The 54275-nt window shown below is 55.6% G+C and carries 69 protein-coding genes and 1 tRNA gene (1 of these 70 cut by a window edge); 53 read left to right on the top strand and 17 right to left on the bottom strand.

The genetic code is table 11. The features are described from left to right. Window positions 1–157: 157 nt before the first annotated feature. Window positions 158–247: transfer RNA gene (locus ACF8MC_RS06480), tRNA-Ser, on the bottom strand. Window positions 248–694: 447 nt separating this feature from the next. Between ACF8MC_RS06480 and ACF8MC_RS06475 the strand changes: the two genes are divergently transcribed. From ACF8MC_RS06475 to ACF8MC_RS06450, 6 genes are all read left to right on the top strand, one after another. Continuing rightward, window positions 695–2161 (top strand): peptide MFS transporter, encoded by a 1467-nt coding sequence (locus ACF8MC_RS06475; RefSeq protein ID WP_039567114.1) that lies wholly within the window; start codon window positions 695–697, stop codon window positions 2159–2161. Between the two features lie 126 nt (window positions 2162–2287). Beyond that, on the top strand, window positions 2288–3229 hold the full coding sequence (ghrA, locus tag ACF8MC_RS06470) for a glyoxylate/hydroxypyruvate reductase GhrA (RefSeq protein ID WP_033646429.1): 942 nt from the start codon (window positions 2288–2290) through the stop codon (window positions 3227–3229). Between the two features lie 90 nt (window positions 3230–3319). Continuing rightward, on the top strand, window positions 3320–4057 hold the full coding sequence (locus ACF8MC_RS06465) for a phosphatase (protein ID WP_033638063.1): 738 nt from the start codon (window positions 3320–3322) through the stop codon (window positions 4055–4057). Window positions 4058–4099: 42 nt separating this feature from the next. Further along, window positions 4100–4678, top strand: a complete 579-nt coding sequence (locus ACF8MC_RS06460) for a molecular chaperone (RefSeq protein WP_033646428.1) — start codon at window positions 4100–4102, stop codon at window positions 4676–4678. 150 nt (window positions 4679–4828) lie between these two features. After that, window positions 4829–5482 carry a tellurite resistance TerB family protein gene (locus tag ACF8MC_RS06455; protein ID WP_033638740.1) on the top strand — a complete coding sequence of 218 codons (654 nt, stop codon included), beginning with the start codon at window positions 4829–4831 and terminating at the stop codon, window positions 5480–5482. 68 nt (window positions 5483–5550) lie between these two features. Further along, complete coding sequence (locus ACF8MC_RS06450; RefSeq protein WP_033646427.1) at window positions 5551–7584, top strand: S9 family peptidase; 2034 nt, start codon at window positions 5551–5553, stop codon at window positions 7582–7584. Between the two features lie 35 nt (window positions 7585–7619). Here ACF8MC_RS06450 and exoX read toward each other — a convergent pair whose 3' ends face one another. Together exoX and ACF8MC_RS06440 are read right to left on the bottom strand one after the other, a co-directional pair. Continuing rightward, window positions 7620–8288, bottom strand: a complete 669-nt coding sequence (exoX, locus tag ACF8MC_RS06445; RefSeq protein ID WP_004928833.1) for an exodeoxyribonuclease X — start codon at window positions 8286–8288, stop codon at window positions 7620–7622. Between the two features lie 26 nt (window positions 8289–8314). Continuing rightward, window positions 8315–9061: a carbon-nitrogen hydrolase family protein gene (locus ACF8MC_RS06440; RefSeq protein WP_164105808.1), complete on the bottom strand. Its 747-nt coding sequence runs from the start codon at window positions 9059–9061 to the stop codon at window positions 8315–8317. A 369-nt stretch (window positions 9062–9430) separates the two neighbouring features. Here ACF8MC_RS06440 and dksA point away from each other — a divergent pair, with 369 nt between their 5' ends. Continuing rightward, window positions 9431–9856: an RNA polymerase-binding protein DksA gene (gene dksA / locus ACF8MC_RS06435; protein ID WP_033653830.1), complete on the top strand. Its 426-nt coding sequence runs from the start codon at window positions 9431–9433 to the stop codon at window positions 9854–9856. Window positions 9857–10048: 192 nt separating this feature from the next. Continuing rightward, window positions 10049–11002 (top strand): prolyl aminopeptidase, encoded by a 954-nt coding sequence (gene pip, locus ACF8MC_RS06430; RefSeq protein ID WP_033646426.1) that lies wholly within the window; start codon window positions 10049–10051, stop codon window positions 11000–11002. A 31-nt stretch (window positions 11003–11033) separates the two neighbouring features. Here pip and ACF8MC_RS06425 read toward each other — a convergent pair whose 3' ends face one another. Beyond that, entirely contained in the window at window positions 11034–11264 is a 231-nt protein-coding gene (locus ACF8MC_RS06425) for a DNA polymerase III subunit theta (protein ID WP_033642715.1), read from the bottom strand. A 345-nt stretch (window positions 11265–11609) separates the two neighbouring features. Here ACF8MC_RS06425 and ftnA point away from each other — a divergent pair, with 345 nt between their 5' ends. From ftnA to ACF8MC_RS06405, 4 genes are all read left to right on the top strand, one after another. Beyond that, complete coding sequence (gene ftnA, locus ACF8MC_RS06420; RefSeq protein ID WP_025302449.1) at window positions 11610–12128, top strand: non-heme ferritin; 519 nt, start codon at window positions 11610–11612, stop codon at window positions 12126–12128. Between the two features lie 324 nt (window positions 12129–12452). Beyond that, window positions 12453–12836, top strand: a complete 384-nt coding sequence (gene yobA / locus ACF8MC_RS06415) for a CopC domain-containing protein YobA (RefSeq protein WP_004940886.1) — start codon at window positions 12453–12455, stop codon at window positions 12834–12836. Window positions 12837–12838: 2 nt separating this feature from the next. Then, window positions 12839–13720: a copper homeostasis membrane protein CopD gene (copD, locus tag ACF8MC_RS06410; RefSeq protein WP_164105807.1), complete on the top strand. Its 882-nt coding sequence runs from the start codon at window positions 12839–12841 to the stop codon at window positions 13718–13720. Between the two features lie 68 nt (window positions 13721–13788). Further along, window positions 13789–14130, top strand: a complete 342-nt coding sequence (locus ACF8MC_RS06405) for a YebY family protein (protein WP_025302452.1) — start codon at window positions 13789–13791, stop codon at window positions 14128–14130. A gap of 316 nt (window positions 14131–14446) precedes the next feature. Here the strand turns inward: ACF8MC_RS06405 and ACF8MC_RS06400 are convergent, their stop codons facing one another. The 8 genes from ACF8MC_RS06400 to ACF8MC_RS06365 form a co-directional block, all read right to left on the bottom strand. After that, window positions 14447–15529, bottom strand: coding sequence for a tyrosine-type recombinase/integrase (locus ACF8MC_RS06400; RefSeq protein WP_103798663.1), 1083 nt, complete (start codon window positions 15527–15529; stop codon window positions 14447–14449). Beyond that, window positions 15504–15779 (bottom strand): excisionase, encoded by a 276-nt coding sequence (locus ACF8MC_RS06395; RefSeq protein WP_015377485.1) that lies wholly within the window; start codon window positions 15777–15779, stop codon window positions 15504–15506. The genes ACF8MC_RS06400 and ACF8MC_RS06395 overlap by 26 nt, the downstream gene beginning before the upstream one ends. A 72-nt stretch (window positions 15780–15851) precedes the next feature. Further along, window positions 15852–16919 (bottom strand): RecT family recombinase, encoded by a 1068-nt coding sequence (locus tag ACF8MC_RS06390; RefSeq protein WP_164105812.1) that lies wholly within the window; start codon window positions 16917–16919, stop codon window positions 15852–15854. 13 nt (window positions 16920–16932) lie between these two features. After that, window positions 16933–19566 carry a RecE family exodeoxyribonuclease gene (locus ACF8MC_RS06385; protein ID WP_353038819.1) on the bottom strand — a complete coding sequence of 878 codons (2634 nt, stop codon included), beginning with the start codon at window positions 19564–19566 and terminating at the stop codon, window positions 16933–16935. A 162-nt stretch (window positions 19567–19728) separates the two neighbouring features. Then, window positions 19729–19959 carry a hypothetical protein gene (locus ACF8MC_RS06380; protein WP_149570733.1) on the bottom strand — a complete coding sequence of 77 codons (231 nt, stop codon included), beginning with the start codon at window positions 19957–19959 and terminating at the stop codon, window positions 19729–19731. Window positions 19960–20088: 129 nt separating this feature from the next. Beyond that, window positions 20089–20397 (bottom strand): hypothetical protein, encoded by a 309-nt coding sequence (locus ACF8MC_RS06375; protein ID WP_154746943.1) that lies wholly within the window; start codon window positions 20395–20397, stop codon window positions 20089–20091. Window positions 20398–20479: 82 nt separating this feature from the next. After that, complete coding sequence (locus ACF8MC_RS06370) at window positions 20480–20674, bottom strand: hypothetical protein (protein WP_057523605.1); 195 nt, start codon at window positions 20672–20674, stop codon at window positions 20480–20482. A 510-nt stretch (window positions 20675–21184) separates the two neighbouring features. Continuing rightward, complete coding sequence (locus ACF8MC_RS06365; protein WP_164105817.1) at window positions 21185–21568, bottom strand: helix-turn-helix domain-containing protein; 384 nt, start codon at window positions 21566–21568, stop codon at window positions 21185–21187. 103 nt (window positions 21569–21671) lie between these two features. Between ACF8MC_RS06365 and ACF8MC_RS06360 the strand changes: the two genes are divergently transcribed. The 6 genes from ACF8MC_RS06360 (at window position 21672) to ACF8MC_RS06335 (ending at window position 24584) form a co-directional block, all read left to right on the top strand. Continuing rightward, window positions 21672–21917 (top strand): YdaS family helix-turn-helix protein, encoded by a 246-nt coding sequence (locus ACF8MC_RS06360; RefSeq protein WP_103773913.1) that lies wholly within the window; start codon window positions 21672–21674, stop codon window positions 21915–21917. A 10-nt stretch (window positions 21918–21927) separates the two neighbouring features. After that, the gene (locus tag ACF8MC_RS06355) at window positions 21928–22389 is read left to right on the top strand and encodes a toxin YdaT family protein (RefSeq protein WP_060437645.1); all 462 of its coding nucleotides are present in this window, start codon (window positions 21928–21930) and stop codon (window positions 22387–22389) included. A gap of 14 nt (window positions 22390–22403) precedes the next feature. Next, window positions 22404–22640 carry a hypothetical protein gene (locus ACF8MC_RS06350; protein ID WP_060443316.1) on the top strand — a complete coding sequence of 79 codons (237 nt, stop codon included), beginning with the start codon at window positions 22404–22406 and terminating at the stop codon, window positions 22638–22640. A gap of 63 nt (window positions 22641–22703) precedes the next feature. Then, window positions 22704–23705 carry a DnaT-like ssDNA-binding domain-containing protein gene (locus tag ACF8MC_RS06345; RefSeq protein ID WP_287146092.1) on the top strand — a complete coding sequence of 334 codons (1002 nt, stop codon included), beginning with the start codon at window positions 22704–22706 and terminating at the stop codon, window positions 23703–23705. Further along, window positions 23656–24192: a replication protein P gene (locus ACF8MC_RS06340; RefSeq protein WP_287146091.1), complete on the top strand. Its 537-nt coding sequence runs from the start codon at window positions 23656–23658 to the stop codon at window positions 24190–24192. The genes ACF8MC_RS06345 and ACF8MC_RS06340 overlap by 50 nt, the downstream gene beginning before the upstream one ends. Before the next feature lie 14 nt (window positions 24193–24206). Then, the gene (locus ACF8MC_RS06335; RefSeq protein ID WP_287146090.1) at window positions 24207–24584 is read left to right on the top strand and encodes a hypothetical protein; all 378 of its coding nucleotides are present in this window, start codon (window positions 24207–24209) and stop codon (window positions 24582–24584) included. A gap of 84 nt (window positions 24585–24668) precedes the next feature. On the opposite strand, the gene ACF8MC_RS06330 is transcribed toward ACF8MC_RS06335, so the two are convergent. Further along, on the bottom strand, window positions 24669–26180 hold the full coding sequence (locus tag ACF8MC_RS06330) for an AAA family ATPase (protein WP_164105795.1): 1512 nt from the start codon (window positions 26178–26180) through the stop codon (window positions 24669–24671). 651 nt (window positions 26181–26831) lie between these two features. Here ACF8MC_RS06330 and ACF8MC_RS06325 point away from each other — a divergent pair. Genes ACF8MC_RS06325 through ACF8MC_RS06310 form a run of 4 tightly spaced genes read left to right on the top strand, consistent with a single transcriptional unit; the run spans window position 26832 to window position 28502 of the window. Further along, window positions 26832–27008 carry a hypothetical protein gene (locus tag ACF8MC_RS06325; protein WP_164105794.1) on the top strand — a complete coding sequence of 59 codons (177 nt, stop codon included), beginning with the start codon at window positions 26832–26834 and terminating at the stop codon, window positions 27006–27008. A gap of 59 nt (window positions 27009–27067) precedes the next feature. Beyond that, a complete protein-coding gene (locus tag ACF8MC_RS06320; RefSeq protein ID WP_060443311.1) occupies window positions 27068–27664 on the top strand; it encodes a DUF1367 family protein in 597 nt (198 codons plus the stop codon). Beyond that, on the top strand, window positions 27661–27945 hold the full coding sequence (locus ACF8MC_RS06315; RefSeq protein WP_060443310.1) for a DUF1364 domain-containing protein: 285 nt from the start codon (window positions 27661–27663) through the stop codon (window positions 27943–27945). The genes ACF8MC_RS06320 and ACF8MC_RS06315 overlap by 4 nt, the downstream gene beginning before the upstream one ends. Next, the gene (locus tag ACF8MC_RS06310; protein ID WP_164105793.1) at window positions 27942–28502 is read left to right on the top strand and encodes a DUF1133 family protein; all 561 of its coding nucleotides are present in this window, start codon (window positions 27942–27944) and stop codon (window positions 28500–28502) included. The genes ACF8MC_RS06315 and ACF8MC_RS06310 overlap by 4 nt, the downstream gene beginning before the upstream one ends. Window positions 28503–28628: 126 nt before the next feature. Here ACF8MC_RS06310 and ACF8MC_RS06305 read toward each other — a convergent pair whose 3' ends face one another. After that, a complete protein-coding gene (locus ACF8MC_RS06305; protein WP_164105792.1) occupies window positions 28629–29387 on the bottom strand; it encodes a hypothetical protein in 759 nt (252 codons plus the stop codon). A gap of 201 nt (window positions 29388–29588) precedes the next feature. Here ACF8MC_RS06305 and ACF8MC_RS06300 point away from each other — a divergent pair, with 201 nt between their 5' ends. From ACF8MC_RS06300 to ACF8MC_RS06290, 3 genes are read left to right on the top strand one after another with little or no spacing between them, the layout of a single operon-like run. Further along, the gene (locus ACF8MC_RS06300; RefSeq protein ID WP_164105791.1) at window positions 29589–29924 is read left to right on the top strand and encodes a phage holin, lambda family; all 336 of its coding nucleotides are present in this window, start codon (window positions 29589–29591) and stop codon (window positions 29922–29924) included. 3 nt (window positions 29925–29927) lie between these two features. Continuing rightward, the gene (locus tag ACF8MC_RS06295; protein ID WP_164105790.1) at window positions 29928–30551 is read left to right on the top strand and encodes a glycoside hydrolase family 19 protein; all 624 of its coding nucleotides are present in this window, start codon (window positions 29928–29930) and stop codon (window positions 30549–30551) included. Beyond that, a complete protein-coding gene (locus tag ACF8MC_RS06290) occupies window positions 30548–30931 on the top strand; it encodes a DUF2570 family protein (RefSeq protein ID WP_164105789.1) in 384 nt (127 codons plus the stop codon). The genes ACF8MC_RS06295 and ACF8MC_RS06290 overlap by 4 nt, the downstream gene beginning before the upstream one ends. A gap of 147 nt (window positions 30932–31078) precedes the next feature. Here ACF8MC_RS06290 and ACF8MC_RS06285 read toward each other — a convergent pair whose 3' ends face one another. Then, the gene (locus tag ACF8MC_RS06285) at window positions 31079–31582 is read right to left on the bottom strand and encodes a hypothetical protein (protein WP_164105788.1); all 504 of its coding nucleotides are present in this window, start codon (window positions 31580–31582) and stop codon (window positions 31079–31081) included. Between the two features lie 344 nt (window positions 31583–31926). On the opposite strand from ACF8MC_RS06285, the gene ACF8MC_RS06280 reads away from it, so the two are divergent. From ACF8MC_RS06280 to ACF8MC_RS06175, 22 genes are all read left to right on the top strand, one after another. Continuing rightward, the gene (locus ACF8MC_RS06280; RefSeq protein ID WP_164105787.1) at window positions 31927–32370 is read left to right on the top strand and encodes a hypothetical protein; all 444 of its coding nucleotides are present in this window, start codon (window positions 31927–31929) and stop codon (window positions 32368–32370) included. A gap of 156 nt (window positions 32371–32526) precedes the next feature. Then, on the top strand, window positions 32527–33258 hold the full coding sequence (locus tag ACF8MC_RS06275) for a terminase small subunit (protein ID WP_164105786.1): 732 nt from the start codon (window positions 32527–32529) through the stop codon (window positions 33256–33258). Between the two features lie 71 nt (window positions 33259–33329). After that, on the top strand, window positions 33330–34505 hold the full coding sequence (locus tag ACF8MC_RS06270) for a PBSX family phage terminase large subunit (RefSeq protein ID WP_015377508.1): 1176 nt from the start codon (window positions 33330–33332) through the stop codon (window positions 34503–34505). After that, entirely contained in the window at window positions 34502–35965 is a 1464-nt protein-coding gene (locus ACF8MC_RS06265) for a DUF1073 domain-containing protein (RefSeq protein WP_164105785.1), read from the top strand. Before ACF8MC_RS06270 ends, ACF8MC_RS06265 begins: the two co-directional genes overlap by 4 nt. Next, on the top strand, window positions 35922–36575 hold the full coding sequence (locus ACF8MC_RS06260; RefSeq protein ID WP_079007612.1) for a phage minor head protein: 654 nt from the start codon (window positions 35922–35924) through the stop codon (window positions 36573–36575). The genes ACF8MC_RS06265 and ACF8MC_RS06260 overlap by 44 nt, the downstream gene beginning before the upstream one ends. A gap of 3 nt (window positions 36576–36578) precedes the next feature. Further along, complete coding sequence (locus ACF8MC_RS06255; protein ID WP_164105784.1) at window positions 36579–37802, top strand: DUF2213 domain-containing protein; 1224 nt, start codon at window positions 36579–36581, stop codon at window positions 37800–37802. Between the two features lie 11 nt (window positions 37803–37813). Continuing rightward, window positions 37814–38305: a hypothetical protein gene (locus ACF8MC_RS06250; protein WP_060437628.1), complete on the top strand. Its 492-nt coding sequence runs from the start codon at window positions 37814–37816 to the stop codon at window positions 38303–38305. 14 nt (window positions 38306–38319) lie between these two features. Continuing rightward, the gene (locus tag ACF8MC_RS06245; RefSeq protein ID WP_060450631.1) at window positions 38320–39264 is read left to right on the top strand and encodes a DUF2184 domain-containing protein; all 945 of its coding nucleotides are present in this window, start codon (window positions 38320–38322) and stop codon (window positions 39262–39264) included. 34 nt (window positions 39265–39298) lie between these two features. Next, the gene (locus ACF8MC_RS06240) at window positions 39299–39691 is read left to right on the top strand and encodes a hypothetical protein (RefSeq protein ID WP_103773933.1); all 393 of its coding nucleotides are present in this window, start codon (window positions 39299–39301) and stop codon (window positions 39689–39691) included. After that, window positions 39678–40079, top strand: a complete 402-nt coding sequence (locus ACF8MC_RS06235; RefSeq protein WP_164105783.1) for a DUF4054 domain-containing protein — start codon at window positions 39678–39680, stop codon at window positions 40077–40079. Before ACF8MC_RS06240 ends, ACF8MC_RS06235 begins: the two co-directional genes overlap by 14 nt. Then, window positions 40076–40639 (top strand): hypothetical protein, encoded by a 564-nt coding sequence (locus tag ACF8MC_RS06230; RefSeq protein ID WP_164105782.1) that lies wholly within the window; start codon window positions 40076–40078, stop codon window positions 40637–40639. The genes ACF8MC_RS06235 and ACF8MC_RS06230 overlap by 4 nt, the downstream gene beginning before the upstream one ends. Further along, complete coding sequence (locus ACF8MC_RS06225; RefSeq protein ID WP_164105781.1) at window positions 40626–41015, top strand: head-tail adaptor; 390 nt, start codon at window positions 40626–40628, stop codon at window positions 41013–41015. The genes ACF8MC_RS06230 and ACF8MC_RS06225 overlap by 14 nt, the downstream gene beginning before the upstream one ends. After that, window positions 41005–41553: a hypothetical protein gene (locus ACF8MC_RS06220; RefSeq protein ID WP_080435746.1), complete on the top strand. Its 549-nt coding sequence runs from the start codon at window positions 41005–41007 to the stop codon at window positions 41551–41553. The genes ACF8MC_RS06225 and ACF8MC_RS06220 overlap by 11 nt, the downstream gene beginning before the upstream one ends. Before the next feature lie 2 nt (window positions 41554–41555). Continuing rightward, window positions 41556–43037 carry a DUF3383 domain-containing protein gene (locus tag ACF8MC_RS06215; RefSeq protein ID WP_164105780.1) on the top strand — a complete coding sequence of 494 codons (1482 nt, stop codon included), beginning with the start codon at window positions 41556–41558 and terminating at the stop codon, window positions 43035–43037. Window positions 43038–43048: 11 nt separating this feature from the next. Further along, window positions 43049–43489: a phage structural protein gene (locus tag ACF8MC_RS06210; protein WP_060424625.1), complete on the top strand. Its 441-nt coding sequence runs from the start codon at window positions 43049–43051 to the stop codon at window positions 43487–43489. Window positions 43490–43499: 10 nt separating this feature from the next. Then, a complete protein-coding gene (locus tag ACF8MC_RS06205; protein ID WP_103101205.1) occupies window positions 43500–43928 on the top strand; it encodes a phage tail assembly chaperone in 429 nt (142 codons plus the stop codon). 56 nt (window positions 43929–43984) lie between these two features. Further along, window positions 43985–44110 (top strand): DUF6889 family protein, encoded by a 126-nt coding sequence (locus tag ACF8MC_RS06200; protein ID WP_015377522.1) that lies wholly within the window; start codon window positions 43985–43987, stop codon window positions 44108–44110. Further along, the gene (locus ACF8MC_RS06195; protein WP_164105779.1) at window positions 44107–46113 is read left to right on the top strand and encodes a lytic transglycosylase domain-containing protein; all 2007 of its coding nucleotides are present in this window, start codon (window positions 44107–44109) and stop codon (window positions 46111–46113) included. Before ACF8MC_RS06200 ends, ACF8MC_RS06195 begins: the two co-directional genes overlap by 4 nt. Then, the gene (locus tag ACF8MC_RS06190; RefSeq protein ID WP_164105778.1) at window positions 46113–46718 is read left to right on the top strand and encodes a phage baseplate protein; all 606 of its coding nucleotides are present in this window, start codon (window positions 46113–46115) and stop codon (window positions 46716–46718) included. Before ACF8MC_RS06195 ends, ACF8MC_RS06190 begins: the two co-directional genes overlap by 1 nt. After that, entirely contained in the window at window positions 46715–47020 is a 306-nt protein-coding gene (locus ACF8MC_RS06185) for a phage baseplate plug protein (protein WP_060445566.1), read from the top strand. The genes ACF8MC_RS06190 and ACF8MC_RS06185 overlap by 4 nt, the downstream gene beginning before the upstream one ends. A 3-nt stretch (window positions 47021–47023) precedes the next feature. Further along, a complete protein-coding gene (locus tag ACF8MC_RS06180) occupies window positions 47024–48085 on the top strand; it encodes a hypothetical protein (RefSeq protein WP_287146075.1) in 1062 nt (353 codons plus the stop codon). Next, complete coding sequence (locus tag ACF8MC_RS06175) at window positions 48086–48424, top strand: hypothetical protein (protein WP_287146074.1); 339 nt, start codon at window positions 48086–48088, stop codon at window positions 48422–48424. Window positions 48425–48525: 101 nt separating this feature from the next. Here the strand turns inward: ACF8MC_RS06175 and ACF8MC_RS06170 are convergent, their stop codons facing one another. Next, entirely contained in the window at window positions 48526–48891 is a 366-nt protein-coding gene (locus tag ACF8MC_RS06170) for a hypothetical protein (protein WP_079451383.1), read from the bottom strand. 89 nt (window positions 48892–48980) lie between these two features. After that, window positions 48981–49208, bottom strand: a complete 228-nt coding sequence (locus tag ACF8MC_RS06165) for a hypothetical protein (protein WP_287146071.1) — start codon at window positions 49206–49208, stop codon at window positions 48981–48983. Between the two features lie 209 nt (window positions 49209–49417). Between ACF8MC_RS06165 and ACF8MC_RS06160 the strand changes: the two genes are divergently transcribed. The 6 genes in view from ACF8MC_RS06160 to ACF8MC_RS06135 are tightly spaced (at most 16 nt apart) and all read left to right on the top strand, a layout consistent with a single transcriptional unit that may run on beyond the window. Further along, complete coding sequence (locus ACF8MC_RS06160; RefSeq protein WP_287146070.1) at window positions 49418–50188, top strand: Gp138 family membrane-puncturing spike protein; 771 nt, start codon at window positions 49418–49420, stop codon at window positions 50186–50188. Next, window positions 50185–50535, top strand: a complete 351-nt coding sequence (locus tag ACF8MC_RS06155; RefSeq protein WP_287146068.1) for a hypothetical protein — start codon at window positions 50185–50187, stop codon at window positions 50533–50535. Before ACF8MC_RS06160 ends, ACF8MC_RS06155 begins: the two co-directional genes overlap by 4 nt. Next, window positions 50528–51718, top strand: a complete 1191-nt coding sequence (locus tag ACF8MC_RS06150; RefSeq protein ID WP_287146067.1) for a baseplate J/gp47 family protein — start codon at window positions 50528–50530, stop codon at window positions 51716–51718. Before ACF8MC_RS06155 ends, ACF8MC_RS06150 begins: the two co-directional genes overlap by 8 nt. After that, the gene (locus tag ACF8MC_RS06145; protein ID WP_392423160.1) at window positions 51715–52293 is read left to right on the top strand and encodes a DUF2612 domain-containing protein; all 579 of its coding nucleotides are present in this window, start codon (window positions 51715–51717) and stop codon (window positions 52291–52293) included. Before ACF8MC_RS06150 ends, ACF8MC_RS06145 begins: the two co-directional genes overlap by 4 nt. Next, window positions 52294–53073 (top strand): hypothetical protein, encoded by a 780-nt coding sequence (locus ACF8MC_RS06140; protein ID WP_287146064.1) that lies wholly within the window; start codon window positions 52294–52296, stop codon window positions 53071–53073. A 16-nt stretch (window positions 53074–53089) separates the two neighbouring features. Continuing rightward, a protein-coding gene (locus ACF8MC_RS06135) for a hypothetical protein (protein WP_353038805.1) crosses the window boundary here: on the top strand, window positions 53090–54275 show its 5' portion. It continues 1133 nt past the right edge of the window; the window shows 1186 of its 2319 coding nt (coding positions 1–1186); the start codon lies at window positions 53090–53092; its stop codon lies off the right edge, out of view.

Genomic DNA, 54275 nt, shown 5'->3' with positions numbered 1-54275 from the left:
GCGGAACTCTCAAAAAGTGCGTGGAACTGAAGCCGGGATGCTTACACGGTCCAAAACGCAGGCGTTTTGTCGAACCCTGTCGAGGCTTCTCGCCCCTCTCGGCGGTGCACCATGCAAAAAAAAGCCTGGACGCGAATCCAGGCTTTCTCTTTGAATTTGGCGGTGAGAGAGGGGTTCGAACCCTCGATACACTTTCGCGTATACACACTTTCCAGGCGTGCTCCTTCAGCCACTCAGACACCTCACCGTTTTGTTGTCGAAAACGCTTTGCGCTGTCGACGGGCGCTAATGTAGGAGAATCTGATCTCAGCGTCAACCCTCTTATTTCATTCTCATGACTGTTTAGCCAAACTTGCAGCAATTTGCTGATTTACCGAACGATATTCCCACTCGCGGCCGCCAGCGGGCAGGGCAGGCAGCGGTAAGAATCCATGAAAGACGATCGCTTGAACTTTTTCTGTACAGGTAGCTCAATATATCGCCATTGAGGTTGGGTTGTTTGCTGTTATATGCATTAATACTGGATTATTAGTCAGATGTGTCGCTAAATGGAATCATGTCGGCGCGGCGTTTTTGGCAAGGAACATCACGTCGCCGCGCAGATTGCCGGGTGACAGGCCGGCGATATCGCAGACAGGGACAGACTCATTACATAATAATGCAGTAGAGGTTCGTTGTGACTCCTTCAGATGCCATACCGGCGCCGCAAGCGCGCCATGCCATTCCCCCCGGTGCGGGGGCGCTGTTCTTCATCCAAATCTTCGCCACGCTGGGCTTCGCCGTGCTCTACTCCACGCTGGTGCTGTACGCCACCAAGCGATTGGGCTTCAACGAAAGCAGCGCCAACGCCATGATGGGCGTGTTCGGTGCCTTCAACTATGGCCTGCACATGTTCGGCGGCTACCTCGGCGGCCGTTTCCTCAGCAACCGCAATCTGTTCGTGCTCGGCATGGTGCTGCAGGTGATCGGCTGCGCGCTGATCGCCGTCGCGGGCGTGTGGGGGCTGTACTGGGGGCTGGCGATGTTCCTGACCGGCAGCGGCCTCAACGTTACCTGCATCAATATGATGCTCACCCAGCGTTTCAAGCCGGACGATGATCGGCGCGAATCGGCGTTCCTGTGGAACTATGCCGGCATGAACCTCGGGTTCTTCGTCGGCTTTACCGTCGCCGGGTATTTCCAACTGACGGAAAACTACCGCGCGCTGTTCCTGTTCGCCACGCTGGGCAACGCCGCGGCGATCGTCGTCGCCGTCTGCCGCTGGCGCATTCTGGCGGATCTCAATACCCCGCTGCGCGACGCCAGCCGCAGCCAATACCGTTGGCGCATGCTGGTCGGGCTGGCGGTGCTGGTGGCGCTGGTGCCGATCATCCGCGTGATGCTGACCCACGCCGAGTTCAGCGGCCACTTCGTGATCGTGCTCGGCGCGCTGATCTTCCTGATGCTGTGCGTGGTGACGCTGCGCCATCATCCGCGCGATGAGCGCCGCAGAATGGCGGCCTATCTGATCCTGGCGCTGGGCTCGCTGGTGTTCTGGGCGCTGTACCAGCTGGCGCCGATGGGGCTGATGCTGTTCTCCGAGCACAACATCAACCTGAACGTTTACGGCATTCAGGTGGCGCCGCAGTGGATCCAGAACATCAACACGCTGGTGATCGTGGTGGGCGGCCCGCTGCTGGCCTGGTGGTTCAACCGCTTGCGCGCTCGCGGTTGCAACATCGACATTCCGCTGCAGTTCTCCGGATCGCTGTTCTGTATCGGGCTCGGCATGCTGGTGCTGCCGCTGGGCATCAGCATGGCGGGCGGCGATGGGCTGGTGGCGTTTAAATGGATCGTCATCAGCTATGTGCTGCAAAGCGTCGGTGAATTGATGATCTCGCCGATCGGCTACGCCATGATCGGCAAGTTGGCGCCGCCGCGCTATCAGGGCGTGATGATGGGCTGCTGGATGATGGTGACCGGCGTCGCCTCGGTGCTGGCGGGCTACGTCTCCGGCCTGATGCCGGAAAACAGCGGCAGCACGCCGCTGCAGACCAACCCCGGCTACAGCGAAATCTTCAGCGCGCTGGGTTGGGGGGCGACGGGCGTCGGCGTGGCGATGCTGATTCTCATTCCGCTGCTGCGGCGCCTTATCCGGCGCGACGGCCCGTCTGCCGCCTGATTGGCTAACATGCACAACAGCCCCACTGGTCGGGGCTGTTTTTATTTTGGGCTTTAACGCTTGCATCCGGCGGCGAATCACGGAAGGCTGGAGGTAAACCAATAAAAACAAACGGGAGCCCGCAGTATGAACATCATTTATTACCACCCCTTGTTTAACGCCCAGGAATGGCTGGCCGGCATCAAGCAACGCCTGCCGCAGGCCGAGATCCGCGAATGGCAGCGCGGCGACGAGCGGCCGGCCGATTACGCGCTGGTGTGGCGCCCGCCGCACGAGATGCTGGCCAACCGCCGCGATCTGAAAGCGGTGTTCGCCCTCGGCGCCGGCGTTGACGCGATCCTCGATCAGGAGCGCAAACACCCCGGCACGCTGCCTGCCGGCGTGCCGCTGCTGCGGCTGGAGGATACCGGCATGGCGCAGCAGATGCAGGAATACGCGCTGAGCTATGTGCTGCGCTATTTCCGCCGTTTCGACGAGTATCAGGCGCTGCAGCAGCGGCAGGAGTGGCAGCCGCTCGATCCGCACTCGCTGGATGATTTCACCATCGGTATTCTCGGCGCCGGCGTGCTGGGGCAGAGCGTGGCGCGCAAGCTGACCGAGTTTGGTTTCAGCGTGCGCTGCTGGAGCCGCAGCGCCAAACAGATCGATGGCGTGCAAAGCTTCGCCGGGGAGGCGCAGCGCGCCGCTTTCCTCGACGGCGTCAAATTGCTGATCAACCTGCTGCCCAATACGCCGGAGACCGTCGGCATCCTCAACCGCGAGCTGTTCGCGCAGCTGAGTTCGGGCGCCTATCTCATCAACATCGCGCGCGGCGCGCACCTGGTGGAAGCCGATCTGCTGGCGGCGCTGGAGCAGGGGCAGCTGGCCGCCGCCACGCTGGACGTGTTCGCCCGCGAGCCGCTGCCGCAGGATCACCCGTTCTGGCGTCATCCGCGTGTCACCATTACCCCGCATATTGCTGCCATCACGTTGCCGCAGCAGGCGATGGATCAGATCGCCGCCAACATCCGCGCGCTGGAGGCGGGGCATGCCCCGGCCGGCGTGGTCGACAGGCAACGGGGGTACTGATCCTTCTGCCGCCGTTCGGTAGCTGATAAGCTGTTATCGTCATCGCGCCTGCCCGTGCCTTTGCGGGCGGGCCCTCTGGAAGGAGAAACAATGTACCCCGTTGATTTGCATATGCACACCGTCGCCAGCACCCACGCTTACAGCACGCTGCACGATTACATCGCCGAAGCCCAGCAGAAGGGCATCAAGCTGTTCGCCATCACCGATCACGGCCCGGACATGGCCGATGCGCCGCACTACTGGCACTTTATGAACATGCACGTGTGGCCGCGCCTGGTGAACGGCGTGGGCATTTTGCGCGGCATCGAAGCCAACATCAAAAACCTGCAGGGCGACATCGACTGCACCGGCCCGATGTTGACCGCCACCGACGTCATCATCGCCGGTTTCCATGAGCCGGTGTTTGCGCCGCAGGATAAAGCGTCCAATACTGAAGCGATGATCGCCGCGATGGCGCAGGGGGACGTGCATATCATCAGCCACCCCGGCAACCCGCGCTACCCGATCGACATTCCCGCCGTTGCGGCGGCGGCGGCCAAATACGAGGTGGCGCTGGAGCTGAATAACTCGTCGTTCACCCACTCCCGCAAGGGCAGCGAGGCCAACTGCCGGGCGATCGCCGCCGCGGTGCGCGATGCCGGCGGCTGGCTGGCGCTGGGCTCGGATTCGCACGTCGCCTTTTCGCTGGGTAACTTTGAGCACTGCGAGCGCATTATCGAAGAGGTGGGCTTCCCGCAGGCGCGTATTCTCAACGTCAGCCCGCGCCGGTTGCTGGACTTTCTCGAGCGGCGCGGCAAGCCGGCGATTGCGGAATTGGCCGATTTGTGACATCGTCCCGGCAAAATTTTCCGTATTGTATAAGGCATTATCATGAATGAGTTTTCCATTGTCTGCCGCGTGCTGGGTACGCTGTTCTACCGCCAGCCGCAGGATCCGCTGCTGGTGCCGTTGTTCGCGCTGATCAAAGAGGGCAAGCTGCAGCAGCACTGGCCGCTGGAGCAGGATGATCTGTTGAAGCGCCTGCAGCAGGGCTGCGACGTCAACCAGCTGGCGACCGACTTCAACGCGATGTTCGTCGGCAGCGAATGCAGCGTGTCGCCGTTCCGCTCCGACTACGTCGAAGGCGCCAGCGAAGCGGATGTGCGCACCTTCCTGCAGCAGCGCGGCATGCCGCTGGCGGAGGCGCCGGCCGATCATTTCGGCCAGCTGCTGCTGGCGGCGTCCTGGCTGGAAGATCAATCGCAGGAAGATGAAGCGCAGGCGCAGATCGCCCTGTTCGACGAGTTCCTGCTGCCGTGGTGCGGCCGCTTCCTCGGCAAAGTGGAAGCCCACGCCACCACCGGTTTTTACCGCACGCTGGCGCTGATGACCCGCGACGCCATCCAGGCGATGCGCGACGAGCTGGCGGAGTACGAGCAGGACGACGAAGCGGGCGACGAAGAAGCGTAACGCCGCAGCTTACCCAGGCGGGCCGCCCGGCCCGCTAAACACAGGTTTGCATCCCCCAGACGTAAATTGACAAAAGATCCCTTAATCTGGCGGTTTACCGTCGGCTCGGCCGCGCCTGCGCGCCGCGCTTTTTCACGCAAGGGGCAGATGATGAAAAGTAACTGGATGCAGCAGATTCAAACGTTGATCGGGCAGAAGGCCGGCGCGATGGGCGGGGCGGAAGGCATCGGCAAGCTGCTGGCGCCGACGGCGCTGGGCGGCTTGGTCGGCGTGCTGTTGGCCAACAAGTCCTCGCGCAAGCTGGTGGGCAAGTTCGGCAAGAATGCGCTGATTATCGGCGGCAGCGCGGCGGTGGGCGCGGTGCTGTGGAACAAGTATAAGCAGCGGGTGAAAGAGACCCATCAGGACGAACCGCAGTTCGGCCTGCAAACCACGCCGGTGGATCTGCGCGCCAAACGCCTGGTGCAGGCGCTGGTGTTCGCCGCCAAGAGCGACGGCCATATCGATGCCGACGAGCAGCGCGCCATCGATCACAGCCTGGCGCAGCTGCAGGTGGGGGAAGAGGCGCAGGGCTGGGTGCAGGAAGCGATCGAGCAGCCGCTCAACCCGGAATTGATCGCCCGCAGCGTGCAAAACGAAGACGAGGCGCTGGAGGTTTACTATCTGAGCTGCCTGGTGATCGACGTCGATCACTTTATGGAGCGCGGCTACCTCGACGCGCTGGCGCAGGCGCTGAAGATCCCGGCGGACGTCAAGCAGGGCATCGAGAGCGACGTCAACGAGAAAAAGCGCGAGCTGGCGTAGCGCCGCTTGGCAAGCCGGGGGGAATCGTGTCACTCTTGCCGCAATCTATGTAAGCGGATGATTTAGCAATGATGACCCCACCGAAAGCGGAAAAACGCCCTTATCCCATCACCATCCACGGCGACACGCGCGTGGATGACTACTACTGGCTGCGCGACGACGAGCGCGCAGACCGCCAGGTGCTGGACTACCTGCAGGCGGAGAACGCCTACACCGATGCGATGCTGAAGCCGCAGCAGGCGCTGCGCGAAACCCTGTACGAAGAGATGGTGGCGCGTATTCCGCAGCAGGAACATTCGGTGCCTTACGTGCGCCACGGCTATCGCTATCAGACGCGCTATGAGCCGGGCAATGAATACGCGATTTCCGTGCGCCAACCGCAGGCCGAGAGCGAGCGCTGGGAGGTGCTTATCGACGGCAACCAGCGCGCCGAGAATCACGAGTTTTACACCCTGGGCGGGCTGGACGTCAGCCCCGACAACCAGCGGCTGGGGGTGGCGGAGGATTTCCTGTCGCGCCGCCAGTATGATATTCGCTTCAAGAACCTGGCCGACGGCAGTTGGGCGGACGAAGTGCTGGAGAACACCTCCGGCAGCTTCGAATGGGCCAACGACTCCTCGACGGTGTACTACGTGCGCAAGCACGCCAAGACGCTGTTGCCGTATCAGGTTTATCGCCACGTGGTGGGCAGCGATCCGCAGCAGGACGAGCTGATTTACGAAGAGCTGGACGATACCTTCTACGTCGGGCTGGAGAAGACCACCTCTGAGCGCTTTATCCTGATCCACCTGAGCAGCACCACCACCTCGGAGATCCTGCTGCTGGACGCCGACCGTGCGGACGCCAAGCCGCAGCTGTTCGTGCCGCGCCGCAAGGATCACGAATACGCCATTGATCACTATCACCAGCATTTCTACATCCGCTCCAACAAGGACGGCAAGAACTTCGGCCTGTACCAAAGCGAACAGGCGGACGAAGCGCAGTGGCAGACGCTGATCGCCCCGCGCGCCGACGTGATGCTGGAGGGCTTTAGCCTGTTCCGCGACTGGCTGGTGGTGGAGGAGCGCAGCGCCGGCCTGACGCTGCTGCGCCAGATCCACTGGCAGACTGGCGAAGAGAAGCGCATCGCCTTCGACGATCCGACTTACACCACCTGGCTGGCGTACAACCCGGATCCGGAAACCGCGCTGCTGCGTTACGGATATTCGTCGATGACCACCCCGACCACGCTGTACGAGCTGAATATGGACAGCGGCGAGCGGACGATGCTCAAACAGCAGGAAGTGAAGAACTTCACGCCGGAAAACTACCGCAGCGAGCGAGTCTGGGTGAAGGCACGCGACGGCGTCGAGGTGCCGGTCTCGCTGGTGTATCGCCAGGACAGCTTCCAGCGCGGCGCCAACCCGTTGATGGTGTACGGCTACGGCTCCTACGGCAGCAGCATGGATCCGGCGTTCAGCGCCAGCCGCCTGAGCCTGCTCGATCGCGGTTTCGTGTTCGCGCTGGCGCACATTCGCGGCGGCGGCGAACTGGGGCAGCTGTGGTATGAAGACGGCAAGCTGTTCAACAAGCAGAACACCTTCAACGATTTTATCGACGTGACCGAAACGCTGGTCGCCCAGGGGTACGGCGACGGCAAGCGGGTGTTCGCCATGGGCGGCAGCGCCGGCGGCCTGCTGATGGGCGCGGTGATCAACCAGGCGCCTCAGCTGTTCCACGGCGTGGTGGCGCAGGTGCCGTTCGTCGACGTGGTGACCACCATGCTGGATGAGTCGATCCCGCTGACCACCGGCGAATACGACGAGTGGGGCAACCCGAACGAGCAGGCCTATTATGACTACATCAAGCAGTACAGCCCGTACGATCAGGTGAAGGCGCAGGCATACCCGCATCTGCTGGTGACCACCGGCCTGCACGATTCGCAGGTGCAGTATTGGGAGCCGGCCAAGTGGGTGGCCAAGCTGCGTGAGCTGAAAACCGACGATCGGCAGCTGCTGCTGTATACCGACATGGATGCCGGCCACGGCGGCAAGTCCGGGCGCTTCAAGGCCTATGAGGATATTGCGCTGGAGTACGCCTTCATTCTGGCGCTGGCGGAGTAACGACATTCGGCGGGCGGCCTGCGCCGCCCGCCATGTTAGCCAATCAGATAGTATTTCAGCGTGTGTTTCATGTCCGGGCTCAGATCGTCGATGGATTTCAGCATCCAGCGCAGATAGCCGGGATCTTCCTGGGCGATGCGATCGATCTCCTGTCCGCGATACTTGCCGAATTTGAACTTCTTCAGCAGCACCGGTTGTTCGGTGATCTGCACCATTTGCTCCGGCGTCCAGCCCGAATCCTTGATGATGCGTTGCAGCAGCGCGGCGGTGACGTAGCAGTCGTACAGCGCGCGGTGTGGGTACAGCGTGGCGTCTGCTGGTAGCTGCACGTCCAGGTTCAGCGCGTAGCGCAGATATTGGTTGCCGTACTTGATGTCCGGATACAGCGTGCGCGCTAGTTTGAGCGTGCAGATCCAGGCGCCGTTCATCTCCGGCAGCACGCCGCGATCGAAAGCGGCGTTGTGCGCCACATAGTAGGGGCTGCCCTGATAGCGGCCGATCGCCACCGCAATGCGCGGTTTGCCTTCCACCATTTGTTCGGTGATGTGATGAATCGCCATCGCGTCGAGGCTGATGGGGCGATCCGGGCTGACCAGATCGCTCATCGGGTTGGTCAATTGGCCGTCGAGCAGATCGAGGGAGGCCACTTCCACCACGCCGCCGTCCAGCCCGCAGGTCTCGGTATCTATTACGCGTAACGTCATGCTTTCCTCCGCGTTGCCGTCAGGCCTCAGCTTAACTGGCACAAGCGGCCGTGCCAACCGTCGGAAGTCTTGTCGGCGATGATCAGCCCAGGAGTGTCATCCGGCGCGGCAACCAGGAGCTCTCCCGTGTTATCCCAGATGGCGCTGCGGCCTGCCGGGATCCAGCCACCGGTCGGTGCCGCATGGTTGGCCATCAGCGTGACCATGCCATAACGTCGGGCATAGCCTGCCAGCGCGGCGCTGTCTTTCGCGTAGCCGGCTTCAGATACCAACACGCCAGCGGCATAAATGTGCGCACCCGCCAGCGCGGCGGCGCTTGCGTGGCCGGGCTCCGAAGTATCGGCACAGATAGCCAGTGCGATGTTGTGGTGATGGAGTTCCAGCAACGAGCCGCCCTCACCGGGCGAGAAGTATTGCTGTTCCGCGCCGTGCAGATGCTGTTTGGTATAGCTACTCAATGCGCCGTTGGGGCGAAAGATTAAGGCGGCGATATGCAATGCCGTGCCACTGCGTAAAGGCGCGCCGACGATGATTGTCATCTGCCGCGATTGTGCCGCCGCACTGAGTGGTTGCAGATGGGGATCGCCCAACGTGAGCGCCAGTTCGGCAGCATCGGTCAACTCATAGCCGCTTAGCGACAGTTCGGGAAACACCAACAGTTGTACCTGCTGATCTGCTGCCTGCGCAACGAATTCAAGGTGACGTTCAAGGTTGCAGGCGATATTGGCCGCCGCAGTGGGGTATTGGGCGGCGGCAAGGGTGAGGCAGGACATCGGCCATCTCTCCTGTGAGGCAATAAAAAACCCGCCTTGGCGGGTTTAATGACGGATGGAAGGGCGCTTACTCACCAGACGGATGCGCTTTTTTGGCGCGTTTCTCCGCACGTTTCTCAGCTGGGGTTTTCAACGGCTTCTTCTTCGCATTCTTTTTGCTATCCATTCCCTTACTCATGATGGCCTCTCGTTACCTATGATTGGGTGGCTTGCTCAGCCATTAACCGCCTAAAGTCGGCAGGATGCAAGCGACAAAGTGCGAATTGTGTTTAACCGGCTGTTTGTGCGTGAAATTTTGTTTTTGGATGACCGGGTGCTAAAAATAAATATTATGTTATAATGTTACACTTTTGGTGTTGGGAGAGCGCAATGACAGTCATGACGTTACCGGATGCGCAGCAACTGCTGGCCATGCCGGATTCTGATTATATGAACTCGGTTCAACGGGCGTTTTTCCGCCAGCTGCTGCAAGATGAGCGGCAAAAGCTGCTGCTGCACATCGATGAGCTGAAAAAAGAGATCGACGGCGGTGAAGCGACGGGCGATGAAGCCGACAAGGCGGCGCGCGAAGAGGATCTGCGCCTGCTGTTCCGCCAGTTGGATCGCGAAAGCCGCCTGCTGCCGAAAATCGATGCGGCGCTGGCAAGGTTGCAGAACGGCGAGTACGGCTACTGCCGGGAAACCGGCGAACCTATCGGGCTGGCGCGCCTGCTGCTGCGCCCGACGGCGGAACTGAGCATCGAGGCGAAAACCGCGCAGGAGATGCGCGAGCCGCATATGCGCAAAGGTGGCTAACTGAGTTCCCGGGGGGCGAATGCGCCCCTCAACCGATAGGGCCTGTGGGCATTTTGCAGGCAGGTCGTTGTGATTTTGAGCAAACGCGCGCCGAGTTCTCGGCGCGCGTTCTAGTTTTCGGGTTTTACCGTTGACCTGCCGGGCGGGTTCCGCTTTGATGAAAGCATGACTCACAGAGAGACGGAAAGCGCCATGGAACAATTACGAGGTTTGTACCCGCCGTTAGCGGCATACGACAGCGGTTGGCTGGACACTGGGGATGGCCACCGGATCTACTGGGAGCTGAGCGGCAACCCGAACGGTAAGCCGGCGGTCTTCATTCACGGCGGGCCGGGCGGCGGCATTTCTCCGCATCATCGCCAGTTGTTCGATCCCGAACGCTACAAGGTGCTGCTGTTCGATCAGCGCGGCTGTGGCCGCTCCCGTCCGCACGCCAGCCTGGACAACAACACCACCTGGCATTTGGTGGCCGATATCGAGCGGCTGCGCGAAATGGCCGGCGTCGATCAATGGCTGGTGTTTGGCGGTTCCTGGGGGTCGACGCTGGCGCTCGCCTATGCGCAGACCCACCCGGAGCGCGTCAGTGAAATGGTGCTGCGCGGCATCTTCACCCTGCGCAAGCAGGAGCTGCATTGGTATTACCAGGACGGTGCGTCACGCTTCTTCCCGGACAAATGGGAGCGCGTGCTGTCCATTCTGTCGGATGAAGAGCGTAAAGATGTGATCGCCGCCTACCGGCAGCGGCTGACCTCGGCCGATCCGCAGGTGCAACTTGAAGCGGCCAAGCTGTGGAGCGTGTGGGAAGGGGAGACGGTCACGCTGTTGCCGAGCCGCGAATCCGCTTCGTTCGGCGAGGATGATTTCGCGCTGGCGTTCGCCCGCATTGAAAACCACTATTTCACCCATCTGGGCTTCCTGGAGAGCGATGACCAGCTGCTGCGCAACGTGCCGCTGATCCGCCATATCCCGGCGGTGATCGTCCACGGCCGCTATGATATGGCCTGCCAGGTGCAGAACGCCTGGGATCTGGCCAAGGCCTGGCCGGAAGCGGAATTGCATATCGTGGAAGGGGCGGGGCATTCGTATGACGAGCCGGGCATCTTGCACCAGCTGATGATCGCCACCGACCGGTTCGCCGGCAAGTGACGCAAAAAACCCGCCGTAACGGCGGGTTTTGTTATTTGGCCTTCGGCTCGTACGGCAGGCGCGAAAACTTGTGGGATTCCGCGCGGTAGTGCGCCACACGCTCGCGAAAATAGTCGCGCAGCGGTTCCGGCTGCTCGCGCTCCACCACTTCCGGGATCACCGGCATGTTGTAGCGCTCTTTGTACGCCACGCCAGAGGCGGCGAGATCCACGTTCACCCTGTCCATCTCTTCTTTGGACAGCTCGGCCAGATTATAACCCACGCTATGCTCCTTACTTACTTTGCCGCATTGAACCTGCGCAGAAGGTAATCCACCCGGCGACGCTTGGCAAGCCCGTAGCGCCGCCGCGGCGGACGATATTTTCCAAAGAGTAATGCAATCTATTTATTCTTTTAAATAAGAATGATTCGCTTTTTGATTAAAATAAAAGATGGGAATAATTATCATAATAATTAGCGCGAATCTGAATATGTTTTTATGTATTTGATTTTAATCAAGTAAATAATTAATATTGATCGGGTGTAAATAAGGTGTTTTTATTTTTACGGCAGCAGGGCATAATGCGCGGAAATTAAATTCATGACCTGCAAAATAAAAGGAATCATTATGCTGACGCAAGAAATGACTCAAAAGCTGAATGAGCAACTGAATCTGGAGTTCTACTCCGCCAACCTGTACCTGCAAATGAGCGCATGGTGCAGCGATAAAGGCTTTGAAGGCGCCGCCGCATTTCTTAAAGAGCACTCTCAGGAAGAGATGCAGCATATGCAACGCCTGTTCGACTACCTGAGCGACACCGGCTCTTTGCCGCTGCTGGGCAGCATCGCCGCGCCGCCGGTGGCGTTCGAATCGCTGGCGGACGTGTTCCAGCAGACCTACGAACACGAACAGCTGATCACCCGTCAGATCAACGAACTGGCGCACGCCGCCATGACCGCACACGATTATTCCACCTTCAACTTCCTGCAGTGGTACGTGGCGGAGCAGCACGAAGAAGAGAAACTGTTCAAATCCGTGCTGGATAAGCTGGCGCTGGTGGGCACCAGCGGCAAAGGCCTGTTCTTCATCGACAAAGATCTGAAGAAAATGGGCGCGATGGGCCAGGGCGGCAACGGCCAGGCTTAATTCGCACCAGAATATCGAAAAACCGCGCGTGGGCGAGCCTGACGCGCGGTTTTTTTTACCCTGCGTTTATCGCGGTTATGCGGCGATACGTGCTGCCGGATCGCAAAATGCCAGTGATGCGCTCGACTTGCCGCAGCGCGGTCGTTATGATTTACCGCGATACGCTACAGGGATGGTAGAGTCAAAACAGCGGGTTAGCCGATACAACCCGTTTTTCTGTTTACCCGTGGCGCAATCATTTGCGGTGGGTTGGGGCCGCTGATACATCGCCTTGGCTGTGGCCTTAACCCTTATGACCCTCTTTTACTGTTAAGGGATACCACTGTGATCGGTAAAATTCGTTCCTCTTGTCGCCTGCTTTCCACCGTTTTCGTCCTGTTCGTCGGCCTGTCTTCGCAGCAAGCGCTGGCGCACGCCCACCTGAAAGTGGAAACGCCGAAGGCCGACGCCAGCGTCAGCCCGGCGCCGAAGGCGCTGACCCTCAGCTTCTCCGAAGGCATCGAACCGAACTTCAGCGGCGTGAAAATCACCGGCCCGGACAACGCCGTGGTGAAAACCGGCAAGCTGCAGCTCGATCCGAACAACAACACCCAGGTCAATGTGCCGATCGAAGGCGAGCTGAGCGCGGGCAAATACAACGTCAGCTGGCATGTGGTTTCGGTCGACGGGCATAAAACCAAAGGCCAGTACAGCTTCACCGTAAACTGATCGTGAGTCTGGCGACCCTGTTCGTTCTGTGTCGCTTGGTGCACTTTGCGGCGGTGATGCTGATGTTCGGCATCAGTCTGTTCACCGCCTTATTGTCACCGCAGCGCCTCTCCCCGATCCTCTCCCGCGATGTGCGCCCGCTGCTGCTTGCCAGCACCTGGATTGCCGGGCTTTCCGCCGTGGCGCTGCTGGCCATTCAGGCCGGGCAAATGGGCGACGGTTGGGAAGACGCCTGGCGGCTGGAGGTCTGGTGGGCGGTGCTCGGCACCACCTTCGGCGAAGTGTGGCGCTGGCATCTGGGCCTGTCGCTGCTGGCGATCCTGAGCCTGCTGCTGCCGGAACGGCCGCGTGCGCAGGCGTTGGCGCTGTGCTCGGTACTGCTGCTGGTGAGCCTGGCGTTTATCGGCCACGCGGCGATGCACGAAGGCGCGCTGGGCGCGCTGCACCGCGCCAACCATGCGGTACACCTGCTGGCCGCCGGCTACTGGTTCGGCAGCCTGGCGCCGCTGCTGGTTTGCCTGCGCTATCTGCAGCCGCCGCAGTGGCGCAGCGACGCCATCACCACGCTGATCCGTTTCTCGCGCTGGGGACACCTGGCGGTGGCGGCGGTGATCGTCACCGGTATCGTCAACAGCCTGATCATTCTCGGCGGTTGGCCGCTCAACCTCAGCTCGCCTTATCAGCGCCTGCTGCTGATTAAAACCGCGCTGGTGGCGCTGATGGTGATGGTGGCGCTGGCCAATCGCTACGCCATCGTGCCAGCAATGAGCCGCGTACCGGCGCTGGCGCAGCGCGGCGTGGTGCTGGCCTGCTGGCTCGAAGTCGGGCTGGGGGTGGCGGTGCTGCTGCTGGTCAGTTTATTTGCAACCTATGCGCCGGTTTGAATTTCGGCTTGCCGCAACCGGGCAAGCTGCGGGAAAATCGACGTGAATAGCAACCTTAAGGCCAACACATGAAATCGGTATTACTCGGCATTACGCTGCTGGCAACCGCGACCGGCGCGCTGGCGGCAGACAAACTGGTGAACATCACCAAACTGGAGTACGGCAAACAGTGGGCGTTCACCAAGGAAGAAGTGACGCTGCAGTGCCGCAGCGGCGGCGCGCTGTTCGTGCTGAATAACAGCACCCTGATGCAATACCCGCTCAACGACGCAGCGGAGCAGCAGGTGAAGAAGGGCCATCAGCGTGCGCAGCCGCTGGAGGTGCTCCTGCTGGACGACCCTGCCGAACCGGGGAAAAAAATGAGCCTGGCGCCGTTTATCGAACGCGCCGAGAAGCTGTGCGCTGACTAACCGCTTGTTTGCCAACGCCTTGCCCAGCGCGCGCGGATTGATGCGCATTTGCCGCATAGTTATTTCGTCACGAAACTATCACGCGGCCGCCGGGCGGCTGGCAAAACTGGCGCGGTAGGCTACTCTTAAAGTGCACGGCTGAACAAGCCCTGCATTAAATGCCAACTTTTAGCGCACGGCTCTCTCCCAAGAGCCATTTCCCTAGACCGAATATAGGAATCGTATTCGGTCTTTTTTTGAGTTATTGATTTTAAAGGGTTTATTTTTGTTTGTCCGAAAATGTCCGAAATATGTCCGAATTTTGATATTCGGTCTTTTACAGCATCACGTACTCTTTCCCCCTCGTTTTAAGATATTTCAGCGTCATCATTTCCGTTGTATGCCCCAGCAGCTTTTGAGCAAATGCCTTGTCGTTCTGCTTTTCGTACAGGCGGCCGGACAGGCTTCGGATCTCGTGGAACGTCGGCGGGCTTTCCTGAAATTCCAAACCTGATGCTTTCCGCGCGGCGACAAATTTTTTCGTTAACCCGTCGGGATGGATCGAACCATCTGGGCTATTTTTCCTGATGCCGGCGCTGATCATGAAGTCTGTCGTGCTGACCAATCGGCATCGGTCGATAACGGTGCCAAGCCGCAGGCCCATACATTTCAGTTCAAGATCAAGGGGGAGGGAGAGCAAAGCCCCCGTCTTGCCTTGTTCAACCTGCAGGCGTCCGTCAACGATATGGCTAAAGCGCATTTGCGTCAGATCCTCGCGGCGTTGGCCGGAGACCAGAGCGAGATCCATCGCCAGGCAGAACCACGGCGGCATTGTCTCCGCTGCATCTCGAATCGGCCCGTATTGCTTCAGCTCCAGACGTTCGCGCATCACGACAGCTTTCGCCGCGCGGGTAGGGGTCACAGGGTTGTTTTCGATGTGACCTTCCACGATCGCCTCGCGGAAAATATCAGACAGCACCGATCGCATGGTTGCGGCCATTGTCTTTTTGTTCTGGGCGATCCAAAACTCGAGAAATTCGGCGATGTGGCGTGTCGTGATTTTTGTCAGCACCATGTCGCCCAGGCGCTCCCGGATAATGGCAATTTGTCCAGCGCGCACTTTGTATGTGTTCTCGGCCAGTTCTCGCCGCTTGAACAGGACATCGTACCGATCGAGCCAGGCGTTTAGCGTGTATTCGTGGCTGCCCTTAATTTTCTCCAGGAGCAGAACGGGAGAGTAATTTTGTTCGATATAGTGGTTGGCTTCAATCGCTTGGGCTATAGCCTCGCGTCGCGAAATCTGGCCGAGAGAGATTTCCTTTTTGGTGACTGGATTGCGCCAGTAGAACGCGTTCCGATTTCGGCGAAATGTCAGGTTTTTCGGTAAGCGCATGTCATAACCCTCCCTTCGCCGTGCCATTGATCACTTTCTCCATGAACGCGAGCCTCGCGGGATTTGGGCTCTGCGCTTCCTTTATTTTCCTCCCCAGGTTGAAGTCCTTGGGGTTGATGTAAATAGTCCCAGGTGTCAGCCGGTACTGCTTGCCGTGCTTCTCAGCCGGCGGGTAAAAGTTTCCGTTGCGCGCCCACCTCCAGAGCGTCTGAATGCTTGGTTTTTTATCGGTGTAGTTATCATCTCGCCATTCTTCGAGAGTCATCCATTTAGCCATTGGTCATGCCTCACTAAGCACAACCGGCCACAATATTAGCCGTGGCCGGCGTTGTGCGTTGATTTTCCAAAATCAGCCCTGAAACTCTGGGCGCATATCGTCGAGCGCTAGCTGGAAACGCTCCATGTCATCGGCGCTTAGATCTCGCCCTGACCGTCGCACCAGCGCCTCTACCGCGGCGAACTCCTCGGCGCTCCGGCAGTCTTTCAGTTGGCTGCTGATGCTGCCGCATGCGGTGATCTGCCGATGGCGCTTAATCACTTTGTTTTTCAACTCGGTGTAAGCGGCGATCCCCAGCTTTTGGCGTAACTCTTCAACCTGTGCGCGAATATTTGAGGCTTGGTCTGTTGTTTCTGCCTGATCGATAGCTGACCGAATGCCGCCGGCAATATCATCCGTATCGACAGGTGGGGCGCTCTGCTGCACGGGTGCGGCGGCAGGTCCGTCCGCCAGCTGGCTCACACTGACGCGCGAGGCGCCGCGCTGCGGGTTGATTTCACGTTCTTCTGTCTTTTCCAACTCGTCGATCGTGTAGACGCCGAGAATCACTTCCGGGCAGTACAGGCGCGCCCAGCGCTTTACTGCCAGGTAGGCCAGTTGTTGGCGCGGATCATCAGCCCAAAGCGTAGAGTTGCGGGTGCGGGCCTGCGCCAGCATGAGCACCAACTCCCGCGGTTTATCCTCCCCCCTCAGCGTTGCCCAGACGCGGATCCCGATCCCTTCTTCATCAGCCAGGCGCCAGCCAGGAATGCGATACTCCCCTTTATCACCCTTGCGAATATCAAACTTGCCGATCACCTTTTCCCACGGACCGAACCAGTCATAGTTGATGCGGTCGACCAGCGGCCCACGAGTGGAAATCACCGCATTAACCAGCTGCGCTTCGTAGCCGAGAACTCCGCTCACGATGAAAGTTTTCTGAGCCACTGCGAAGGGGTTCATTTGCCACTGTGCGGCCTGCATGGCGATCGCCATACAGTCGGCAGGATTCCCTCGTAGATGGGCGGGGATCGTCGCTGTACCGCTCGCCATGACCTGCGCAAATTGGTTGATAGCGGTCAGGTACTGCGGGTTGAACAGCGCGATGTTTGAGTCGGTAACCGACGCCGTTTTTTCTTCAGGAATGCTGATGTTGCTCATTATGTTTTGCCCCTTATGCAACGCGCAGCGCTTCCATGCGGCGCTGGTCGAAGTCGTTTAAGTCGTCGACGATCTCTTCGGTGATCGGCGCCGGCCAGGTGTCGGTGTCGAATGCGCTTTTGATGTCTCGCAGCGCCTTTTTGTACTCAAGCCGGCCAAGCTCAAGCAGATCAGGAGAAGCCTCGACGATAGCCACCCAGTGATAGCCCTCGTCTTTGTTGACGAAGATCCAGAAGAACTGGTCAAAGGCGGCGATGTCGCTATACATGGCAGCGCTGAGGTGGTAGTCCCGATCGATAATTTCGCGGTGCAGCTTGGCGCGCAGCGCGTCTTGCTTCACGCGGCCCATGCTGACTGATTTCAAATCCACACCGACGCGCACGCTGTTAAGATCGATCTCAAGGTCAGGGCGGACACGGACCTCGAGGCCGGTTTCCTCATCAAAGCCGAAATAACTCGCTTCAACCGCACGATGCTCATGCTGCAGCAGCGGACCCGCCGAAGGATGGGTAAACAGCGCACGCTGAATGGCTTTGGCATGCTGCATTTGCTGCTGGGTTACCAGCTGACGGCCGTCATCAGAGTTTTTCCAGGCATCGAGCAGTTCGTCGGCAAAGATGGCTGTTGGCAGAATCGTTTTGATGCGCGCCGCCATGTCTTCTTTGTTCCCGCTGACCGACAGCGGAGCCGGGATCGCAACTTCACGAGCCGCAAACTCAGGATCGATGATTGCCAACTGCTCGAGTAGCGCATCGCGGCCACCGCTGACCTTAAGCGGTTCAGGCAGCGTGCTGTTGTACTCTTTGATGCAGGCTTTCATGGCTGTAGCGGTGAATTTCTGGCCGTCAGGAATGGTCTGGAATTCCGGCGGCAGCAGGGAGTAAATTCGGCCTATTTCGTCCGCATTACCGCCCAGCGCGTAAGGTGTTGGCAGCTTCACGTTGTGTTCATCAATGACGGTGCGCAGAGTGTCCGTATCTGCCATTTTCGGCAGCGTTTCGTTGTGCTGTTCAATAAATGCGCGCATTGAGGCGGTATTCGTGAAAGCGCCGTCCGGGATAATCGGCTCTACGTTGAAATCTCGCTCCAGATTCTCTGGCTCAAGCGCCAGCGTGTGCACCAGCGAGCCGAACGTCAGCGCGTCGCTGCGTTCCCGGCCGATCGTTTTGATGACGTGGCGCCCGTGGTAATACATCAGGCTGATACGCGCGTCCTTCACCTGTGTGCTGCTGATGCCGTTCGCAGCGTGATAGGCAGCATTCGAAATATCAGCGTAACGGCCTGGCTCGAAATACGCCGGCTGTTGACTTCCTGCAGGCTCACCTTCCGGCTGCAGCGCTACTTCCACTTTTTCACTGTCAATTAAGACTTCAGCCTGCGTCGGTGCTGGGATCTGCTGCTGCAGCGCGTTGTCGTCGGAAGGTTCATTGTCAACCTGCACGGCAGCCAGCGGCGAGGCTTCAAAAAGGCTTGATGCGTCGAAGCGGCCACCGCCTAAACTGACAAGCTCTGGCTCTGGCTCTGGCTCTGGCTCTGGCTCTGGCTCTGGCTCTGGCTCTGGCTCTGCAGCCAACTGCACGGCATCCGGCGCCGCGCCAAATTCATAGACGCCATGCTCAGACAAATATTTCTCAATCCAGCCGCGGAGTGTGGCGGGGAAGTGGTACATATCAGACGATGGAACATTGCGGACCACGCCGAAAATTGTCTCACGGCTGTATTTGAGGATGTTCGGGGCAGCGCGCAGCGCCATTGACCAACGCTTAAAGTCTTCGTCATCGTTTTTTATTTTTTTCTGCGCCCAGCGATCGATCTCACCGGCGATATTTTGGCAGTCGACATCACCGACCCACAGCGCGCAGGCGATCTCACGGTCAAGGGCGTCATGCGTTTGGGTATAGCCGCGCTTATGTACAGTTTTCGTCGTTTCTGCTTCCGGCTCCGGGGCCGGTTTCAGCAGCTGCTCAACGTATTTGCGGATATTGATGAAGGTCGATTCAGGATCGGTTTCTTCATAGCGACGCGCGACCCCGGCAACGAAAGCCGCGAAGCGCTCGGGATCCATGCAGGAAACGGCAGGCAGGCGTAGAGCCTGCAGCATATCGGCGATATAAGCGGATTCGCCGCTCAATGCGGTGTTTATGACATTGGTCATCTGCGATTTACTCAGCACGGTATCGATCACCTCGAAGCCGTGCAGGATGACGGCGACAGCCCGCGTGTCAGCGCTCATTTTTGCGAAGTACGCTCGCGGCTCTTGCCCGTGAGCTGGATCCCCGCCGTCATTGGTCTTCTGGTCTATCTGTGGCTTTTGGCTGCTGCTGGTTTCTGATGCACCAGCATCACCTGCAGGTTTATGCGGCTCGCGCTCAGCCGCAGGGATGACCTGCCACGACAGGTTATCGTCCAGTTTGTAGCGCAGGCACCAGGTATCACAGAACGCCGCTTCTGGCGGCAGATCGTCAACAACGGGGTAATTGGTGCGCACCGGCTTGAAGTAAGCGGATTGATCCAGCTCGGCGTCCTCGATGTGGTTTTCGAGGTCACGCTTTGCCCGCGCATCGTTCTTTGCTTCAAACCAGATGAAAAGCGAGGGTTTCCCTGACTTTTGCTTTGCCTTTAAGTGATAGGCGTAGACGTTTTGCATTGTGCAATTCTCCTGAGTTTTAGGTAGAATGCAGCCCGATCGGTGCTGCATCCTCGATGTGGTCATTGGTCATGCCTCGGCTGTTAGGGTTGGTCCCCTGGCAGCCCGTCACCGGGACGTTAAGCCGGTAGACTGGCCCGCCTTGTGCGGGCCTTTTTACTTTTAATCGCAATAACTCATTCGGCAGTGCGGACAATCAATAATGTGGGTGCTCGCTGCCTTTTCTACGGAAATTCCGGAGACAAAGTCGCCGTATTTATTCTCAACTGGAACATAAACATCTTTGTTGCAGCGGTAACAAATCCCGTCAATTGGCGAGAAATTCGGAAGGCGGTTGTCATTGCAATATTGGCTTTGGGCCTCAATTGCTAATTCAGTGTTGAAAGTTTGCATTATATAAACCCTCTCTTTGATTTATTGAAATGCGCCCTACGAGTTGACGCCCCGGGAGGGAAACGCATGACGCATTTCAATATTTGAAAAAGCCCCGCCATCGCTGGCGGGGAAGACTACACACAGCAATTAGTGGGTTGTGCGTTCTGCTGAGCCGCCAAGCATTGCCATCATGAAGGCCAAAAGCATTTCTTTCTTGTCGTCGCTGGTAATTAAATGCCCGTCAGTAATATTGTTTGCTTTGCGGTAAATTTCTTTTACTGCGCAGTCAGGGCAATCAAATTCACCGAGATCGGTTCCGTCTGCTAAAACTGCACCAACAGGTAATTCTTCGTTTTTGGTCTTGGCGATATATCCAATGACATTGTCGTTTTCAGATACGGAATGAATACCTGCGTGGATTTTTTCACAAACTAAAGTTGCGCTAGTTACTTTCATGGTCATGCCTCATTTGATTAAAGTGCGTGTTTGGTCCTGCCCATTAATTCGGGCATTTTTTACTGCTGTTTCAGGTGGTGCTTTAGTGCGTGCCAGCTGGCTCGAATTCCGGCGGGATCCGCAGGGATTCAAAAGGGCGCTTGATGGCCCGTAGATTGCCGACAGGTTCGAACCGATAGCGGCCGCGGATGTAATCGAACGATGCTACCCACGGTGCGCCGGTGCGCGTGTTGCGGAGGCTGACGGCCTTACCGCTGTTTGGGACGATCTTGCTCATTGCCATGCCCCTTTAAAAATCAGTGCAGCTACGATGACTCCCGTCCAGAACAGGCCGCAGGTGCCGACGACAATTACAATCCAGAAACCTCTGTCGCTCATGATTGCCTCGGTGGCGCTCCGTAGGGCGCGGTGAGTGTTACTGGAGAGCTGCGTTAAATTCTGCTTCTGACATGGCCTCTTCGCCTTCCGCCAGACTGTCGAAATACTCTTCGTATGATGTGAACATCGTGTTGCCCTCTGCTGTGTGGTCTGTTGGTCATGCCTCGGTGCTGTCTTTCCAGCTGTCAGAACGTTTTTCACCTGCTGCGTTAGCGAATCATCCCGGTCTTCGTGCGCCCCGGGCGGCTACTTCGTGGGCTTCCTGCCTGTTCGCTGCTGCTTGATGAAATGAATTGTGAGCTAAAAGCTAACATGTGTCAACATTAAGCTAACTAGAAAATTTTCTGAGGGCGTAAAAAAAGCCGCTTGTTAAGCGGCCTTCGATAGAGGGATCTACGTATATGATTGATTATTCTTTATTTCTTAAAACGTACCGAGTGTAGAATTCTTTTAATTCATTCAGGCGCATTTCAAATGCAGCCAACATGTTAGCCTGCTCAATTCCCGGTAATTGGCGATATAAGTCGAGAAGCTTTCTTTCTTCTTGGCTGAGATCAGCACTTCCTTCTGTGTCGTCGCCGAGCAGCCAGGCTATAGAGACACCAGTAGCGCTCGAAAGCTTGGAAGCAGCCTCTTTACTGATGCTCCCCCTTTTAAACCATCCGTTAACTGATGATCTGCTGACATCAGCAATTCGTGCCAAGTCAGCTTTTGAAAGATGCTTGGCTTCCATCAATTCATTTAGGCGCTGGGTAACCAGCGAGGTCAGGGCGTCGTCTGTATTTTTCATCATGTGAGTATAAGCCACCGGCTAACACCCCTCAATTTCTCTTGTTGTTGACAAGTGTTAGCTTTATGCTCACACTTGTTGTGTTTTAACTTCAAGGAGGTCTGCAATGACCGGACTAGACAAAGCCATCAAGGTGGCAGTTAACCAGCGTCGTTTGGCTCTTATGTTAGGGATAAAACCCTCTTCTCTGAATCGCTGGGTAAAGAAATATAACGGCCGTGTCCCAGAGGCTCATTTGCTGAAAATTTATGAACTAACAGGCGTCACGCCACATGAAATTCGGCCTGACATTCACCCAAACCCAACCTCTGGCTTACCACCAGAACCCCAGGATAACAAACCTGGAGCTTAAGGATTGATATATGGAAATCAAACACGAGCAGATCCGCGACGCGCTGCGCGGATGGGCCACGGAGGCCACTCAGCGCACGGTCGCGGCGGAAATCACCCGCGCTTACTTCAAATTGGAAATGCAGGCACCGCAGCTGGCGCAGATCGAGCGCGCCGACGGCAGCGTTGATGATGCTGCATGGCACAACAACAAGCAGCAGATCTTTCGCTGGCTCGACAGCGATAGTGCTGGCGCCCGCCAGAAAATTCAGGAACTGCAGCCGGCGATCCTTGCTGCGCTGCCGGCGGTGCTGCGCGCCCGGCTGGTGGCGGGAAATAGCATCGAATACCTGGCAATCCGCGCGCTGAAGGAACACCAGGAGGCGATCGCCGCCGCGCTGCTGCACGCATCACCGGCGGATTTTGAAAGAGAGTGCGACGAGGCAGAGCGCAGCTTCTATGAGCTGCGGCGAGCTTACAGCGCACTGCATTAACCGAGGCATGACCAATGACCATTAATCACGACGATTTCCTGCAGAAGCAGATCACTGCGCAGCTGCGCGAGGCACGGTTCGACGAGGCGGTCGCCACGACGTCGGCGGCGGCTGCCGTACAGCACCAGCGCCACAACCCGAACATGAAACTGCCCGACCTGTTGGTCTGGGCGCGAAGTTTTGCAAAGCACTGCCAGCGTTTGAAAGGGAAGCCAGCGCCGCAGGGAGCACGCGCGACGGCGCGGAACTGACCTTTTAAGAAACGCAAACCGTAACGCTGTCGGCGTTACAGATTACAGAAAGTTGAGGCACATATGGCGGCAAGTTGGATCAAGGTTGAAGTGATAACCCCGGATAAACCGGAGGTGTTCCAGCTGTCGGAAATCCTGAATCTGGACCCGGACGCCGTGTTAGGCAAGTTGGTCAGATTATGGGCGTGGGCCGATCAACAGACCATTGACGGTAACGCAAAGTGTAACGCTGCGAGCGTTACAAAAAATGCAGTTGATCGGATCACTTTCGTTTCCGGTTTTGCAGATGCGCTGATCAGCGTTGGCTGGCTGGCGCTCGATGGGGAGACGTTGGTTTTTCCGAACTTTGAAAGGCATAACGGGAATTCATCGAAAAAACGAGCACTTACGAATAATCGCGTTGCAAATTCAAGGAAAGTGAAACGCGGGAGTAACGCAAAAGGTAACGCAATTAGTAACGCTGCGAGCGTTACAGATGCGTATCAAAAAGCGTTACCAGAAGTAGAGGAAGAAGAAGATCTAAAAGATAACCCCCTCTCTCTATCGGGAGCGGGCGAAATTTCACCAGATGGACAGGGATCACCGCCGACACCCTGGGAAGACCAAGACGACGAGAACCCATGCGGAAAATTTCCGATGAGCGCCAACTGGGCGCCGACGGTTGATTTCCAGCGATTGGCGGCGTTGTGGGGCCGAATTATCGACGGCCCGGCGCCGGGATATACCCCGCAGGAGCTGGCGAGCTTCCAGGCGTACTGGAAAGCCGAGGGCAGGGTATTTAACCAGACGCAGTGGGAGCAGAAATTCGCCGACAGCGTGCTCTACGAGCGCCAGGCGGCGGCCAAACGAAAGCAGCATGCAGGAGGTTCAAATGCGACCAGATACACCGCAGCAGCCGCTACCGCTCAGCAGCAGGTCAGGGCCGCTCGAAACGCAGAACGGGAGCGACAGGGCTTGGCTCCTCTGGGAGACGATGGCGGGGATCTACGCCAACCGCTGGGTGACCAAGAACGGGGTGGCACCATCCACGATCTGGGGCCAGACGATTTCGAAATTCTCCGATGACCAACTGGCCTACGCCGCGCGCCGGTGCATGGAGCGCTGCAGCGCCGGTAACCACTGGCCGCCTGATCTCGCGGAATTTACTGCGATCGTCGGCGAGTGCACGGCCAACCCGTTCGGCCTGTCGGCGGACGACGTCATGACCGAATACCGCCGCTGGCGCAACGAATCTTGGCGTTTCGACTGCGCAGATAGTTTCGACTGGCGCCACCCGGTGCTGTTCCAGATTTGCCCGGAGCTCCGCCGCACCGGCGTAGAGCGCAAGCTGGGACACAACGAACTCACCGCACTGGCCGGCCGGCTGCTGGCTAAGTGGGCAAAGCAGGTGGAAATGGGATTCTCCATCCCGCCAGTGCGAAAAACGAAAGCGCTGGAGAACAGGCCGCTGGGCGACGCACAGATCGCCGACACTGACGGCCGCTATCAGCGAAAGGGCATGGAAATGCTGGCACGGATCCGCGCCAGCATGGGTAACAACAACGTGAAATAACCGAGGCATGACCAATGACCAGAATCACAACACGGCAGTTTGTCGAACTTATCCAGGGTAAAAATCTCTCGACTGCAGAGATCAGCGCCCTAACGCATGAAAAACACCCAGGGAACAGCATGACACGATCGCAGATCTGCATTCGGCTGAAATCTATGCTCCGGTCGCCAAACGTGAACATGATTCGAACCGGGCAGGGGAACAAGGCGCGCTATCACCTGATAGGCGTGAATGAGCGTTTCTACGAGCTGGGGGAAGTTAATTTCCGGCCGGCAGGGAAGAAAACCAGGCCGGACAAAACGCTGTGGCACTTCAATCCGGTAGAACTGCGGTTTTGCCACTTGCACAAAATGTTTGATCAGGCGCTTGTTCGTTCAACCCCAAATGCTTAATGTTATGATTGTAGTTTCATAAACAGCTGAAATAATTCATAGCACTTCTCCTAGCTGATTAAGCTTAGGAGAAGTGCTTGTGATTCATTGTGAGGACAGGAGTCTATGAAGATTCTGTGTAAATGGACTAAAGTCAACTTCTTTTTTAATATCCTCACTTAAATTTCTAATGAAGTATGACTCATTTATATTCCTGACTTCCAGGTCTTTTTTTACTCTGAAATAAAATAGTTTGTCAGGGTTTTTTGGGGTTCCAGGATATTGTTTGTTGTGCTCCGATGCGAGGTCATCTAAAGATTTAATAGGGAAGTACTTGTCATTTATAGTTTTCCTTAATTTATCATTACCATTATTGAAAACAATGTTGAAAATGAATTTCTCAATGCTTTGAATTGGTAAAAATAGCTTGGATAAATTCTTATATGTTTCCTTTTTATCCACGTCGGTGATTACATCACCGTCTAGAATACTTATGATTTTCTTATTTACGCCAATGACATTGTTTCTTAATAAATCCAGGTGGAGGTTCAAGACATTTTGCCACCCACCTACAGGAGATATATGTATTAATCTGCTATTTTTAAGTCCACTATCAGATAAAACCCCATCAATAACTAACGAGGCTAAAGTATCTTCTGCTAGAATTAAATAATCAAATCCATCATGCCGATAGACCTCCCTGATAGCATAGCTAGGGAAACATGGATTAATTAGATCCAGCACTCCATCATTGTTATTAATCAAAAACATATTCTGCGGTTTTAGAGCGCGAATGACTTCAGGTGAGTGTGATGTTAAATAAACACATAGCTTGGGGTATGTTTCTAACAATTTATTTAAATATCCAATTAGCCTGGAAATAGCTATGGGATGAAGAGCCAGCTCTATCTCATCAATAAGAATGAAGAATGTTCTGTCAGTAACGCTTCTATTTGTACCTTGGTTTATCAATGTATGGTAAATGTAGTTTAAGAGTGAGATCAACAAGCATTCACCTGAGCTCATTCTATACTGACTAAGAAGGTCTCCTTTGGCAGTTGTCATGAAATATGGTAGATTGCTTAATTCGAAATTTTCAGATATCTTTTTGTTTTTTATCTTCTTCATGTCCTTATAATGATTGTAATCACCATGAAGAATGAAGCTAAGGTTATCTTTTACATAGTCAAAAGCATCAACAATTTGGTCGTCTTTTATAAGTTTATTACGAAGTAATTTATCTACAATAGTTGAGTCTCTGAATCTTGTTCCATAGAACAAGCTTCCTTCATAAACACCTTTGTAGGAAAGTGGTCTACTGGAACACCACCACATATTCTCATCATTTTTTTGTCTTTTTTTCACGAACCAATGATTGCTTTCTTCATATCGGTCAGTTGAAATTGAAATCTCTATAGTTGAATCACTATCATAATCTTCACCTTGAAGCATATTGAAACGTTTGGAACTCATTAGCACTGACATAATTAGCATTAGGGTGCTTTTACCGCATCCATTCCCCCCAACCAAACTATATAGGCCTCCTTCTATTGGAAGTTCAATGTCTGCTCTCTTGATGTTTTTTATGTTATTGATGCTTACTTTCATTAAGTCCATGATTTATTTCCAAATTACGTTTGTTAATAAAAGTTCTTGCTGATTCTCAGCATAAATAAGGAAGATTAAGTTGCATGACGAAAGTCATGTGATGATTCTCGTTTTTTCATAGGGAATAGTTCCTAGCTGAAATTTTTTTATTGTGTGATTAATGATAGGGCTTTATGTATAATATATCTGAAACAATATAGACATAATCCCTACAAAATCAATAGATTCCTGAGTAGTCGACGGTTAAAATATTTATTCAAAAAAAATTGAAATGCACTTGTAGTTAAGGGATAATGTAGCAACTGCAGCCTTGATTAATGCAGTGGCCGAACAGGCTTAAACTGTGTTTAGTAAGTGGACTTTTTTACTTAATATGAAAGCTGTAAGTATTTGATTTAAAACCTAGCGGGAGTGTTAGGCCTGCTACAACGAGTAGAGAGTCAGTGGCTATTTCAGCCGATTGGACTCTCCGGTAGAGTATCTACCCACACTCAGATAGCCCTTGGGTTTAATCCCGAGGGCTTTTTTTTTGTCCAATGTGTATGTATACCCCTTCATTTTCTGTTGTGTAAAATATCAAGCATTTACTGTTTATATGTACAGTGTTTTGGTGTAATAATTGGAGCACGAAGTAATCCGAGAATGTCGGAGAAAAATATAATGCATTTAAAACAAGATGTTGCTCATGTTTTGCCCGAGAATGGTCGGGCGCTGGTTTACATGACCCACGGGGCCATAACTGCGGTTTTACCGCTGAAGGAGAGCCAGATCGTCGCCGATACTGAGCTCATGATTGTGCTGCTCCGACGTATGGGCTACGACGTCCGGAGAAAGTGATATAATCCTCTCATCAGCCTGAACAGCTGATCACCTGCTGCGCCACCACGGAGACGAAAATGGCGCAGTATTCGTTTTACAAATCCCAAGGCGGGATCCTCGTGCCGGCAACGCCCGACACGGTCGATTTCGTCACGAACAAACTCAAGCTGGGGGCGGTTGTCACTGGCGAGTTTAAGCGCGCCCGGAATCCCGGACTGCACCGCAAATTTTTCTCGCTCCTGAATCTCGGTTTTGAATACTGGACGCCGACTGGCGGCGCAGTATCAACGTTTGAGCGCCAATTTCTCCGCGGGTATATCAATCGGCTGGCGCGCCATGTTGACGATGCTGGCGTGTTCTATGCGCTGGCGGATGAGTACCTGCAGCTGGTGGCCGAGAAGCGCGCCGAACGACTGACGATTGCAAAATCCTTCCACGCTTTCCGCCGATGGGTGACCGTCGAAGCGGGGCATTATGACCTTTTTGAACTCCCCGACGGTTCGACCCTGCGCGAGCCGCGATCGATCTCATTCGCAAAAATGGACGACCTCGAATTTAACGACCTGTACCAGGCAGCCCTTAACGTGCTGTGGACCTTCATCTTAAACAAATCCTTTCCAACCATCGCCGAGGCAGAGAACGCCGCGGCTCAGCTAATGGATTATGCAGCATGAGCAAACTGACCGACGAGGCCCGCGGCCGTGATTGTCAAATCAGGATCCCCGGCATCTGTAACCGAAACCCAGAAACAACCGTCGCCGCACATTACCGGCTGGCCGGAACCTGCGGCACGGCAATAAAGCCAGATGACACGCAGGCCGCGTGGGCCTGCAGCGCCTGCCACGATGAAGTAGACCGCCGCACGCGCCTTATCGACGCGAACGACGCTCGACTGATGCACGCCGAAGGTGTCATGCGCACGCAAGAAATTTTGAGAAAGGAAGGAAAGTTATGATCTACCCTGACAACATCGGTAAAGGCGACGGCAAAGAGCTGCATTTGCGTGCACTGGAGCGCGTTTGGATACAGGGGCGGCTGAAAATGTGGGGCCGGTGGTCTGGGATGGAAAGTTTCGGCAGGGCCGGCAACATGTTCAACCGACTACTGACGAGCAACAAGGTGACAAAAGCCGCGATCACCCAGGCGCTCAATCAGCTGAAAAAGGCGGGATGTGAGCAGGAAGAATTGCGCCAGTATTTGCTCGACATTCTGGAGGGGAAACAAAAAAGCAGCCTGGCATTTTGCACTGATTCGGAGGCGGCGATTATGGATCGGGTGATCGGGGCCGTTCTGCTGGATTACCCAGGGCTGAAATTTATCATTCAGCAGCGCTATATCGGGAAAGGAAAAAGCCTGAAGGAGATGGCCGCAGAACTGCATAATTATCGCCCTGATTGGTGCATGCGAACCTGCGAGACGCGCGTCGCGGTGTGGGTAAAAACGGCGGAATTCATGCTTTACCGTCCGATGAGTGATGCGTTTAGTTCGAATGTTGATAGATTTTACGGTTGACTTTGCGCGAAAAATGGTTATATTGAGATAAGCTTCGCGAAGTAGTACCCGCAGCGACAAATTCAAAAGAAACCCGCCTTTGAGCGGGTTTTTTATTTTGAAATCAACACAAAAGTAGTTACTAAATTACTTCTCGTCACTTTCTTTCAGTATAAGATCACCTAAAGTCCTCTTTCGGAATTCAGGGTATTCTATTTTATAATTTAATAGCCCTGGCTTGCTTGGTACTTGAATTGTTCTTGTCTGCAATGTTTTTACTTCTGAGCTTGGCATGTAGATTTTATCTGTGTGAGATAGTTTATTGTTCTCAACCTTAATGCCAACAATGCTGCCATTATATATTCTTATGATGGCATACTCGCCGTTTTCATACTTAAATACACTGAAACTTGTCTCAGTAGATGCGCGAGATATTCCTACCGTTGTTGACATTGCAATTATAAACAAACAAGCAATTCCAATCAGAACGGGTACTGTGAGAATTTCTTTTTTTGATAAGTAGTAGTAGGATATATATAAAACTGAAACACCAGTGCATAGAGTTATGGCAGTTATAACGTTTGCAAAAATTATTTTCGGCGCTGTCGGTGTGGACAGTAGTCCGATCAGTACTACATACACTATAATTTGGGTTAACTTCCGTCTATCACTGGTCTGCTTTTGTTTCAAGACCGTGATGAAAACTAGAGCGATAAGGAAGAATGAAGAAACACCAAGTATACCAGTGTATATGGATTTAATATCTACCTGAATATATTCTGTATCGAATGAAAAGTAAACTGCATAACCAATTTCATAGGACAGTGCCACACCATACCCGAGCAATGTGATTATGAGTATTATTAGGCCTTCTTTTTTTAGAAATTGCGTCGCAAATATATTCATGTTTCCTCGATTTTTTCTTATTTGGTTGTGTTCGTCAACTTGAATGAATATCCGGCTGGCATTCAATTGGTGAAAAATATAACACACACAATCAACAGATTATCACACCAAAAGGTTGCCTGCATGATTTGCCCCCACAAACGCCTAGCAAACCCTTGATCATCACCCGATGCCGGGAATAAACCCCGGAAGGGGGAGGACATGAAAATGCATGATAAAAATCCCGAATTGTGGGCGCAACTGATTGCATGGTTTGCCGCTCACAAGGAGGGCGGCGGCTATGCGGCCACGGCTGCGCTTATGGCGTTACTGCGCAGTGCGTATGTTGGCCAGCAGGGATGGACACGCCGACTAATTGACGCCGCCATGTGCGCGATGGTCGCGTATTTCATCAAAGATTGCCTGGCTGCGATCGGCTGGGATTCCACATACGCCTATCTCGGCAGCATGTTTATCGGCTATGCCGGCGTCGACTATTTCGGAAATATGCTGCGCCGCATCGCAAGCAACCGCACCGGTTCCCCACGACAGGAATAATTCATGACTCAGGATCAATTCAAAGAGGCGGCCGGCATTGGCGCCGGACTGGCCGCGCGCTGGTTTCCACATCTGGAAGCGACGTTTGCCGAGTTTGGTATCACGTCGCCAGTGGTGCAGGCAATGTTCATTGCTCAGGTCGGCCATGAGTCGGCCAGTTTCACTACGGTCGCGGAATCTTTCAACTACAGCGTGGCCGGCCTGCAATCGACCTTTGGCAAGCGGCTAACTGCGGAGCAATGCACAATGCTGGGGCGCCAGCGCGGCGAATCGGTGGTGCCGGTGAACCGCCAGGCTGCGATCGCGAATCTCGTCTACGGCGGCCGCCTGGGTAACAAATCTACAGGGGATGGTTGGAGATACCGCGGGCGCGGCCTGATCCAGATCACCGGCGCCGACAATTATCGCGCCTGCAGCGCCGGCATCAAAACCGATTTGCTGTTGGTGCCTGACCTGCTAGAAAAAGACGAGTACGCGATGCGCTCCGCCGGTTGGTTCTGGAAATCACGGAATTGTGGCCAGTACGCCGGCGACGTCGAACGGGTGACGCTGCTAATCAACGGCGGCAATAACGGGCTGGCAGACCGCAAAGAACGATTTGAGCGTGCGCGCCAGGCACTGGCATGAGCGGCTGGCTCTCAAAACTGGCCGGCGGGGGAATGTTGCTCCTGCTGGTGGCTATCTTTCTTGGCGGTTACAGCTCGCTGTTGTCGCACCGGTTGGAGCTGGCACGCCAGCAGACTGTAGAACAGCAGAAGACGCTGGCACAACAGGCCGGGCTGATAGCCACGCTGCAGACGCAAGATGCGCAGAATCGCGTACTGATGGCGGCGCAGCAACGACGCGAGCAGCAGCTGCGCATGCAGCACGACACCGCCCAAAGGAAATACCGTGAAGCGATTAAAAACGATCCCTGCGCTGGTCGGCCTCTGCCTGCCGCTGTGCTTGAGCTCTTGCGCCCGGCCACCGGCACAACCCCCGGCGCCGTTTATCCTCCTTCCCCCTGAATCCGTATTCACTCTATGTGAGCAGCCAGCAATGGCCAGCGACACATGGGGCGACGCCGTCGGCTATACGCTGGCGCTACAAACCTCACTGAAAATTTGTGCCGGCAGAATTGCCACGCTGAACGCATGGAGACGAGAGGTAGAAATTCAACCATTTAAGATCTCATCACCAAGGGATAGTGCTGAGTTCAATAAATGAAGATTTTCTTCTATAGCTTCTTTTGTGAAACCAAACTGACTTACATATGAATCTGGTTTGAAATCTTGAACTATCGCTTGCAATAATTGATGGTATTGTATGATTTTCTTTGTTTTTTCTGGGCCAAGCACGCCAACTTTATTCATGTTTGCATTGTAAAAGCGTGCGTAGTCATCAGGAATCAATACGTAGTAAGTTCCAACAAACTCACCTCTTTGAATCTCTGGCGACTCCAAGAGACTTGAAAAAGCCTCCAAGTATCCTCGTTCCCTGATAATCATTTGTAAGGCCTCGATTTCTGCTAAGAAACCTGCGGTATACGATTTCTTTTCATAATCACGTTTACTGTGTTCAATTCGATAGTTGACAAGGCCAGAAACGCCAGCCCCGATTAGGACACCTAGCAAGCCTGAGCCAGCTGCGATCAGTTGATTTACAGTTGTGATTTCCATGTTCACCTCGGAGTAACAGCTTCGGTAATTTGCAATACACCATGTTAGCACCTGGTGGGAAACAAGGCTGTTGAGAATTGAGCGCCGAGCCGTCACCGTTCTCCTGCCTTAGCCACGACCCGAACTCCTCACGGCGAACGGGCGAGAGAAGTCAAAAACGGTTAATACCCCGCGAGCTAGGGGGCGGTCATAGCGGAAACATCAGCCGTGGTAGAAGAAACGGTGTGACAGCAGGGGAGTTGGCAAACAAATAATATGTATCTATTGAAAATTGGTGGTTTTCACCCCATGTTTATTAGGCAACAGGTATCATCAATTAAATAATTTTCAATAGGGTGTATATAATGAGTGAAGAAATCAATGATTCAATCGAAAGCCTGCCAATTACGCAAATAGTCAAGGTGCGTGATGAAACTTTGACGTTTTTATGCAAGATGGCAAATTTGAATATTGGTGTCGGAATCACCCTTCTCATTAAAGGGACTGTATTAACCGGCACTTTAATTTCAGGTGATAAATATTTCAAAGCAATAGCTGAGAAGTTTAACGCTCTTGGTAGCGGTGAAGTGGCAAGTCTTGTATCAAATTTCTTTGAGGATTTTGGTCGCGAAACATACTCGATCGTTGAAGGCGTGGAGCCACCACCGACAAACTTTCTTCATCTCGCTAATGTTGAGATAGTAAATGGTAATGGCCAGATGATAGGCATGAGTGATGGATTACTACGAGTGAAGATTGAAGAGATTGACGGCTCAATGTTAGGACAATTGAAACTACAGAAGCAATAAATTGAAAAATTATAAACCCGCAAGTGCGGGTTTTTTATTGTCCATCACAGAGCATCTATCCAGGTGCTGCGTAATGCGCAAGCAAAGCCACAGGCGACACCCACCGATCACTCAGATCATGGTTGCCCGTGGCTTTTTTTATTCACGGAGAACGTTATGGCAAAACAGGACTGGGGAGCCATTCAAAAGCTGTTCCTCGCCGAATACGCCAAAACCAAAATCTCCCCGAAAGAATGGTGTGAGGCTAACGGCTACAACTACGCCACAGCACGCCGGCATATAAAAATCCCTACGCAAGGGAAAGAGAAAAAAGCGCAGAAAAAAATGCGCAGTGCGCAAGATGCGCAAATTCCAGAAAATCCCGCGCCCATTACGCCCGGCGTTACAGTTGCTGGTGGTGATGAGGAGGGGAAGGGCAAAGAAAGCCCAAGCCTTTTAAAACCACAGCATGAACAATTTGCGCAGAACATTGCGCAGGGTATGCCGCAGAAAGAGGCCGCGATTTGCGCAGGCTACGCGCCTACGAATGCCGAATCGCAAGCCTCAATCCTGATGAGCAGGCCGGACGTAAAAGCCCGTGTGCAGGAACTGCGCAATAACGCTGCGCTGTTGGTTTCGTTCAACGCCGGCCACCTGGCGGAGCTGTCGTATAAATCTGCGCAGTTGGCGCTGCAGAATAAAAAATTTGGTCAGGTCGCGCCGAACGTGAAGAACGCCGCGCAGCTGACCGGCATCGACATGAGCACGAATAAAACCGAGGTGAATGTCGATCTGGCCGGCCTGAGCTACGGCAAGGTTTGCATCGTGACTCCGGCGAACTGCCCGGCGGACGTGTGGGCTGCTCACATGGAAAAGCTGCGCGAGGGAAAGCCGACGGCCCAGTCATAATTGACGGCGTTCTGTACGCATTCAGCAGTGACTGGGCGACAGATGTCCTGTACGACACCCAGATCGGTTCCGTGCGCTGGCGCTGGACCTACGGCGGCCGCGGCGGTGGTAAATCGGTAGAGATTGCTCGCGCGCTGGTTATCCTTGGCGCTATCGATCCGATGATCATTCTCTGCGCCCGCGAATTCCAGAACTCAATCAGCGATTCTGTGCTGGCGCTGCTGGAGGCCGAAATTTATGCCTTGGGCCTCAACCATTTCTACACCGTAAAAAATAACGAGATCACCGGGCGCAACGGCACCCGCTTCACGTTCAAAGGGCTGCGCACCAACCTGCAATCCATCAAATCGATGTTTGGCATCAAAATTTGTTGGGTGGAGGAAGCACAGACCGTTTCCCAGGATAGCTGGGACGTTCTCGGCCCGACGGTGCGCGCCAATAATTCCGAGGTCTGGGTTTCGTACAACCCGCGGGAAGCCACCGACCCGACATACACCCTGATGAAGCGCCACGAAGTCGATCCCCCGGACGGCGGCGTCATCATTCGCCAGGTCAATTATCCCGATAACGCGTTTTTCCCGGACGTGCTGCGGCAGGAAATGGAGTATTGCAAGCGCGTTGACTATGAAGCCTATGAGCACATCTGGTTAGGGCTGCCGAAGGCGCTCAGTGAGGCGGTTATTTTCTCCGGGAAATATCGCGTCGAGGCATTTCCTGACGATCTCTATCTGCAGGCCGACCGGCTTTTTTATGGCGCCGACTTCGGCTTCTCGCAAGACCCTTCAACGCTGATCCGCTGCTTCATCATCGGGCGAAAACTCTATATCGAATACGAAGCCTACGGCGTCGGCGTTGAGCTGGACGAAATGCCGCAGTTTTACGATTCGATCCCCGAGGCTCGCAAATGGCCGATTCATGGCGACTGCAGCCGCCCCGAAACGATCAGCTACATGGCGCGGCAAGGCTTCAACATCGACGGCGCCACGAAATGGGCCGGCAGCGTTGAGGACGGGATCACCTACCTCCGCGGCTTCGAAGAAATCGTCATCCATGAGCGGTGCAAGCACATGATCGACGAGGCCCGGCTTTATTCCTACAAAACAGACCGCCTCACGGGTGAGGTGTTACCGATCGTCCTCGACAAACACAACCACTGCTGGGATGCGGTGCGCTACTCGCTGGACGGTTATATCACCAGCTCCGACGGCCTCGGCACCTGGGCGCAATTGGGTAGACAAGACGCATGAGCCAAAAAAAAGACGGGGTGCGCGCGTGGTTCCGGGACAGTTACCAGAATTTCACGGCGCGCCTGGGGCTTCGCACGCCCAATATGAGCAGCGACGGCACCTATCAGCCGAATTGGACCAGCCGCAACCGCCTGCAGATCGAGAACGCATACCGTAGTTCCTGGCTGGTGGGCGTGGCCGTGGATGCCGTCGCTGATGACATGACCCGCAAAGGCATCACGATCACTGGCGGTTTGAAGCCTGAAGAAAAATCCAAGCTGGATAACGCCTGGGAGGAATTGGCGCTCTGGGATCGCCTGAACGACACGATTAAGTGGGGCCGGCTCTATGGCGGCGCGATCGGCGTCATCTTGATTGACGGGCAGGACATGAGCTCGCCGCTGCGCATGGAAACGGTCGGCCCGGGCGCGTTCCGCGGCGTGATGGTCCTCGATCGCTGGATGGTTACTCCGACCACGCAAGACCGCGTCACCGACATGGGGCCGGATTTCGGCACACCAAAATTTTATCAGGTGGTGACGACGGCAACCGGGATCCCCCCGTGGAAAATCCACTACAGCCGGATCATCCGTTTCGACGGCGTCACGCTGCCTTATCAGCAGATGCTGACCGAGAACGATTGGGGGCAATCGGTGGTTGAGCGCATCTTCGATCGTCTGATGGCATTCGATAGCGCCACCACCGGCGCCGCGCAGCTGGTCTACAAAGCACACCTGCGAACCTATTCGATAAAAGGTCTGCGCTCAGTGCTGGGCATGGGACAGAACACCGCGGCATACAAAGGGTTGATGGCCCACATGGACATGATCCGTCAGTACCAAAGCATCGAAGGGATGACGGTCATGGATGCCGAGGATGAATTCGCGACCCACAGCTACACGTTCGCCGGCCTGTCCGACGTTCTGGCGCAGTTCGGCCAGCAGGTCGCTGGCGCGGTAGGTATTCCACTGGTGCGCCTGTTCGGCCAGTCACCGGCCGGATTCTCGACCGGTGAAACCGACCTCTCCAACTACTACGACAACGTCAGCACACAGCAGGAGCGCCGGCTGCGCCGCCCGCTGCATAAAGTCATGCAGGTGCTGCACATGTCGCTGTTCAGTCGGCCACTGCCCGACGATTTTGCCTTCGAATTTAATCCGCTGTGGCAGATGAGTGAACCCGATCGCGCAGGCGTGGCCGTGAACACGGTTGATGCGGTAGTGAAAGCCGTCGACGCCGGGCTGATGACGCCAAAAGCCGGCGCGCAGCAGTTGAAGGAATCGTCACGGATCACCGGCGTAGGTTCAACCATCACCGACGAGGACATCGAAAATGCGCAGGACATCGACCCGCCGGCGTTCGAGGGCAACGATCTCGACCCAGACGCCGAAGGGGCTACACCGCCAGTACGCAACGCAGCTACGAAAGATAGCGCAGGTGGTCGGGGACATCGTCTCGACTTCTTACGATGGTTCCGATAATTCCGTCATCCTCATCAACACCCGCTTGACCCGTTACTCCGAACTGATCGCCCCCTGGGCGGAATCCGTTGCCCTGAAAATGTTTGATGCCGTCGCGCGCCGAGAGGCGACGCAGTGGCGCCAGATTTCGCAGGAAATTTCTGCCGGGCTGCGTTTTCAGATGGAGAGCACCTCAGTAGGCCAGGTGGCGCGCAATATCGTTGAGGAGAACATCAAGCTGATGAAGTCGCTGCCGCTGCATGCGGCTGACCGGGTGAGCGGGATCCACGCCCGAGCCATTGAGGCGATGATCAGCGGCGAGCGCAGCAAAGATTTTGCCGCTGAAATTTTCCGAAGCGGTGATGTTGCCTGGTCACGCGCGAAGCTGATCGCCAGGACGGAAATAGGCCGCGCCACGCAGGCGCTGACGCAAGCCCGAGCGACCGCTATTGGCTCCGAGGGTTACATCTGGCGAACGGCACACGACGGCGACGTCAGGCACTCTCACGCCAAAATGGAAGGCAAATTCGTCCGCTGGGGTGACCCGCCAACGCTTGACGGCATGACCGGCCACGCCGGCGCGCTGCCTAACTGCCGCTGTTACTGCGAAGTTGTCATCCCGGAAAAATAACCCATGAAATATTTCTTTAATACCCGGCTCGGTAACACCCGTTACGAGTTAGCCGACGGCTCCCTATTGTGCGAAGCCGTACCGATCGCGCGGGTTGGCTGGCAGGTCTACAACGCCGCAGAACTCGACGAGATCGAGCCTGACAGCGATGGCGAAATTTCCGTTTATCGCTCCCCCGAAGAAGTTTTCCGCCCAGAGACGATCGCCTCATTTGAGGGGATGACGTTCACCGTTTTACACCCTGAGCAAATGGTCAACCCGTCAAACTGGCGGGAGAACGCCCACGGCCACGCGACCAATATCCGCCGCGGCACCGGCGAACAGTCGGATTTGTTGCTGGCAGATCTCGTTGTGAAAAGCAGCGAGGCCATCCAGGCGATTTATCAGGGCGTGGACCAAATCTCCTGCGGGTACGACGCCGAATATCGGCAGACGGCCCCGGGAAAAGCCGAGCAATACGACATTGTCGGCAATCATGTCGCGCTGGTTCCTGCCGGCCGCGCGGGAATCCGCTGTTCAATTGGAGATAGCAGAACAATGGCAACTAAAAAAACGTGGTTTGATTCGCTGCGCCGCGCGCTGAAAACCAAAGACAATGCGGCGATCGAAGAGGCCATGAGTAATGCGCCGGCCGAACTCACCACCGATGATGGCGAGGGCGGGGGCGATTTGCCCAAGGCCATCAACATCAACATCAGCCCGCAATACCCACTACCGGATAAGGATCCGGAGATGGGCGGCGGCCCGGGTATTACTAAAGATGGCGAGGAGGACGTGCCAGCCTGGGCGCAAGCCATTCTCGCGCGCCTGGATAAATTGGAAGGCGGCGGCACGAACGACGGAGAACCCGGCGACGATGACGACGAAGAGGAAAAGAAAAAGGCGACCACTGACGCCGGCTATCAGCAGGCGGTGATCGCCCGGGCTGAATTGCTGGTTCCGGGGATCAAGCTGCCGGAAGGTGGAAAGCTGGCGACCTTTAAACGCGAGGTGCTCGATGCTGCATTCCGCACGCAAAAAGGCGCACAGATCCTTGTCCCGTTGGTCGGCGACAAGCCCGATTTTAAATCCATGCCGAAAGCGTCGCTGGATGCCGCCTTTACCGCGGCCAGCGAAATCGCCAAGCGCGCCAACCAGCCCGCAACCCAGCTGCGCACCTTCGACCATCAAAACCGCAACTCACCGGCAGCGCTGAACAAAGCCTTCGCCGAATACTGGAAAAAATAAGGTAAAAGCCGATGACTGCTTACACGTACCGGATGCCTGCGGGCATCGCCGGGGCTGTTTCACGCCCTCATCACCTCACTGCAGAGCCTGTCGCGCTGAATAACGCCAAAGCGTTCGGCGCTTACGGTCTGGCGGGTAAAGACGTAGGCGGCTATTTCGTGCCGCTGGAAGCCGGCGACGCCGTCGGCGTGATCCTGGGCTTCTACATTCGCCCGTACCCAACCACCTCGACGCCTGATCTGGTCCGCCAGGTGGGCACCGATAAAAACCTCACCGGCGACCGCCTGCGCCGCGGCTACATGACCGTGAATGTCGGCGTTGACGCGTCCGGCATCACACCGCGCGCGCCGGTGAATATCCGCATCGCCAACCCGAGCGCGACGAGCCCGCTTGGCGCGCCAGTGGCCGCAGCCGTGGCTGATGAAACCGTCGTCCTGCCGACCGCATTTTTCACCGGCCCCGGTGATGCCGCTGGCAACGTCGAAATCGAATACAACATTTAAGGAAATCGCTGATTATGTCACTTCATACCTATGACCAGGCGACCGTAGACAGCACCGGCGCATTTCTGATCGGCGAGCTGGAACGGCTCGACCAAGAACTGAATATGCCGCTGGTGGGCTATACGTGGAGCCGCGATATTGAGCTGCGCGAGGACGTGTCGATCGCTGACGACATTTCCAGCTTTACCAACACCGAGCTTGCTGCCTCCGGCACGCCAAACCCGAACGGCAAAAACTGGATTGGCAAAAACTCTACCGAGATCGCGACCGTTAATCTCGACATCAACAAAACCGGTTTCCCGCTGACCCTGTGGGGGATGGAACTTGGCTGGACTGTTGTTGAGCTGGCTGCCGCGCAGCAGGTCGGCCGCCCGGTTGATGCCCAGAAATTCGAAGGCATGCAGCTGAAGTGGAACATGGACACCGACGAGCAGGTTTATCGCGGCGATACGCTGATCGGCGTGAAAGGCCTGGTGAACTACAACGGCGTGTTGACCACCAACGCCCCGAAAGTCTGGACGGCCTCAACCGCTGACGAAATTCGTCAGTCGATCAACTCCGTACTGTCGGCCGCCTGGGCAAACTCGGGTTACACGATTTGCCCGCGCGATTTGCTGCTACCGCCGGATCAGTTTGCGCTGCTGTCCAGCATCATCGTGTCGTCTGCCGGTAACCAGTCGCTGCTGACCTACCTGCAGACCAACACCATCGCCTATCACCAGAACGGCGTTCCGCTGAACATCCGAGCCGTGAAATGGCTGAAAGGTGCGGGCGCAGCCGGCAAGGATCGCATGGTGGCCTATACCAACAGCAAAAAGTTCGTGCGATTCCCAATGGTTCCGCTGCAGAACATCCCGATCCAGTATCGCGGCATCTACCAGCTGACAACGTACTACGGCCGCCTGGGCGCCGTTGAGTCCCCATATCGCGAAACTCTGGCTTACGTAGACGGCATCTAAAAACAGCCCCGCAAGGGGCTTATAGGAAAAGCACATGAAGCAATCACTGGTAAAAATCCGCGTACATACGCCATTCACTTTCACGCACCTGAATTATGAGGTGGAGAAGTTCGCTGTTGGTGTGCACTCGGTGGCGCCGGAGGTAGCCGAAAACTGGTTCATCCAGGAATATGCGGAAATTCTCGACGACGGCCAACCAGACAACGCCGGCGCGCCAGCGGAGGTGCTGGCGCAGATCGCCGACCTTCAGAAGCAGCTGGCGGAGGAAAAAAGCAAAGTAGCCGATCTGACGACGGAACGTGACGAACGCGATCAGATCATCGCCGAGCACGTCGCCACAATCGGCAAATGCGATGACACGATCGCCGACCTGCAGAAGCAACTGGCGGCGGCGCTGACTGAGGGCGCGAAAGGTGGCAAAAAATAACCATCTGCCGACCGTCGATAAATTCCGCGAAGATTTCCCGCAGTTCGGCAACGCCGTCACCTTTCCCAACGCTCAAATTCAATTCCGCTTAAATCTGGCTGACCAACTGCTCGATGAAAACAATTTCGGCGAGGTATTCCCATACCTGGCCGAGCTTTTTGTCGCGCACTACATGGCGCTCCAGGCGGCGGATAACCGGGCGGCAGCGATCGGTGGCGGCGGGGCGAATAGCGGCGTTGTGTCGTCGAAATCGGTCGACAAAGTCAGCGTGAGCTATGACAGCAGCGCCACGATGAACCCGGACGCGGGCTTCTGGAACAACACCCGCTATGGCGCCGAATTCTGGCAGTTGATCCAGATGTTCGGCATGGGAGGGCGGCAGCTATGAAAAGCGGATTGAAGGTGCGGGCCGATCGGTCGCAGGCCGTTTTTTCTGCGTTGAATGAAATCGCGCGCCGCGACGTCTTGGTCGGGATCCCTGAATCGGCATCAGAACGACAGCCGGAGGATGGTGAAAAGCCCGGGATAGGAAACGCACAGATCGGCTACATCAACGAGTACGGATCGCCGGCGCAGAACATCCCGGCGCGCCCGCACCTTCAGCCCGGAGTGAAATCGGTGCATGCCGAGACCACCGCGAAAATGAAGGCCGCGGCGCAAGCGGTGTTTGATGGTCGCGCCGGCGCTGCTACTGCGGCGCTGGAGTCGGCCGGCACGGTCGCCAGCCAGGCGGTTAAAAGCTACATGACCAGCGCCGATTTTACGCCGCTGTCGCCAGCAACGCTAAAAGCCCGGGCGCGCCGCGGGCGCAAAGGTGCGGCTAAAGAATTGCAGAGCCGGGCCGCCGGCAACGCGCCGGACAACGCCAACGCTCGCCCCCTGATCGATGAGGGGCAATACCGGCGCGCGATGACCTACCTCGTGAGGGATAAAAATGCCAACTCTTGACGTTACAGACGTGCTTTTCGATCCCGAGTTTTGCGACACCTCCCTGATTGTCACCCGCAACCTGCAGACCGTAGACGATGACGGCTTCGCCACCAATGCCCCGGTTAAAATGCCGTTTGCCGGAGTGGTTATCGTCGATAGGTCTCTCGAAGCGCGGCGCATGATAGCGGGGCAAGTGGTCACCGGCGCAATCCTGATTGTGACCACTGAGCGGCTCACCGCTGGGCAGACGGCACGCGACGCGGACATCGTGACCTATCAGAACCGTGATTACCGTGTGACCTTTGTCGACCCTTACACGGCTTACGGCGCGGGATTCGTTCAGGCGCATTGTGAGCTGCTGCCGTTCGATGGAGGGATCCCCGTTGAGCAATAACACCAGCACGCAGGCCGGTTACCTGACGCCAATTTCGCCCGGCCCTGATTATGATGAGGCGCTCGAACGTGCGCTAAATCGTTGGGTGCTCGGTATAACCGGGCTGCCGCCGGGCAACGTGCGGCCGCGCTGGACACCCACACAGCCACCATTGATGCCGCCTGATGTGGACTGGTGCGCCGTGGGGATCTCCGGCTTTATCGGTGATGATAATCCAGCGTTTACGCGGCAGAGCGACGACAGCGCGGAATTGTGGCGCCACGAGGTGACCGAGTGCCTGGCGTCGTTCTATGGGCCGCATAGCCAGCGCATAGCGTCAATTTTTCGTGATGGTTTGACCCTGTCACAAAACAACGATCAGCTGATCGCCGTCGGTCTGTCGCTCGGCAGCATCGGCGACATCATTCCTTTCCCTGAACTCATCAACAACCAGTGGGTGCGCCGGTATGACATTACCGTCCGCCTGCGCCGCAAGGTTGTCCGCGAGTACGGCATCAAGCCGATCGCAGAGGCAACGGTAAAATTCTTCGGAGAATAATTATGGCTCAGCAGGGGTTACCTGTTCGTAACGTCGTCGGCGTTGCGATTAATATGGCCTTGCGCGCGGCGCAGGCTCGAAACTTTGGTTCGTTGCTGATTATCGGGGCATCGCCGGTGATTGACGCCAGCGAGCGGATGCGCGCTTATTCCGGCATTACCGGCGTGCAATCTGACTTCGGCATCCAGGCGCCTGAGGCGTTAGCCGCTCAGGTTTACTACTGGCAGCGCCCGCAGCCTATTGATCTGTACGTTGGCCGCTGGGTAAAAGTGGACACGGCCGCCGCGTTGCGCGGGGCAATCCTGAATACTGCGCAGCAGGCGATGACCAATTTCACAACCGTGACCGATGGCGCGATGAAAATCAGCGTCGATGGAACGGTAAAAACGGTATCCGGCGTTGACCTGTCGGCAGAAACCAACCTGAACGGCGTCGCCGCCCGGGTGGCGGAAAAGCTGACCACGGCGACCGTCGTCTGGGATGCGAATAACGCGCGCTTTGTTGTGACGTCGAAAACCACCGGTGAGACGTCCGCCGTTGGCTATGCGACACCAAACGCCACGGGCACCGACATCTCCATCCTGATGGGCATTCTTGAAGGCACCGGCGCGAAAATTATCGCCCGCCAGCCGGCGGAAACTATCGCTGAATGCGTCGCGAAATTTATCGACCTGTCGTCGAAATGGTATGGCCTGTATATCGCCGAAACGATTTCTGATGATGATGTGCTCGCCGTTGCCGGCCTGATCCAATCCGATGATGTTTCCCGCATCTACGCCCATACCGCGCAAAACACTGCCGTGCTCGATGCGGACAACAACACGGATATTGCCAGCCGGTTGAAGGCGGCCGCGTTCGGTACAACCTGCGTGCAGTATTCCAGCCAGAGCCCTTACGCCGCGGTATCGATTCTGGGCCGTGCCTTTACGGTCAATTTCGCCGGCTGGCGCACCACGATCACTATCAAATTTAAGCAAGAGCCGGGCATCGTCGCGGAAACGCTGACACAAACCCAGGCGCTGACCCTGCAGCAGAAAAACTGCAACGTGTTCGTCAATTACGACAACGACACTGCAATCCTGCAAGAAGGCGTGATGTGTAACGCTGATTTCTTTGACGAGCGCCACGGCCTGGACTGGCTACAGAACTACGTTCAGACCAACTACTACAACCGCCTCTATACCAGCTCGACAAAGGTTCCTCAGACCGATGAGGGCATTACCGATCTGCTGACCAACGTCGAAGCATCACTGGCGCAGGGCGCTGAAAACGGTCTGATCGCGCCTGGCGTGTGGGGTGGCGACGGTTTCGGCGCGCTGAATACCGGCGACACGCTGACAAAGGGGTATTACGTCTACTCCCCGCCGATTGCACAGCAGGCGCAAGCGGAGCGCGAAGCCCGCAAAGCCCCGGTGATGCAGGTGGCAATCAAACTGGCCGGCGCCGTGCACTTCGGCGACGTCATCATCAACGTTAACCGCTAAGGAGCCGGGGAATGCCTACTTATAGCTTTTTGGATGTGTCCGCCAATATCACCGGCATCGGCGGTTCGATTGACCTCGGCAACGGTGCGGCGACGTCTGACGAAGGGATCGTCGTTGCAATGGGCGGCGACAAAAACACGATGGTGACCGGCGCCGATGGTGAGGGGATGCACAGCCTGCACGCCGACAAATCGGGGACGATCACCGTCAACCTACTCAAAACCAGCCCGACGAACGCCAAGCTGTCGGTGATGTATAACGCGCAGTCGCTGTCATCTGCGACCTGGGGCAACAACGTCATCGTGATCCGCAACAAATCCAGCAACGACGTGACCACGGCGCGCGGCGTCGCGTTCAAGAAATTGCCGGATTGGCAGAACGCCAAAGACGGCAATACCGTCGCCTGGGTGTTCGACTGCATCAAGATCGACCAACTGCTCGGCACGTTTTAAGGGGTAATGCATGGAATTTGAAATTAAGGGCCAAAAATACCGCGCGGCCAAGCTGAATGTTTTCGAGCAGTTGAAAGTTTCCCGAAAGCTGCTGCCGCTGCTGTCCGGCCTACTGGGGGAAATTAAGGTGTTGCGCCAGCTGAAAACCGGGCAGATTTCGATTGAGGATGCGCTCAAAGTGGCGCTACCGGTGATCGCCCAAACGCTGGCGGACATCAGCGACGATGACAGCAACGCGATTATTCATCCCTGCCTGACGGTGGTGTCACGCCAGAATGGCACCGTCTACACGTCGATCTTTACCAGCGGTCAACTGATGTTCGATGACATCGACATGATGGACATGCTGCAGATCGTCGCGCGCGTGGTCGGGGACTCGTTGGGAAATTTTTTGCCCGAACTCCCCGACAGCGAGACGAAAGACCAGCCGCCGGCCTGACGCTGGACGTCCTGCCGGGCGGCGAGGATTACCTGTTACGCCCGGTGGATGCCGGCATGTGCAGCTTTGAAGCGCTCAAGGATGGGCGCCTCGATTTGTTCGACGTCGCGCTGATGAATGATTACCTGGACATGAAAGCGGATAACGAAGCCCGGATCGCCAGGTGGAGAGAGGATCAATGAACGCTGAAACCATCAAGGATTTTTTGATTTCTCTGGGATTCGAAATCGACTCCACCGGCGAGCGAAAATTCTCGGCTGTTGTCGCCGGCGTCACGGCGAACGTGCTCAAAATGGGGGCGGCTGTAGAAGGGGCTGCGCTGACGATCGTCGGCTTCACCACGCAGATCGCCAATGGCCTGGATAAAGTCTATTTTGCATCGCAGCGCACCGGCGCCTCAGTGGCGGGCATCCGCGCGTTGGGATATGCCGCCTCGCAGATGGGAGCAGACGCGGCCGCGGCACAGGGCTCGCTGGAGAGCCTCGCGCGATTCATCCGTAACAACCCGGGTGCCGAAGGTTTCCTGAACCGCCTGGGCGTACAGACGCGCGGTGCGAACGGCCAGATGCGCGATGCCGCCGCCATTTTTACCGGTGTCGGCGATAAGCTGCGCAGCATGCCGTATTACCGAGCGAATCAGTATGCGCAGATGCTGGGGATCGACGAAAACACGCTCCTCGCCATGCGCCGCGGCATCAATGGTTTTACTGCCGATTACCAGAGCATGCTGAAAGCCACCGGCCTGAACGCCGACCGCGCGGCGCAGCAATCCAATAAATTCATGACTTCCATGCGCAGCCTGACCGCGCTGCTTGGCATGGCAAAAGACAAAATCGGCTCAGATCTGGCCGGCGGCCTGAGTGGCTCACTGGATACGCTGCGCCGGCGCATCATGGACAATTTTCCGAAGATAGAGGGATTCATCACCAAAACTGTTCGGGGTGTTCTCTGGTTAGCCGAGGTTTTCGGGCGGATGCTTTACCGTGGCTATCAGGCTATCGATCAGTTGATCACCTGGTGGAAAAGCCTCGATACCGAATCGCGCAAACTGATCGGGATTTTCGGCGCGCTGCTGGTTGCCTGGCGGCTGTTGAATAGCGCTTTCCTTATGTCGCCGATTGGGATGATCACTGCGCTTATCGTGGGTATCGGCCTGCTGTGGGACGATTACCGTACCTGGAAAGAAGGCGGCAAAAGCCTCATCGATTGGGCGAAGTGGGAGCCGGCTATCACCCAGGCCAAGAACGCGATGATCTGGCTGCGTGACAAGCTGCTCGAACTGAAAGACGCCGTCGGCGGCTGGAAAACTGCGCTGGAAATTTTGGCCGGTTTCGTGGCTGTTACCTGGGCGGCGAAAATGGTCAGTGCGATCGGCTCCGTGACTAAAAGCGTCGGTGGCCTGTCAAAAGCGATGGGCGGCCTGGGCAAAGTCGGCGTGATCGGCGGCTTGCTTGCGGTCGAAGAGGCTGTCGTTAAACCTCTCGAGGGGAAATACTCCTGGCTGACCAACAACCCCGTCGCCAATTTCCTGAACCAGCTCCCGGGCAGTGACACGGCCGACGAATGGGGGCGCAAACTGCTGCCGTGGCGCCGTGGTGAGCCTACGCAATATGGCCAGTCGGTGCGCCGGCCGCAGGCTACAAAAGCCGGGGCGGCGCTGTTGGGATGGCTGCAGCCCAAACTGACGCAGCTCGAGGCAATGTACAACCTGCCGGCGGGCCTGCTGCGCAGCGTTGCGCTAACCGAATCTGGCGGCAATCAGTTTGCTGTTTCCGGTGCCGGCGCGAAAGGCTTGTTCCAGTTCATGCCTGGCACCGCCCGGGACATGGGGCTACGTGGCGATGACGTCTTCGACCCGTCCAAATCAGCGGCGGCCGCTGCTCGCTATCTGGGTATGCTGCTGCGCATGAATGGCGGCGATCTGGAAAAAACGCTGGCGTCCTATAACTGGGGGATCGGCAACGTTCAGAAGCACGGCATGGGGCTGATGCCGGCGGAGACGCGCAACTACATACCTAGGGTGCTCAGCAACATGCCAGGCGCCGGCGGGAACAGCCTGAATCAGCAGACGGTTATCAATATCCACGGCGTTAACGATCCCGCGCGCGCAGGGATGGAAGTCGCCGATCGTCAAACTGGCGTGAACTCCCGCCTGACCCAGCAACTCTATGCGAGGCCGCAATAATGGATATTCTCTCCGTCCTGTTTTCTCAGCAGACCCGGAAGATCGGCGGCATCATCCCGAGCGTGGCAATCTCGGAAAAACACAGCGACACGCTGGAGATCACCGAGCACCCGATCGAGGATGGCGCGCCTGTCAGCGACCACGCCTACAAGCGGCCGCCGGAGGTGACGATGGAGCTGGGTTTCGCCGGCGGCGGCTCGCTGCTGGATGGCGTCGACACAACCCAGTTTATCGACATCAACAGCGGGCGGACGCTCAGCAGCGGCCCGCGAGAAGTCTATAAGCAGTTGCTCGCGTTGCAAGAAAGCCGCTTGCCGTTCGACGTCACCACCGGCAAACGGCAGTATCAGAACATGCTGATCCGCTCGCTGGATGTCACGACCGATCGCGCCAGTGAAAACGTGCTGATGTGTGTCCTGACGCTGCGCAATGTCATCATTTCCCGCACGCAGAGCATTTCGGTTGCGGACAAAGCCAACATGGCCGACGGCGTCAGCACGTCGGCGGTGCAGAACTCCGGCACGAAATCGGCCAAGCCGGTCAACGAAAGTTTGCTCTCCCAGGCGCAGCGCGGCGCGCTGGGAGTGCTGGGAGGTTTCGGGTGAACATTCAGGAAATTCCGCTGACGCCGGACAATCAGCAATTCGGGATCGCGCTGGGCGGCCAGCAGATGAATATGCGGCTGACTTGGCGCGATGAGGCTGGCTGGTTGCTCGACCTCATGGACAGCGCCGGCGGCGCGCTGGTGAATAGTGTGCCGCTGGTGCCTGGCGCCAACCTGCTGGCGCAGCATGCGCACCTGGGGTTTACCGGTGCGCTGATCGTCATGGTCGACAACAACGAACCAGAGCTACCGACGAAAACCAACCTCGGGATCGGCAGCCATCTTTATTTTGTGCAGGAGTAGGGCATGAGTCAGAACTGGATGCGGCATTTTGAGCTGCAGCTGCTGGACCAGCAGGGCAGCGGCATCAGCCTGTCAGATTTTAAAGTCACTTTCCGCATTGAGTGGGCCGATACGCGGTGGCCGCGCGTCGCCAACGTCAAAATTTACAACCTTTCGCCGGATACCCAAAACCGGATTCTGGGCAGCGAGTTTTCAAAAATCCGCATGATTGCCGGCTATGATGGGATAGCCCCAGATGCAGACGCCACTCAGGTCGGCGTAGCGCGGCCGGTGGACCCGAAGAAATCAGGCCAGCGGGACGGCCAGAACTTTGGCCTGATTTTTGAGGGAGATCTGCGCTTCACGATCACCGGCAAAGACAACCCGACCGATTCCTGGGTGCTGATTCAGGCCGTGGGCGATCATGAGGCGTTTCTCTATGCGACGGTTAACACCACGCTCGCCGCCGGCTATACCGTGGCTGACGTGTACAATGCCGCCCTGAAAAGCTTCAGCGCCTACGGCATCACCCAGGGGATCACCGGAACTTTTCCTGATACGGTTTTTCCTCGCGGGCTGGCGCTGTTCCAATCCGCGCGCGATGTCATGGACTCCGTTGCCGGCATGTGTAAGGCCACCTGGCAGCTGATTGACGGCAAGCTGCAGATGGTCAACGAGAACAAATACATTCACGAGGCTATCGTGCTGAACAGCGAAACAGGGCTGATCGGCATGCCTCAGCAAACGATGGGCGCCGGCGTTAACGTGCGCTGCCTCATCAACCCGAATATTCGCATTAATGGCCTGATCCAGCTCGACCAGGCATCAGTTTACCGCGCAGCGCTATCCGACAGTGAGATTGCCCAATCCAGCGGCCGCATCAGCGAAACCGACCAGAACGGAAATCGAGTTGTCGCCGGTTCCCTGCAGCAGCCCTCCAGCATTGCTACGGACGGCGTGTATATCGTGAAAGCGATCGACTATACTGGCGACACACGGGGCCAGGCGTGGTACATGGATCTGATGTGCTTTGCGCTCGGCTCTGCTGATCTTCTTTCTGATTCAGCAAAGAACAGGACGGTTTAAATGTTGAAGGCATTCGCCGCAGTCGTAGTTTTTATCTCTTCATCTTGCCTTGCGGATACTCAATGCGGGCCTTTTCTACTCACTCCGGGGCCTAGTGATGGGTGGTTCAGGATCAACAACGCTAAGCCAGAGTCGCAAAAAGTTACGTTTTTGAAGGCAAAAGAAGACTACGACAACATCAAAATTGATTGGAGGGTTGCGTCCAATCAACCTGGCAAATGGGTGGGGCTGGAGTACATCAAGCGTGATGGTAAAGCATTTTTAAATGCCCAATTACTTCAGGCCAGCATGGACGCGCCGCGCCAGTATGCGACGTATGACTGTGTGAAGATCAATTAGCAGAATATAATTGCTAAGCGTTATTATATAACGCGCGTCAAAAAATGACGCGCTTAGATGATTTTTGGAACGTAATTTGATGTTCTGATTACTGAACGACTTTACTCGTCCTTAATTTTATCCCAGCGATAAGCTTGATAATCTAAGTCTGAGCGACAGTTTTCGCAATAAGTTTCATCATTCGCATAATAGTCATATAGCTGCGAGTCAGGGAGTCTGGCACCACAGAGAATTGTTTCGTTGTCATCATGCATTTTTCTGTTGCATGTAAGACCTTCAATTAAAGGCCTTACAGCCCGCTCGAATACAAACCTTTGGTCATCGGATAGGTTTTTATCAGTTTTTTCTGCAACCACTTGCTTCGATACTCCGACCGCAGAGCCAGCTTTTACCCCGGCTGACTTTGCCGAGTCTTCAATGATTTCAACCTCGTTGTTTACTATGTAGTCAAGTGCGTCAATGTTCATGTGTTACCTATTCGGTTATAATGTTTTGATAGGAATTAGTTCAAGGCAAACAATATCAATTTGAATTATTTGTCATTCAATATAACCCGTTACCGATATCCATCTTTAGTTAATTGGTCTCGGATGCTCTCCCAGACCATGTCTGGGACAGGTTCAATCATAACACCCTTAAGCTTTTCAATCAGGTCATTTAAGGATGTGGCAATTATTGCCGCCATGTCACCGATTACATCTCCTCCTTTGGCTGTGCCACTATAATAGTTCCCGTGGTCCCGGAAGTCGATGACACAACTATCTGTAACTTTGACAAGACTCATATTTATCTCCTTTGAGGTTTTACGAACCATGAAATTAAATTTGAAGTGTGTGTTTCTAATAATTTCAAAGGTAAGTTAATTTTTTTTTGAATAAGAGAAATTTAAGCTTTATGCCTTGTTTTATCAATACAGGAAACTCGACATGGCAAAAATAAACGTGCTTGCATTCGTACAACCCGCTTCGGCGGGTTTTTTTATGGGGAAAATTCATGCCCGTATCCCTTACATCTCAAATCGGCGATAAGCAGCAGGCCGACCAGGCGCTGATCGACGCCATCAACGCGGGAATGCGCGTATCGATCCCCGGCATCATTCAATCCTTTGACCCGGGAGATGAGACAAGAGCTCCTACATGCGTCGTGTTGCCATCAGTGAAGGGTTACGAGCCGGACAGTATCGGCGGCGGTAATTCCTCCAGCCTGCCGCTGCTGGTGGATATCCCAGTCATTTTCCCGCGTGGCGGCGGCGTCACGCTGACGTTTCCGGTTAAGGCGGGGGATGAGTGCCTGCTTGTTTTTTCAGACCGCTGTATCGATTTTTGGTGGCAGAACGGCGGGGTTCAGGAACCGGTAGACGGCCGTATGCATGATCTTGCGGATGGAATTGCGATCCTCGGCTTACAGTCCTGCGCCCAAAAAATAGCAAACATCAGCACCAGTACAGCACAGCTGCGCACCGACGATGGCGCCGCATTTATCGAACTCGACCCAGGCAGCCATGCCGTTAACGTCACCACGCCAGGCAAGCTGACCGCCAGCGCGCAGGGCGGCACGGAGATCAACTCCCCCGAGATCGTACTCAACGGCAACGTGACGATTAACGGCAACCTGTCGCAGGGCATGGGTGACGGTGGCGGCACGGCGACAATGCTGGGGCCGGTCAACGTGACGAACGACGTCAACGCCGGGGGCATCAGCCTGCAGACGCACAAGCACGGTGGTGTAGAAATCGGCGGCGGCCAGACGGGAGGCCCGCAGTGAGATACCGGAAAGAAGACAAGAACGGCGATTACAGCTTCGGGCGCGGCGAGGGTGATTTCTTCATTGACACGCCCGAGGCTGTGGGCATGGCAGTGATCAGCCGCCTGCAGCTGCGAAAGGGCGAATGGTTCCTCGATACCACCGCCGGCACCGACTGGACGCAGATACTCGGCAAATACACGTCGGGCCTCTATGACATCGTGATCCGCGAGCGCATCCTCGGCACGCCGAACGTGACCGAGATCGTCGAGTACCAGAGCCAGCGCGATGTCGATACGCGCGACCTTTTGATCACCGCCACTTTAAACACTGCCTTCGGCCAAACCTCGGTAACCACCTATGTATGAAGACATTATCGATTCGATGCTGCCAAAAATAACGGCGGCAGGGATGAGCGCGCCTGAATTCCAGACCATCCTCACCGGGTGGCAGACGATTTTTCGCGGCATTTATGGCGATGACATCTACATCGAGCCAGACAGCAAAGACGGCGTGCTGTTGTCGCTGATCGCCTACGCGATGCACGGAGGTAACAATGCGGCGATCACCACCTGGAATGCGTTTAGCCCGGCGACCGGCACCGGCGCGGGGTTGGCGAGTAACGTCAAAATCAACGGCATCAGCCGAAAGGCGCCGTCAAATTCCACGGTTGACGTGAAGCTGATCGGCCAGGTTGGCATAGTTATCAGAAATGCCTCAGTACGCGATAGCGCTGGGAACCTCTGGGATTTACCTGCAGAGGTGGAGCTCGATATTCACGGCCAGGCGGTGGTAACCGCGACGGCGCAGAAGGCAGGCGCCATCACCGCGCTGCCCGGCGATGTTTCGCAAATCGCCACACCTACGCGCGGCTGGCAATCCGTCACGAACCCTGAAGCGGCCACCGCCGGTAAGCCGGTAGAAACTGACGCAGAGCTCCGCCAGCGCCAGGCGCTCAGCGTCGCGCTACCGTCACGAACGGTCATGGAGGGGCTGATAGGCGCCATTGCCAATGTCACCGGCGTGACGCGCTATAAGGGCTACGACAACGACACTTCGGAAACTGACATCAACGGCGTGCCGGCGCATGCGGTTTCGATGGTTGTGGATGGCGGTGACGCTGAAGAAATTGCCAAAATCATCTCCGTGAAAAAATCGCCAGGCGCGCCGACGTTCGGCACGACGACGGTGATCGTCAAAGATGCCTATGGCACAGACAAGCCGATCCATTTTTTCCGGCCGACCAAAGTTCCGATTTACGCCGCTATCAAAATTAAGGTGCTTCCTGGCTACACCAGCGACATCGGCGAAGACATAAAAAAAGCCGTGTCTGACTACATCAACACGCTTTACATCGGTGACACCGTTTATTTTTCCCGGCTCTATGTTCCCGCCACGCTGGGAAATGCCGCCAGCGGGAAAACCTATGACCTGATGACGGTGAGCATTGGAAAAGATGCAGTCACGATGAGCGAGGCCAACATTCCGATCCTGTTTAACGAGTCTGCGACCTGTTCGCCGGAGAATATCGCAATTATCACGGTGGCATGATGACCAACAAATACACCGCATTAATACCCGCTTATCACTGCCAATTCCCCAACTACTTCGCCACCGTCAGTGCGGTCACTGAGGCGTTCGCACGTCAACAGGACAGCACGCGCGGCATCGTGCCGGCGTTTGACCTTGACAGCGCCATTGGCGCCCAGCTCGATGTAATCGGCCTGTGGGTGGGGCGCGGGCGTCGCATACGTGCACCGGCAGTGAGCCATTATTTTTCGTTCGATGATCCCGATCTGGGTTTCGACCTTGGGACATGGAAGGGGCGCTACGACTACGGCGACGAGTATATCGATATGGATGACGACACCTATCGAACGGTACTGCGTGCAAAAATCGGCGCCAACAACTGGGACGGTACTGTAGAAACGCTGCCCGCCGTTCTGGCGGCTATTTATCCGAAAGGCGGTATCACGATCACTTTTTCGGACAATCTCGACATGAGCATGACGATCACAGCTCGAGGGGCCGTAATACCGGCAATCACGAAAGAAATTATTCGGCAGGGGTATCTCTCGATTAAACCGATGGGGATCGCCGTAAATTATGAAGTTGTGGAGGGATAAATGGCGAAGAATGAATTTAAACCGTTTGCCATCGGTGAGTATGCGAACGTGTTATCACAGAATGAATATGAATCACTACCCGCTGTAGGGGCGGGATTTACCTCTGGTGTCGCAAAAAGTGAAGAACTTAACAAGGTATGGCGGCAATCATCCGTGATGTCATCCGTATTAGGTGATTTCATTTCCATTAACTCCGGTGATGATGTGTTGGATGATGGTGATACGAGCAAGGTTTTACAATCACTGATTAAAGCATTATCAAAACCAATAATTAATTTTAGTCACCCTGTCGGCATGGTTGCTTGGTTTGCTCAAAATAAAAACCCTAACGAAATTTTTCCAGGTACTACGTGGGTATACCTTGGTGAGAATAAAACCATCAGGTTATCGAAACCTGATGGGAGTGATTTGCTTGAATCCGGTGGGGCGGATCAAATAATCATCAGTAAGGAAAACCTGCCAAATATAGCGTTATCTGTCAGCGGCACTGCTGATGAAGTAGATCTCGGCTCTCGGCAAACAGATACCCAGGGCAGACATAATCATAGGTCTGGCATGGCAGGCCCAGGTGCTTCATACCAAGACTATATAGTTGGGTCTGATAATGATTCACATAGGCCGCTTACTTATACAAGTGACGACGGTGAACACGCACACACGGTAAATATTGGTACGCATTCACATAATGTTAGTGGTTCAACAGAAACCCTTGGCTCTGGGAATTCAATTAATATCACCAATGCTTACGTCAAATTAATGGGCTGGTATCGCACCGCTTAATAGAGAGAAATAAATCATGTCAAATAATGGTTTGCCAGTCACTGACGTGGTAGGGGTTTCTGTTACCCTTGGCCAGCGCCGCACTGCCGGCGCATCAGCAGGTGATGCATACGCCCAGGCAGCCCAAGGTAGTGCAATTTCAGCGGCTAATTCCGCCGCAAAAGCTACTCAGGCTGAACTTGGTGCGGCGGAAGCCGCCGAAGGCGTGGCTGAAAATGCAGTCATTGCTTCGGGTGCAGCAGATCGCGCCGAAGCTGCGGCAGAAATCGCGCAATCTGGTGCTGATGCTTATCCTGATGTCGCTGCTGCACAAGCCGCGATCGACGCTGGCACTGAAACGCGGCGTTATTTCTCTGTTCGCTCGACCATTTCAACGCAATGGGTTGATGAATATGAAAACGTCAACGGTGTAGCGACGCCAACGGGCCGCTATCTGAGTAACGGGAAATACGTTGATGAGATTGCCGCCTCTGTTATTTCGCTGCTGGCGAGTCTGATTGAAACTAACAGGCGAACTGCCTCACTTCGGCAATATCAATCTGAGCAATGGCAGTGGTTAGTTGAGGGTGCCGGCGGCGCTTCTGAGACAGCAATGGCGCTTGATAACGATTTTGGGTTGTGGCTGGCTGGGTTAAAGTCTTCAATTCAAGATTATATCGAACAGCTCATGCCGAAGAGCATTGCAAATCGATACGTTGATCTGCAATACGCTATCGTGGCAAAAAACGGCATTGACGGACTGCTAACAATAAACAATAACGGCGATATTCGGATCGTCGGCACTGATGACGTTTTGCAAGACAGATTGAACGCGATTTGCTCGACCACGTTTTCTCGCCGTGTTGCTGGATTCCAGTTCGTTATTTTCACATCGGATATGAAGTCGGCAATATTCGCTATTGATGACGATGGCGGTGTGCATATTCCCGGCATTGATGGCCCGCTTCAAGATAATCTCGGCGAGTCTTTGGCATCAATCACGACTGTCGGCGGCGTTCCTGCAGCTGCGTGGCGCGGTGATATTGTGTGGTCTGAGCGTCCTGTGTTAACGGCGCAAGAACTGACATCAAGCGGCTTTGTATTCAGCTATATGCCAGGTGGTGATGCTACTTCTGGGGCTGGCGTGATGTATGTTCCATCTATACGAGAAATGCCTATTGATGCAACCGTGATTCACGGTGCTGGCGCCTGCGGCCAATCTC

The sequence above is a fragment of the Serratia sp. LACPHL-BACT-2024-00286 genome (genome assembly GCF_043109535.1).
Classification (GTDB): domain Bacteria; phylum Pseudomonadota; class Gammaproteobacteria; order Enterobacterales; family Enterobacteriaceae; genus Serratia; species Serratia sarumanii.
The sequence above is the reverse complement of the archived record's forward strand: the minus strand, read 5'-3'. Positions and strand labels throughout refer to the sequence as shown.

Coding starts and splice junctions, on each gene's coding strand:
- ghrA (WP_033646429.1), top strand. CDS start 2,288: ATGAACATCATTTATTACCACCCCTTGTTTAACGCCCAGGAATGGCTG.
- ACF8MC_RS06465 (WP_033638063.1), top strand. CDS start 3,320: ATGTACCCCGTTGATTTGCATATGCACACCGTCGCCAGCACCCACGCT.
- ACF8MC_RS06460 (WP_033646428.1), top strand. CDS start 4,100: ATGAATGAGTTTTCCATTGTCTGCCGCGTGCTGGGTACGCTGTTCTAC.
- ACF8MC_RS06455 (WP_033638740.1), top strand. CDS start 4,829: ATGAAAAGTAACTGGATGCAGCAGATTCAAACGTTGATCGGGCAGAAG.
- ACF8MC_RS06450 (WP_033646427.1), top strand. CDS start 5,551: ATGATGACCCCACCGAAAGCGGAAAAACGCCCTTATCCCATCACCATC.
- exoX (WP_004928833.1), bottom strand. CDS start 8,288: ATGACGTTACGCGTAATAGATACCGAGACCTGCGGGCTGGACGGCGGC.
- ACF8MC_RS06440 (WP_164105808.1), bottom strand. CDS start 9,061: ATGTCCTGCCTCACCCTTGCCGCCGCCCAATACCCCACTGCGGCGGCC.
- dksA (WP_033653830.1), top strand. CDS start 9,431: ATGACAGTCATGACGTTACCGGATGCGCAGCAACTGCTGGCCATGCCG.
- pip (WP_033646426.1), top strand. CDS start 10,049: ATGGAACAATTACGAGGTTTGTACCCGCCGTTAGCGGCATACGACAGC.
- ftnA (WP_025302449.1), top strand. CDS start 11,610: ATGCTGACGCAAGAAATGACTCAAAAGCTGAATGAGCAACTGAATCTG.
- ACF8MC_RS06405 (WP_025302452.1), top strand. CDS start 13,789: ATGAAATCGGTATTACTCGGCATTACGCTGCTGGCAACCGCGACCGGC.
- ACF8MC_RS06400 (WP_103798663.1), bottom strand. CDS start 15,529: ATGGCACGGCGAAGGGAGGGTTATGACATGCGCTTACCGAAAAACCTG.
- ACF8MC_RS06395 (WP_015377485.1), bottom strand. CDS start 15,779: ATGGCTAAATGGATGACTCTCGAAGAATGGCGAGATGATAACTACACC.
- ACF8MC_RS06390 (WP_164105812.1), bottom strand. CDS start 16,919: ATGAGCAACATCAGCATTCCTGAAGAAAAAACGGCGTCGGTTACCGAC.
- ACF8MC_RS06385 (WP_353038819.1), bottom strand. CDS start 19,566: ATGCAAAACGTCTACGCCTATCACTTAAAGGCAAAGCAAAAGTCAGGG.
- ACF8MC_RS06380 (WP_149570733.1), bottom strand. CDS start 19,959: ATGCAAACTTTCAACACTGAATTAGCAATTGAGGCCCAAAGCCAATAT.
- ACF8MC_RS06375 (WP_154746943.1), bottom strand. CDS start 20,397: ATGAAAGTAACTAGCGCAACTTTAGTTTGTGAAAAAATCCACGCAGGT.
- ACF8MC_RS06370 (WP_057523605.1), bottom strand. CDS start 20,674: ATGAGCAAGATCGTCCCAAACAGCGGTAAGGCCGTCAGCCTCCGCAAC.
- ACF8MC_RS06365 (WP_164105817.1), bottom strand. CDS start 21,568: ATGATGAAAAATACAGACGACGCCCTGACCTCGCTGGTTACCCAGCGC.
- ACF8MC_RS06360 (WP_103773913.1), top strand. CDS start 21,672: ATGACCGGACTAGACAAAGCCATCAAGGTGGCAGTTAACCAGCGTCGT.
- ACF8MC_RS06355 (WP_060437645.1), top strand. CDS start 21,928: ATGGAAATCAAACACGAGCAGATCCGCGACGCGCTGCGCGGATGGGCC.
- ACF8MC_RS06350 (WP_060443316.1), top strand. CDS start 22,404: ATGACCATTAATCACGACGATTTCCTGCAGAAGCAGATCACTGCGCAG.
- ACF8MC_RS06345 (WP_287146092.1), top strand. CDS start 22,704: ATGGCGGCAAGTTGGATCAAGGTTGAAGTGATAACCCCGGATAAACCG.
- ACF8MC_RS06335 (WP_287146090.1), top strand. CDS start 24,207: ATGACCAGAATCACAACACGGCAGTTTGTCGAACTTATCCAGGGTAAA.
- ACF8MC_RS06330 (WP_164105795.1), bottom strand. CDS start 26,180: ATGGACTTAATGAAAGTAAGCATCAATAACATAAAAAACATCAAGAGA.
- ACF8MC_RS06325 (WP_164105794.1), top strand. CDS start 26,832: ATGCATTTAAAACAAGATGTTGCTCATGTTTTGCCCGAGAATGGTCGG.
- ACF8MC_RS06320 (WP_060443311.1), top strand. CDS start 27,068: ATGGCGCAGTATTCGTTTTACAAATCCCAAGGCGGGATCCTCGTGCCG.
- ACF8MC_RS06315 (WP_060443310.1), top strand. CDS start 27,661: ATGAGCAAACTGACCGACGAGGCCCGCGGCCGTGATTGTCAAATCAGG.
- ACF8MC_RS06310 (WP_164105793.1), top strand. CDS start 27,942: ATGATCTACCCTGACAACATCGGTAAAGGCGACGGCAAAGAGCTGCAT.
- ACF8MC_RS06305 (WP_164105792.1), bottom strand. CDS start 29,387: ATGAATATATTTGCGACGCAATTTCTAAAAAAAGAAGGCCTAATAATA.
- ACF8MC_RS06300 (WP_164105791.1), top strand. CDS start 29,589: ATGAAAATGCATGATAAAAATCCCGAATTGTGGGCGCAACTGATTGCA.
- ACF8MC_RS06295 (WP_164105790.1), top strand. CDS start 29,928: ATGACTCAGGATCAATTCAAAGAGGCGGCCGGCATTGGCGCCGGACTG.
- ACF8MC_RS06290 (WP_164105789.1), top strand. CDS start 30,548: ATGAGCGGCTGGCTCTCAAAACTGGCCGGCGGGGGAATGTTGCTCCTG.
- ACF8MC_RS06285 (WP_164105788.1), bottom strand. CDS start 31,582: ATGGAAATCACAACTGTAAATCAACTGATCGCAGCTGGCTCAGGCTTG.
- ACF8MC_RS06280 (WP_164105787.1), top strand. CDS start 31,927: ATGAGTGAAGAAATCAATGATTCAATCGAAAGCCTGCCAATTACGCAA.
- ACF8MC_RS06275 (WP_164105786.1), top strand. CDS start 32,527: ATGGCAAAACAGGACTGGGGAGCCATTCAAAAGCTGTTCCTCGCCGAA.
- ACF8MC_RS06265 (WP_164105785.1), top strand. CDS start 34,502: ATGAGCCAAAAAAAAGACGGGGTGCGCGCGTGGTTCCGGGACAGTTAC.
- ACF8MC_RS06255 (WP_164105784.1), top strand. CDS start 36,579: ATGAAATATTTCTTTAATACCCGGCTCGGTAACACCCGTTACGAGTTA.
- ACF8MC_RS06250 (WP_060437628.1), top strand. CDS start 37,814: ATGACTGCTTACACGTACCGGATGCCTGCGGGCATCGCCGGGGCTGTT.
- ACF8MC_RS06245 (WP_060450631.1), top strand. CDS start 38,320: ATGTCACTTCATACCTATGACCAGGCGACCGTAGACAGCACCGGCGCA.
- ACF8MC_RS06240 (WP_103773933.1), top strand. CDS start 39,299: ATGAAGCAATCACTGGTAAAAATCCGCGTACATACGCCATTCACTTTC.
- ACF8MC_RS06230 (WP_164105782.1), top strand. CDS start 40,076: ATGAAAAGCGGATTGAAGGTGCGGGCCGATCGGTCGCAGGCCGTTTTT.
- ACF8MC_RS06225 (WP_164105781.1), top strand. CDS start 40,626: ATGCCAACTCTTGACGTTACAGACGTGCTTTTCGATCCCGAGTTTTGC.
- ACF8MC_RS06215 (WP_164105780.1), top strand. CDS start 41,556: ATGGCTCAGCAGGGGTTACCTGTTCGTAACGTCGTCGGCGTTGCGATT.
- ACF8MC_RS06210 (WP_060424625.1), top strand. CDS start 43,049: ATGCCTACTTATAGCTTTTTGGATGTGTCCGCCAATATCACCGGCATC.
- ACF8MC_RS06205 (WP_103101205.1), top strand. CDS start 43,500: ATGGAATTTGAAATTAAGGGCCAAAAATACCGCGCGGCCAAGCTGAAT.
- ACF8MC_RS06200 (WP_015377522.1), top strand. CDS start 43,985: ATGTGCAGCTTTGAAGCGCTCAAGGATGGGCGCCTCGATTTGTTCGAC.
- ACF8MC_RS06195 (WP_164105779.1), top strand. CDS start 44,107: ATGAACGCTGAAACCATCAAGGATTTTTTGATTTCTCTGGGATTCGAA.
- ACF8MC_RS06190 (WP_164105778.1), top strand. CDS start 46,113: ATGGATATTCTCTCCGTCCTGTTTTCTCAGCAGACCCGGAAGATCGGC.
- ACF8MC_RS06180 (WP_287146075.1), top strand. CDS start 47,024: ATGAGTCAGAACTGGATGCGGCATTTTGAGCTGCAGCTGCTGGACCAG.
- ACF8MC_RS06175 (WP_287146074.1), top strand. CDS start 48,086: ATGTTGAAGGCATTCGCCGCAGTCGTAGTTTTTATCTCTTCATCTTGC.
- ACF8MC_RS06170 (WP_079451383.1), bottom strand. CDS start 48,891: ATGAACATTGACGCACTTGACTACATAGTAAACAACGAGGTTGAAATC.
- ACF8MC_RS06165 (WP_287146071.1), bottom strand. CDS start 49,208: ATGAGTCTTGTCAAAGTTACAGATAGTTGTGTCATCGACTTCCGGGAC.
- ACF8MC_RS06160 (WP_287146070.1), top strand. CDS start 49,418: ATGCCCGTATCCCTTACATCTCAAATCGGCGATAAGCAGCAGGCCGAC.
- ACF8MC_RS06150 (WP_287146067.1), top strand. CDS start 50,528: ATGTATGAAGACATTATCGATTCGATGCTGCCAAAAATAACGGCGGCA.
- ACF8MC_RS06145 (WP_392423160.1), top strand. CDS start 51,715: ATGATGACCAACAAATACACCGCATTAATACCCGCTTATCACTGCCAA.
- ACF8MC_RS06140 (WP_287146064.1), top strand. CDS start 52,294: ATGGCGAAGAATGAATTTAAACCGTTTGCCATCGGTGAGTATGCGAAC.